General features: G+C 55.4%; 46 protein-coding genes and 4 pseudogenes (1 of these 50 running past the window's edge). 29 read left to right on the plus strand and 21 right to left on the minus strand.

Annotated elements, in window-relative coordinates; translation table 11 throughout:
* Positions 1–131: 131 nt before the first annotated feature.
* The 5 genes and pseudogenes from ACKLKD_RS03100 to ACKLKD_RS03120 form a co-directional block, all read left to right on the plus strand.
* Positions 132–362 (plus strand): annotated as a pseudogene (locus ACKLKD_RS03100) (KilA-N domain-containing protein); the annotation flags it as partial.
* A 930-nt stretch (positions 363–1,292) separates the two neighbouring features.
* Positions 1,293–1,985 (plus strand): hypothetical protein, encoded by a 693-nt coding sequence (locus ACKLKD_RS03105; protein ID WP_080896830.1) that lies wholly within the window; start codon positions 1,293–1,295, stop codon positions 1,983–1,985.
* 221 nt (positions 1,986–2,206) lie between these two features.
* On the plus strand, positions 2,207–2,686 hold the full coding sequence (locus ACKLKD_RS03110; RefSeq protein ID WP_020317242.1) for an Hcp family type VI secretion system effector: 480 nt from the start codon (positions 2,207–2,209) through the stop codon (positions 2,684–2,686).
* Positions 2,687–2,869: 183 nt separating this feature from the next.
* Complete coding sequence (locus tag ACKLKD_RS03115) at positions 2,870–3,949, plus strand: Gfo/Idh/MocA family oxidoreductase (protein WP_025711701.1); 1,080 nt, start codon at positions 2,870–2,872, stop codon at positions 3,947–3,949.
* Between the two features lie 49 nt (positions 3,950–3,998).
* Complete coding sequence (locus tag ACKLKD_RS03120; RefSeq protein ID WP_004144303.1) at positions 3,999–4,217, plus strand: zinc ribbon domain-containing protein; 219 nt, start codon at positions 3,999–4,001, stop codon at positions 4,215–4,217.
* Here ACKLKD_RS03120 and xseA read toward each other — a convergent pair.
* Complete coding sequence (gene xseA, locus ACKLKD_RS03125; protein WP_025711702.1) at positions 4,201–5,592, minus strand: exodeoxyribonuclease VII large subunit; 1,392 nt, start codon at positions 5,590–5,592, stop codon at positions 4,201–4,203. The two genes, ACKLKD_RS03120 and xseA, sit on opposite strands and share 17 nt — an antisense overlap.
* A gap of 158 nt (positions 5,593–5,750) precedes the next feature.
* Here xseA and guaB point away from each other — a divergent pair, with 158 nt between their 5' ends.
* The 3 genes and pseudogenes from guaB to ACKLKD_RS03140 form a co-directional block, all read left to right on the plus strand.
* Positions 5,751–7,217: an IMP dehydrogenase gene (gene guaB, locus ACKLKD_RS03130; RefSeq protein ID WP_004151980.1), complete on the plus strand. Its 1,467-nt coding sequence runs from the start codon at positions 5,751–5,753 to the stop codon at positions 7,215–7,217.
* Positions 7,218–7,284: 67 nt separating this feature from the next.
* The gene (gene guaA, locus ACKLKD_RS03135) at positions 7,285–8,862 is read left to right on the plus strand and encodes a glutamine-hydrolyzing GMP synthase (protein ID WP_087805109.1); all 1,578 of its coding nucleotides are present in this window, start codon (positions 7,285–7,287) and stop codon (positions 8,860–8,862) included.
* Positions 8,863–9,169: 307 nt separating this feature from the next.
* Positions 9,170–9,508 (plus strand): annotated as a pseudogene (locus ACKLKD_RS03140) (Arm DNA-binding domain-containing protein); the annotation flags it as partial.
* Positions 9,509–9,668: 160 nt separating this feature from the next.
* Here ACKLKD_RS03140 and ACKLKD_RS03145 read toward each other — a convergent pair.
* The 4 genes and pseudogenes from ACKLKD_RS03145 to ACKLKD_RS03160 form a co-directional block, all read right to left on the minus strand.
* Positions 9,669–11,198 (minus strand): P-loop ATPase, Sll1717 family, encoded by a 1,530-nt coding sequence (locus ACKLKD_RS03145; protein WP_025711506.1) that lies wholly within the window; start codon positions 11,196–11,198, stop codon positions 9,669–9,671.
* Between the two features lie 82 nt (positions 11,199–11,280).
* A pseudogene (locus tag ACKLKD_RS03150) lies at positions 11,281–12,389 on the minus strand (IS3 family transposase); the annotation flags it as partial.
* Between the two features lie 216 nt (positions 12,390–12,605).
* Positions 12,606–14,474 carry a sulfatase-like hydrolase/transferase gene (locus ACKLKD_RS03155; protein WP_025711504.1) on the minus strand — a complete coding sequence of 623 codons (1,869 nt, stop codon included), beginning with the start codon at positions 14,472–14,474 and terminating at the stop codon, positions 12,606–12,608.
* Entirely contained in the window at positions 14,458–15,636 is a 1,179-nt protein-coding gene (locus ACKLKD_RS03160; protein WP_025711503.1) for an anaerobic sulfatase maturase, read from the minus strand. Before ACKLKD_RS03160 ends, ACKLKD_RS03155 begins: the two co-directional genes overlap by 17 nt.
* 574 nt (positions 15,637–16,210) lie before the next feature.
* Between ACKLKD_RS03160 and ACKLKD_RS03165 the strand changes: the two are divergent.
* Positions 16,211–16,294: pseudogene (locus tag ACKLKD_RS03165) on the plus strand (LysR family transcriptional regulator); the annotation flags it as partial.
* An 89-nt stretch (positions 16,295–16,383) separates the two neighbouring features.
* On the opposite strand, the gene ACKLKD_RS03170 reads toward ACKLKD_RS03165, so the two are convergent.
* On the minus strand, positions 16,384–16,557 hold the full coding sequence (locus ACKLKD_RS03170; RefSeq protein WP_025711502.1) for a YfgG family protein: 174 nt from the start codon (positions 16,555–16,557) through the stop codon (positions 16,384–16,386).
* 370 nt (positions 16,558–16,927) lie between these two features.
* On the opposite strand from ACKLKD_RS03170, the gene ACKLKD_RS03175 reads away from it, so the two are divergent.
* Positions 16,928–19,156 (plus strand): EAL domain-containing protein, encoded by a 2,229-nt coding sequence (locus ACKLKD_RS03175; protein WP_025711501.1) that lies wholly within the window; start codon positions 16,928–16,930, stop codon positions 19,154–19,156.
* A gap of 54 nt (positions 19,157–19,210) precedes the next feature.
* On the opposite strand, the gene ppx is transcribed toward ACKLKD_RS03175, so the two are convergent.
* From ppx to purM, 4 genes are all read right to left on the minus strand, one after another.
* Entirely contained in the window at positions 19,211–20,743 is a 1,533-nt protein-coding gene (gene ppx, locus ACKLKD_RS03180) for an exopolyphosphatase (protein ID WP_025711500.1), read from the minus strand.
* 3 nt (positions 20,744–20,746) lie between these two features.
* Entirely contained in the window at positions 20,747–22,807 is a 2,061-nt protein-coding gene (gene ppk1, locus ACKLKD_RS03185) for a polyphosphate kinase 1 (RefSeq protein WP_002913838.1), read from the minus strand.
* Positions 22,808–22,988: 181 nt separating this feature from the next.
* Entirely contained in the window at positions 22,989–23,630 is a 642-nt protein-coding gene (gene purN / locus ACKLKD_RS03190; RefSeq protein ID WP_087805102.1) for a phosphoribosylglycinamide formyltransferase, read from the minus strand.
* Entirely contained in the window at positions 23,627–24,664 is a 1,038-nt protein-coding gene (purM, locus tag ACKLKD_RS03195; protein ID WP_025711497.1) for a phosphoribosylformylglycinamidine cyclo-ligase, read from the minus strand. The genes purN and purM overlap by 4 nt, the downstream gene beginning before the upstream one ends.
* Positions 24,665–24,927: 263 nt before the next feature.
* Here purM and bglK point away from each other — a divergent pair, with 263 nt between their 5' ends.
* The 5 genes from bglK (at position 24,928) to ACKLKD_RS03220 (ending at position 30,280) form a co-directional block, all read left to right on the plus strand.
* Positions 24,928–25,821 (plus strand): beta-glucoside kinase BglK, encoded by an 894-nt coding sequence (gene bglK / locus ACKLKD_RS03200; RefSeq protein ID WP_025711496.1) that lies wholly within the window; start codon positions 24,928–24,930, stop codon positions 25,819–25,821.
* A 9-nt stretch (positions 25,822–25,830) separates the two neighbouring features.
* Positions 25,831–27,264 carry a 6-phospho-beta-glucosidase gene (locus tag ACKLKD_RS03205; RefSeq protein WP_087805100.1) on the plus strand — a complete coding sequence of 478 codons (1,434 nt, stop codon included), beginning with the start codon at positions 25,831–25,833 and terminating at the stop codon, positions 27,262–27,264.
* 216 nt (positions 27,265–27,480) lie between these two features.
* On the plus strand, positions 27,481–28,107 hold the full coding sequence (gene upp, locus ACKLKD_RS03210) for a uracil phosphoribosyltransferase (RefSeq protein WP_025711494.1): 627 nt from the start codon (positions 27,481–27,483) through the stop codon (positions 28,105–28,107).
* 86 nt (positions 28,108–28,193) lie between these two features.
* Positions 28,194–29,480, plus strand: coding sequence for a uracil permease (uraA, locus tag ACKLKD_RS03215; RefSeq protein WP_080896860.1), 1,287 nt, complete (start codon positions 28,194–28,196; stop codon positions 29,478–29,480).
* A 98-nt stretch (positions 29,481–29,578) separates the two neighbouring features.
* A complete protein-coding gene (locus tag ACKLKD_RS03220; protein ID WP_020947395.1) occupies positions 29,579–30,280 on the plus strand; it encodes a DnaA inactivator Hda in 702 nt (233 codons plus the stop codon).
* On the opposite strand, the gene ACKLKD_RS03225 is transcribed toward ACKLKD_RS03220, so the two are convergent.
* The 3 genes from ACKLKD_RS03225 to bepA all read right to left on the minus strand — a co-directional run bounded on the left by ACKLKD_RS03225 (position 30,277) and on the right by bepA (position 33,148).
* A complete protein-coding gene (locus ACKLKD_RS03225; protein ID WP_087805098.1) occupies positions 30,277–31,188 on the minus strand; it encodes an Rpn family recombination-promoting nuclease/putative transposase in 912 nt (303 codons plus the stop codon). The two genes, ACKLKD_RS03220 and ACKLKD_RS03225, sit on opposite strands and share 4 nt — an antisense overlap.
* 127 nt (positions 31,189–31,315) lie before the next feature.
* Complete coding sequence (gene arsC / locus ACKLKD_RS03230) at positions 31,316–31,675, minus strand: arsenate reductase (glutaredoxin) (protein WP_087805096.1); 360 nt, start codon at positions 31,673–31,675, stop codon at positions 31,316–31,318.
* Between the two features lie 9 nt (positions 31,676–31,684).
* Positions 31,685–33,148, minus strand: a complete 1,464-nt coding sequence (gene bepA / locus ACKLKD_RS03235; RefSeq protein ID WP_025711490.1) for a beta-barrel assembly-enhancing protease — start codon at positions 33,146–33,148, stop codon at positions 31,685–31,687.
* Positions 33,149–33,199: 51 nt separating this feature from the next.
* On the opposite strand from bepA, the gene ACKLKD_RS03240 reads away from it, so the two are divergent.
* A complete protein-coding gene (locus ACKLKD_RS03240) occupies positions 33,200–33,316 on the plus strand; it encodes a hypothetical protein (RefSeq protein ID WP_042929118.1) in 117 nt (38 codons plus the stop codon).
* 54 nt (positions 33,317–33,370) lie between these two features.
* Complete coding sequence (locus ACKLKD_RS03245; protein ID WP_025711489.1) at positions 33,371–34,435, plus strand: AI-2E family transporter; 1,065 nt, start codon at positions 33,371–33,373, stop codon at positions 34,433–34,435.
* 61 nt (positions 34,436–34,496) lie between these two features.
* Here the strand turns inward: ACKLKD_RS03245 and bcp are convergent, their stop codons facing one another.
* Positions 34,497–34,967, minus strand: a complete 471-nt coding sequence (bcp, locus tag ACKLKD_RS03250; RefSeq protein WP_025711488.1) for a thioredoxin-dependent thiol peroxidase — start codon at positions 34,965–34,967, stop codon at positions 34,497–34,499.
* Between the two features lie 3 nt (positions 34,968–34,970).
* Positions 34,971–35,537, minus strand: coding sequence for a glycine cleavage system transcriptional repressor (locus tag ACKLKD_RS03255; RefSeq protein ID WP_002913804.1), 567 nt, complete (start codon positions 35,535–35,537; stop codon positions 34,971–34,973).
* Positions 35,538–35,690: 153 nt separating this feature from the next.
* Between ACKLKD_RS03255 and dapA the strand changes: the two genes are divergently transcribed.
* The 6 genes from dapA (at position 35,691) to ypfH (ending at position 42,343) form a co-directional block, all read left to right on the plus strand.
* Positions 35,691–36,569 (plus strand): 4-hydroxy-tetrahydrodipicolinate synthase, encoded by an 879-nt coding sequence (dapA, locus tag ACKLKD_RS03260; RefSeq protein ID WP_025711485.1) that lies wholly within the window; start codon positions 35,691–35,693, stop codon positions 36,567–36,569.
* A gap of 16 nt (positions 36,570–36,585) precedes the next feature.
* Entirely contained in the window at positions 36,586–37,620 is a 1,035-nt protein-coding gene (gene bamC / locus ACKLKD_RS03265) for an outer membrane protein assembly factor BamC (RefSeq protein ID WP_008803834.1), read from the plus strand.
* 229 nt (positions 37,621–37,849) lie between these two features.
* Positions 37,850–38,563 (plus strand): phosphoribosylaminoimidazolesuccinocarboxamide synthase, encoded by a 714-nt coding sequence (gene purC, locus ACKLKD_RS03270; protein WP_087805094.1) that lies wholly within the window; start codon positions 37,850–37,852, stop codon positions 38,561–38,563.
* 119 nt (positions 38,564–38,682) lie between these two features.
* Positions 38,683–39,558: a neutral zinc metallopeptidase gene (locus tag ACKLKD_RS03275; RefSeq protein WP_025711483.1), complete on the plus strand. Its 876-nt coding sequence runs from the start codon at positions 38,683–38,685 to the stop codon at positions 39,556–39,558.
* Between the two features lie 9 nt (positions 39,559–39,567).
* Positions 39,568–41,571: a tRNA(Met) cytidine acetyltransferase TmcA gene (locus ACKLKD_RS03280; protein ID WP_087805092.1), complete on the plus strand. Its 2,004-nt coding sequence runs from the start codon at positions 39,568–39,570 to the stop codon at positions 41,569–41,571.
* Positions 41,572–41,647: 76 nt separating this feature from the next.
* Positions 41,648–42,343, plus strand: coding sequence for an esterase (ypfH, locus tag ACKLKD_RS03285; protein WP_025711481.1), 696 nt, complete (start codon positions 41,648–41,650; stop codon positions 42,341–42,343).
* 48 nt (positions 42,344–42,391) lie between these two features.
* Here ypfH and ACKLKD_RS03290 read toward each other — a convergent pair whose 3' ends face one another.
* Genes ACKLKD_RS03290 through ACKLKD_RS03300 form a run of 3 tightly spaced genes read right to left on the minus strand, consistent with a single transcriptional unit; the run spans position 42,392 to position 44,106 of the window.
* The gene (locus tag ACKLKD_RS03290) at positions 42,392–42,595 is read right to left on the minus strand and encodes a YpfN family protein (RefSeq protein WP_025711480.1); all 204 of its coding nucleotides are present in this window, start codon (positions 42,593–42,595) and stop codon (positions 42,392–42,394) included.
* Positions 42,596–42,621: 26 nt separating this feature from the next.
* Entirely contained in the window at positions 42,622–43,749 is a 1,128-nt protein-coding gene (dapE, locus tag ACKLKD_RS03295) for a succinyl-diaminopimelate desuccinylase (protein ID WP_025711479.1), read from the minus strand.
* A gap of 3 nt (positions 43,750–43,752) precedes the next feature.
* Complete coding sequence (locus ACKLKD_RS03300) at positions 43,753–44,106, minus strand: ArsC family reductase (RefSeq protein WP_025711478.1); 354 nt, start codon at positions 44,104–44,106, stop codon at positions 43,753–43,755.
* A gap of 367 nt (positions 44,107–44,473) precedes the next feature.
* Here ACKLKD_RS03300 and ypfM point away from each other — a divergent pair, with 367 nt between their 5' ends.
* A complete protein-coding gene (gene ypfM / locus ACKLKD_RS03305; RefSeq protein ID WP_015572204.1) occupies positions 44,474–44,533 on the plus strand; it encodes a protein YpfM in 60 nt (19 codons plus the stop codon).
* A gap of 127 nt (positions 44,534–44,660) precedes the next feature.
* Here ypfM and acrD read toward each other — a convergent pair whose 3' ends face one another.
* Positions 44,661–47,774, minus strand: a complete 3,114-nt coding sequence (gene acrD, locus ACKLKD_RS03310) for a multidrug efflux RND transporter permease AcrD (RefSeq protein WP_025711477.1) — start codon at positions 47,772–47,774, stop codon at positions 44,661–44,663.
* Between the two features lie 371 nt (positions 47,775–48,145).
* Here acrD and aegA point away from each other — a divergent pair, with 371 nt between their 5' ends.
* The 3 genes from aegA to ACKLKD_RS03325 all read left to right on the plus strand — a co-directional run bounded on the left by aegA (position 48,146) and on the right by ACKLKD_RS03325 (position 51,893).
* Positions 48,146–50,128, plus strand: a complete 1,983-nt coding sequence (gene aegA, locus ACKLKD_RS03315) for a formate-dependent uric acid utilization protein AegA (protein ID WP_080924272.1) — start codon at positions 48,146–48,148, stop codon at positions 50,126–50,128.
* Between the two features lie 58 nt (positions 50,129–50,186).
* Complete coding sequence (nudK, locus tag ACKLKD_RS03320; protein ID WP_025711475.1) at positions 50,187–50,783, plus strand: GDP-mannose pyrophosphatase NudK; 597 nt, start codon at positions 50,187–50,189, stop codon at positions 50,781–50,783.
* A 63-nt stretch (positions 50,784–50,846) separates the two neighbouring features.
* Positions 50,847–51,893, plus strand: coding sequence for a DUF1176 domain-containing protein (locus tag ACKLKD_RS03325; RefSeq protein WP_025711474.1), 1,047 nt, complete (start codon positions 50,847–50,849; stop codon positions 51,891–51,893).
* Here ACKLKD_RS03325 and tkt read toward each other — a convergent pair.
* Positions 51,883–53,877, minus strand: coding sequence for a transketolase (gene tkt / locus ACKLKD_RS03330; RefSeq protein ID WP_080924270.1), 1,995 nt, complete (start codon positions 53,875–53,877; stop codon positions 51,883–51,885). The two genes, ACKLKD_RS03325 and tkt, sit on opposite strands and share 11 nt — an antisense overlap.
* Before the next feature lie 16 nt (positions 53,878–53,893).
* Positions 53,894–54,850, minus strand: a complete 957-nt coding sequence (gene tal, locus ACKLKD_RS03335) for a transaldolase (RefSeq protein ID WP_025711472.1) — start codon at positions 54,848–54,850, stop codon at positions 53,894–53,896.
* 294 nt (positions 54,851–55,144) lie between these two features.
* Between tal and maeB the strand changes: the two genes are divergently transcribed.
* Together maeB and eutS are read left to right on the plus strand one after the other, a co-directional pair.
* Positions 55,145–57,424 carry an NADP-dependent oxaloacetate-decarboxylating malate dehydrogenase gene (gene maeB / locus ACKLKD_RS03340; RefSeq protein WP_025711471.1) on the plus strand — a complete coding sequence of 760 codons (2,280 nt, stop codon included), beginning with the start codon at positions 55,145–55,147 and terminating at the stop codon, positions 57,422–57,424.
* 217 nt (positions 57,425–57,641) lie between these two features.
* Positions 57,642–57,671: the beginning of an ethanolamine utilization microcompartment protein EutS gene (eutS, locus tag ACKLKD_RS03345; protein ID WP_087805090.1), read on the plus strand. 306 nt of this gene lie beyond the right edge of the window; the window shows 30 of its 336 coding nt (coding positions 1–30); its start codon is at positions 57,642–57,644; its stop codon lies off the right edge, out of view.

Consider the following 57,671-nt stretch of genomic DNA (forward strand, 5'->3'; position numbering starts at 1 on the left):
GAGGATTACTCCTGGTTATGTGCCGATGTATATTCAATCGTCCAGATATTATCCATTTACTGTTCAACACTAACTCTTTGTCTCTTCTGTCATGTTTAACTGGGCTCGTAAGCAATGATGCTTTCCCCTCATTGGGGGAAAAGGCTACTGCCGGACGCTTCAACCTGAATGCGCTGCATAAGGCGAGTGGTCTTGGCACTAACAAAGCACCTGCCCAGTGGTTGCGTACTCAAACCGCAAAATCTTTGCTCGCCGAACTGGAAAAAGAAACTGTGCAGATTTGCATAGTTTCAGATGAAGGAAGAAACGGCGGCACGTTCGCCCATGAACTGCTGGCTATCGAATACGCCGGATGGATCTCATCGAGATTGAGCACAAGCATATCTATGCTAAAACGCCGTTGGTATTAGGTGAAATACACTCAGCGAAATTTTTCGCTCACTACTCAGATAGCACGGGGAGAAAGCTGCCTTGTTACTTCTATCCAGAACGCGAAACCTGCCTGTACGCAACGTCATTTTCGCGGCTGATGTTGGTTCACTCAGCTAAATGTTGGTTCAAAATCGGATGGTGTTGGTTCACTTTTTTGAAAAATAATCAAATAAAACAATGGCCTTTACGTTTTGAGGCAACTGAACCAACCGAACCAACACATTTTGCATGTATATAGAGAAATTTTCCGTGCGGAATTCTTTATGAGATTTTTGGCCGTACAGCAATCAGCGAGAGTGGTGGTCAGGTTTGAGCGGTGAGGGCATGCCCACGTTTTTAATTTCGGTTATGAAGGGTTTGAGAGAAAGAAGCGAGCACCTTCAGAAATGATGTACACATGGGTGTACACAAAATCGAAATAAAATTATATATATCTATATAAATCAATATGGTTATGTGGTTTATTTTCTTTCACATCAAGAAAAGCAAATAAGCTATCAGCAAGATTTACTCACCAACATGAATCCTTCAAAGCCCGCATCTGCCGGGCTTTTTTTATTAAGGGCGATCGTAACGACGCATCAACGCGCATGTTTGGCATGTATATCTGCACGTACCTATGAAATTTCTCATTTGTTAGCTTCGCTTGCTCAAGCAATTGTTTGAGTACGCTTTGATAATATATACGTAGAAAGTTATCGCAATGATAAGAGAGAAAACGCATCTGGATATGTTGGGGGAATTCCACGGTGCCGATTTCCTGTAATGCGGGAGAAACTGGAGAGTCTACTTTATGGCTGAGTATTATGGTAAGTTAGGTTTTTTCACAGGATGGTGAAATTAATCAGCAAGGAGTGATAATGTATTACAACAATGTCGTCATCAGCTATTTACAGGCCAATAAAATTCTCGCAATAAAACTTGAACGCGCTGTTTCAGGCATAGAACAACGGGTTTCCAGTCAGGTTAAAACAATAGGCGCTGGCGTAACTCGGGCCCTGTATTATACATCCTGTTTTACTGATGAGTATCAGGATGTATGTAAAAAGCAGAAGAATGAGGATGTTAGATTTGCTAAAGGTATCTACCATCTTTTACAGCGTAATGATATTGTATATGAAATGCTTCAAATATATTTTGAAGAAATATTTAGGCACAAAACAACAGAGCAGTTAGAGCATATTAAAAGAATTCTGATGGCTGTTAACATTCATATCGCTGCAGACTCTCTAACCAAATCTGGATTTGTTTTAGCTACGGCTACCTGTGTTTCGGTAGGCATGAAACTAAGCCTAGATATGGGAGCGCTTGCTGGGCGTTCTGCGGGGGTCGCCGTTACAGTGGCTGGCGTGTATGGTGTTGTGCAGAAGGCTGCAGATAGCGCTGAGCGTCTCCGAATCTGTTATCCTGCATTCTTTTCTATACTATACGAACAAGAACTTGAAATGATGTATTTTCTGGTGGCGCCGTTATTTGAACATGCCGACGCTTTTAAAGCTCAATGGGCCTCAGATGCAGAGATCGCTAATATCATCGAAAGAATGATTAGGTAGTGATGATGTCATTTATTAAAAGAGCGCTTTTGTGGTTGTTCCAGCAATTAATTTCGCTGTATGCCCCACCGCTTTGCATTGTCATATTTGCAGTGGTTTTTTTTCAAATTTTCCCTGAGGGGCCGGTTTGGCCTGTTGGTATATTCGCTGTACTTATGATTATTATCTTTGGGCGCTATGTGAAATGGTAATTCTAACGTTATTTATGATAAGGAAATTGTATGTCTACTCCCGCACATTTATGGCTTGAAGATGAAAACGGTTCTCCGATCATTGGAAGCTGCATGATGCCAACGCGTCTTGGATCTATTGAGTTAAAATCATTCTCTCATGGTATTACTATTCCAGTTGATCCAAGCTGGGGAAAACTGACAGGTACGCGTATACATCGTCCTGTGTCGATAGTGAAGGAATTCGATCAGACAACACCGCTTTTGTATCGTGCCGTGTGTGAGGGGCGCCCGATGAAGAAGGCGATTATAAAGATGTACCGCATTCTGGAGGCGGGCATTGAGGCTGAGTATTTCAACATCATCCTGGAGAACGTCAAAGTCACTACGGTTGCGCCGTATTTATCACCTACTGGTATGAGCAGTACCCACCTGGAAACGCTCGAGATGCGTTATGAGGCGATCACCTGGAAATACATGGACGGAAATATTTACTACCGCGACTCATGGAATGACCGTTGTTGTGCATGACTCCATTATTTTCACGCAAAAATGCCAGGTATCTCGTAGTAGGTACAATTTTATACATTATTTCAAAATTGAAATTCATATTGGCGGGTTTTTTGTGGCCGCCATGCCGGTAAATGTCAAAACCTTCAGCCATAATCCCGCGATACTTCGCCGGGAACAGAGCGGCTCAAAGGTGGACTTACTATGCAAATTGGTTTTATCGGCCTCGGCGCGGTGGTGGAAACCGCCTATTTACCGGCGCTGCGCCGCCTGGGATACGCCGTCGACAACTGCTGGGGTTATGACCTCGACAGCAGCAGAGCGCTGCCGGGGATCCAGCGCTGCAGTTCACTGTCAGCGCTGCTGGCCAAACCCCTGGAGACGCTTTTCATCACTACCTCATCACTCCAGCACCTGCCCGTGCTGGAAAGAGCATTAGCCAGCGGCATCTCCCGTATCGTGGTGGAAAAGCCGATCGTGGCCAACCTTGAGCAGGCCGCCCGACTGCGGGCGCTGCTGGCGTCGGCTGGGGAGGCCGACCGGGTGCTGGCCCTCGACCACTGGATGGCGCGTGGCTTAGCGCTGAACGCTCCTGGCCCGCGGTGGCGGGCGGAAGGGGAGGCCAGCCGTCTGCCACCGCCGAACCTCTCTGCGCAGGATATCGTCTGGCTCGAAGGTTATTTACAGGAGCCAAGCGGCTTTAACGCTGCCGGAGAACCGGTCGCGCTTAATTTTGCCACCGGGGAGCTGGATACCCGGCAGCTGCGTCACCCTGATGGGGTGATCCTCGATATCGGCACCCATGTCCTGGCGATGCTCCGCGAAACCCTGCATGCCAGCGGAGGCGATACGACGCTGAGCCTTTCCCTTCGGGTGGCGAAAGACCGCCTCGGCCATGACATTGCCCCTGGAGATACGGTCACCGCAGAGGGGCAGGCGCATCTGCAGGGAACCCTGGGCACTATCCCGCTCAATATCTGGCTCAACAAATACGCGGGCCCCGCGGGCGGGCAAAAGGGAATGCGGATAGGGCTGCGAGACGAGCGAATCCTCACTCTCGACCGCTCCCCTGAGGGCGAAGTGGTGACGCTTCACGACGGCGAGCGGATCCAGCGCTGGATACGGCCAGGGGCGATCTATGCACATTGTCTCGATGAGCAGATCCTCGGCGCGGAGAATCTGTTTATCCGGGCGGCGGACAGCGTGGCCGGGCTGACGCAGCGCAGGCTTGAGGAAGTGGAAATCCTGCTCCGGCTACAGCAGCAATTACGCGGCCCGCATTAAACCCGGAACATGATAAAATAGGTGCAGATAAACGTTGAAAGGAATGGTTATGGAACTTGATTGCCCTCTGTGCCACGCACCGTTAGATGTCAAAGGCAGCAGCGCGCATTGCGCCCAGTGCGAAAGGGTATTTACCCTTGAGGCCCGCTGCCCGGAATGCCACCAGCCGCTGGAGGTACTCAAGGCGTGCGGCGCGGTGGATTACTTTTGCCAGCACGGGCACGGCCTGATCTCGAAAAAACGGGTGGAATTTATTCCGCTGGTTTAGTGGATGAAGACTTTCTGGCCCGCGTTTTTTTCACCGGCGCGATCTGCTTCACTTCACTTTCGACCCAGCCGTCTTTCAGGCGGGTGGTGAGCAGATCGCCGGTTTTGACCTGTTTTGTCTGCTTCAGCACCGTACCGTCCCTCACTGAGGTGACGCTGTAGCCGCGCGCCAGGGTGGCTAAGGGACTCACTGCTTCCAGATGGGTCACCGCGTTGCCAAATCGTTCGCGCCGCTCGCTGAGGCGGCTACGCATATTTTCCGCCAGCCGGTATTCCAGCTGCTGGATCCGCGATTGCGCCCGATGGATCCGCGGCTGCGGGTTGTAGTGATTCAGACGCTGAACGGTGCGCTTTTGCTGCTGCTCGGCGCGCTTAAGCTGCGACTCCACGGCGATGCGCATCCGCTGACGCAGGCGTTCCAGGGCGGTCTGCTGGCGGGCTAACCGTAGCTGCGGGTGCTGCTGCTGCAGGCGATGGAACAGCTGGGTAAAGCGGCGCTGGCGACTGGCGAGAAAATAGTCCATCGCCATCTCCAGCCGCTGCTGCCCGGCCTGCAGCTGGCGCAGCAGCTCCTGCTGGTTGCGACTGACGATCTCCGCGGCGGCAGAGGGGGTCGGTGCCCGCAGATCGGCAACAAAATCAGCGATGGTGACGTCGGTTTCATGGCCGACGGCGCTGACGATGGGGATCTGGCTGGCGAAAATAGCCCGCGCCACCCGCTCATCGTTAAAACTCCACAGATCCTCCAGCGAGCCGCCGCCGCGCCCGACAATCAGCACGTCACATTCCTGGCGCGCGTTGGCCAGCGCGATGGCGCGCACAATCTGCCCGGGGGCGTCGTCACCCTGGACCGCGGTTGGGTAGATGATAACCGGCAGCCCGGGATCGCGGCGCCTGAGGACATGGAGAATATCATGCAGCGCGGCACCGGTTTTCGAGGTGATGACGCCGACGCAGTGGGCGGGGGAGGGGAGAGCCTGCTTATGTTTTTGCTCGAAAAGTCCTTCCGCCGTTAACTGTGCTTTCAGCTGCTCATACTTCTGCTGCAGCAACCCTTCGCCGGCGGGCTGCATGCTTTCGACGATAATCTGGTAGTCGCCGCGCGGCTCATACAGGGTGATGTTGGCGCGAACCAGCACCTGCTGCCCGTGCTGTGGGCGAAACGTCACCCGGCGGTTGCTGTTGCGGAACATCGCGCAGCGCACCTGGGCGTTATCGTCTTTTAAGGTGAAGTACCAGTGGCCGGAGGAGGGCTGGCTGAAGTTAGAGATCTCGCCGCTGATCCAAACCTGGCCCATTTCGCGCTCAAGCAGCAAACGCACCGTCTGATTGAGGCGGCTTACGGTAAAAATTGCGGGGGATTGAGAGGGTAACATGTGAGCAAGATCAAACTTTAAATCAGCAGGTTATTCAGTCGATAGTAACGCGCTCAGAGGGGATGGCAAGTATTATTTGCAAAAAAGGGTAGATGCAATCGGTTACGCTCTGTATAATGCCACGGCAATATTTATCCACCCTGGTCGAGATATTGCCCATGCTACGTATCGCTAAAGAAGCCCTGACGTTTGACGACGTCCTCCTCGTTCCCGCTCATTCTACCGTTCTGCCGAATACTGCCGATCTCAGCACTCAGCTGACGAAAACCATTCGTCTGAATATTCCTATGCTCTCTGCAGCCATGGATACCGTAACGGAAGCGCGTCTGGCTATTGCCCTGGCACAGGAAGGCGGCATCGGCTTTATTCACAAAAACATGTCCATCGAGCGCCAGGCGGAAGAAGTTCGTCGCGTGAAGAAACATGAGTCCGGCGTGGTCACCGACCCGCAGACCGTTCTGCCAACCACCACCCTGCGTGAAGTGAAAGAGCTGACCGAGCGTAACGGCTTCGCCGGCTACCCGGTGGTTACCGAAGAGAACGAGCTGGTCGGTATCATCACTGGCCGCGACGTGCGTTTCGTCACCGATTTGAACCAGCCGGTCAGCGTCTATATGACCCCGAAAGAGCGCCTGGTTACCGTACGTGAAGGCGAAAGCCGCGAAGTGGTCTTCGCTAAGATGCATGAAAAACGCGTTGAGAAGGCGCTGGTCGTGGATGAGAGCTTCCACCTGCGCGGCATGATCACCGTTAAAGATTTCCAGAAAGCAGAACGTAAACCGAATGCCTGTAAAGATGAGCAGGGCCGTCTGCGCGTAGGCGCGGCGGTCGGCGCCGGTGCCGGCAACGAAGAGCGCGTAGACGCGCTGGTGGCCGCGGGCGTTGACGTTCTGCTGATCGACTCCTCGCACGGTCATTCTGAAGGCGTCCTGCAGCGCATTCGTGAAACCCGCGCGAAATACCCGGACCTGCAAATCATCGGCGGCAACGTGGCCACCGGTGCAGGCGCGCGCGCGCTGGCGGAAGCCGGTTGCAGCGCGGTGAAAGTGGGTATCGGCCCGGGCTCCATCTGTACGACCCGTATCGTCACCGGTGTGGGCGTGCCGCAGATCACCGCTGTTTCCGACGCGGTGGAAGCACTGGAAGGGACCGGTATTCCGGTTATCGCTGACGGCGGTATCCGTTTCTCCGGCGATATCGCCAAAGCCATCGCTGCCGGCGCGGCCGCGGTGATGGTCGGCTCTATGCTGGCAGGTACCGAAGAATCCCCGGGTGAAATCGAACTCTACCAGGGCCGTTCTTACAAATCCTACCGCGGAATGGGCTCCCTTGGCGCCATGTCCAAAGGCTCCTCTGACCGCTACTTCCAGAGCGATAACGCTGCTGACAAACTGGTGCCGGAAGGTATCGAAGGCCGCGTGGCCTATAAAGGCCGCCTGAAAGAGATCATTCACCAGCAGATGGGCGGCCTGCGCTCCTGTATGGGCCTGACCGGCTGTGGTACCATTGACCTGCTGCGTACCAAAGCTGAATTCGTACGCATCAGCGGTGCGGGCATTCAGGAAAGCCACGTTCACGACGTGACCATCACCAAAGAGTCCCCGAACTACCGTCTGGGCTCCTGATTTCTTCGCCCGACCTCGCGTCGGGCGATTTATTTACTCTGTTTCACTTGCCTCGGAATTAGCGTCAATGACGGAAAACATTCATAAACATCGCATCCTCATCCTCGACTTCGGGTCTCAGTATACTCAGCTGGTGGCGCGTCGCGTGCGTGAGCTGGGCGTCTACTGTGAGCTGTGGGCATGGGATGTCACGGAAGCACAGATCCGCGAATTTAATCCAAGCGGCATCATTCTTTCCGGCGGCCCGGAAAGCACCACCGAAGAGAACAGCCCGCGCGCGCCGCAGTATGTGTTCGAAGCCGGTGTGCCGGTATTTGGCGTCTGCTACGGTATGCAGACCATGGCGATGCAGCTGGGCGGCCATGTAGAAGGCTCAAACGAGCGTGAGTTTGGCTACGCGCAGGTTGAAGTGGTTAACGACAGCGCGCTGGTGCGCGGTATCGAAGACTCCCTGACCGCAGACGGCAAACCGCTGCTGGACGTATGGATGAGCCACGGCGACAAAGTCACCGCCATCCCGTCTGACTTCGTCACCGTCGCCAGCACCGACAACTGCCCGTTCGCCATTATGGCCAACGAAGAAAAACGTTTCTACGGCGTGCAGTTCCACCCGGAAGTGACCCATACCCGTCAGGGGATGCGCATGCTGGAGCGCTTCGTGCGCGACATCTGCCAGTGTGAGGCCCTGTGGACCCCGGCTAAAATCATCGACGACGCCGTTGAGCGTATCCGCCAGCAGGTTGGCGACGACAAAGTGATCCTCGGCCTCTCCGGCGGTGTGGACTCCTCCGTTACCGCGATGCTGCTGCACCGCGCTATCGGCAAAAACCTGACCTGCGTGTTCGTGGACAACGGTCTGCTGCGCCTGAACGAAGCGCAGCAGGTGATGGAGATGTTCGGCGACCACTTTGGCCTGAACATTGTTCACGTTGAAGGCGAGCAGCGCTTCCTCGATGCGCTGGCGGGTGAAAGCGATCCGGAAGCGAAGCGTAAAATTATCGGTCGCGTTTTCGTGGAAGTGTTCGACGAAGAAGCGCTGAAGCTGGACGACGTCAAATGGCTGGCGCAGGGTACCATCTACCCTGACGTTATCGAATCTGCTGCTTCCGCCACCGGTAAAGCGCACGTCATCAAATCTCACCACAACGTGGGCGGCCTGCCGAAAGAGATGAAGATGGGCCTGGTTGAGCCGCTGCGTGAGCTGTTCAAAGACGAAGTGCGCAAGATCGGCCTGGAGCTGGGCCTGCCGTACGACATGCTCTACCGTCACCCGTTCCCGGGCCCGGGCCTTGGCGTGCGTGTGCTGGGCGAAGTGAAGAAAGAGTACTGCGACCTGCTGTGTCGTGCGGACGCTATTTTCATCGAAGAGCTGCACAAAGCTGACCTGTACAACAAAGTTAGCCAGGCGTTTACCGTGTTCCTGCCGGTTCGTTCCGTCGGCGTGATGGGTGATGGCCGTAAATACGACTGGGTGGTTTCCCTGCGTGCGGTGGAAACCATCGACTTTATGACCGCGCACTGGGCGCACCTGCCGTATGATTTCCTCGGCCGCGTCTCTAACCGCATCATCAATGAAGTGAACGGTATCTCCCGCGTGGTGTATGACATCAGCGGCAAGCCGCCAGCAACCATTGAGTGGGAATGATTTTGCGTCTGGCAACAGCCTGCACGTAAAAGCAGTAAAGTACCTCTAAGCCCGCGTAACTGCGGGTTTTTTTGTTTTTATGTCTGGCACTTTCTGGCAGCTGTAAGCAATGGGAAGCACGGTTTTTTCAATGGAATTTTTGATGGTACTCTCTGGTTTTGAATTCAGGTTTGAAAAAGTACTATGTGATAAATTTCGGTTGAGTTATGGTATTTGTTTTTTATAAATCATTTAAAAACAGATAGTTAAATAACTTTTCTGAATTTTTTACAACATGGTATTTTTTGATAAAGGAAAACAATAAACCATGTTGACTGACACCAGGCTGCGTTACCTTAAGCCGAAGGAGAAACTCTATAAAGTTAATGACCGTGATGGTCTGTATGTTGCGGTCACTCCGGCTGGAACGATCTCATTTCGTTATAACTATTCAATAAACGGAAGACAGGAGACCGTTACTTTTGGCCGCTATGGTGTGGGAGGGATCACGCTTGCAGAAGCGCGTGAACGGCTCAATGAAGCTAAAAAAATGGTTGCCGGTGGAAGATCGCCAGCGAGGGAAAAAGCCAGAGATAAAGCGCGTATCAAAGATGCGGAGACTTTTGGTGCATGGGCTGAGAAATGGTTATGCGGTTATCAAATGGCTAGAATTTGGACATTATCGCAGTTAGCCATTTATTTTTAAGGGCGGCTGAATAATGTGATGACGCTATAGTAATGTTAACGTGACACAGAATTCTGAACGCCCTCGAAAATGCCAAGCGTTGGGAATCGCAATCGCTCTTAAATTCTTTGGTATACAAAAATCATCGGTTCTGTAAGTAAACTTTCAAACCGCTATGAACAATTATATAAGCATTTTTATCAATACTATATTCAACAACCTCTTTCTTGGAAATTTTATGTTTAAATTTCACAAAGTTATTACCCCGATCGATTGTCCCAATTAAGGATCTATTAAACAAGTCTTCTAAAAGAAGCTCAGAATCAATCTCATTGCAGTTGTCTTCTATGATTTCTTTAGCTTGCTCGTACTGGCAGTTATACTTCTTGTCTATTAATTTTAATGAGTCAAAAATATTTTGTATTTGTATTGTGCTATAAAATGAAGATAGTTCATTATTTAATTCTTTAACTAACTCCGAAGCATATTGACCCAACAAACCATTTACACTATATTTATTTAATGGTATCTCATATCTTCCGGTTTCTAGCGGTTTAAAAAATAATATTAAGTCTCTAGGACGGAAATATGTATGATCACAAATGTACTTAAAACTAGACTTTGGTGCGAATTCTTCACTTACTAAACTTTCCCATGCTGATGATTTACTCATAGGAATACATGATTTTACAAATGCATTCTTTGCACGTTTCTCTATTAGTTTTTTTAAACCCAATTCATTCTCTTTGTCTTTATTTAGGAATTCTTCTTGATACCAATCTAGACTAGTTGCATAGCTAGAGAACAATTTTGCAATATCTGCCCCCAAGGGGGATAGCATTCTTTCGACATCATCACGAATCAAAATAATTGCCTTGGCTGGAATGTTATTTTTGGAGAAAATATTATTATTGACATATTTGGATATTCTAAGTAGATTTATAATTGTATCTACAGAGTCTTTATTTTCTGCATTAAACCCAATATCTAAGTCATCAAAGAATACGACATAAGAATTTTCATTCTCCACATTCAAAGGTGATTGTAAAACGGAAACTATAACTCTTTCTAAATGAGGCAGTAATTTATAATATGCAGCTCTGGATTCCTTTATTTCTACATCCTGACCATATTTCCCTTTAAAAAATCTCTTAAATTGCTCAATGCTGACTTCAAATTTATGTTTTTTGACAAGCTCTAATATTTCGCCTTTATCAATATCAATATATCCAGAGTTTTTCTTCAAAAATTCTTTTAATAATCCAAATTGTTTTGCATCCTGGGATGCTTCATTTTCAAAGAATAATTTCAATATATGTGTATAGATTAACCATTTGAACAAATATTCTTTGCTATGTGACTCATTACCTTCGACAGCACCTATTTGAACAAGAGTTTCCATATTGACAACATCTTGTCGAATAAAAGAGCAGAACAGATTTGCATCTCCTTTTGATAGGGTGTATGCATACTCAGCAAATGCACTTTTCCCACACCCTTTTCGACCGACAACGATAAATTTTTCGTTCGACAGTTCACCGAACAAATCGTGATGATCTTCATAAACATCAAATAATGATACTTTAGAAGTCGGCAGCGATTCTGCTTCTGCTTCTGGAGCACCTAGAAAAAGTGCCGCATTTTGCTTTTTTGCAAATTTACTGAATACCACTGGTACTCCTTAATATTTTTGTATAACGCATTACTAATGGACTGCTGTCGCGAATTGCTTAAGCGTATTCCAAACCTATTCTCTATTCAATAAGATTTATATACCCAATAAGCCTCAATGTAAATAGACTCGTTTTAGTCCCGTGCATTTTTTGAGTTTCAGCCAAATTATAGTGCTGTCGGTATTCCTCCAGTGTCATACTGTTCAGCGATTCATGCGGACGCTCACAGTTGTATTCTGATAACCATTTTCCCGTCATTTCACGTACTTCATTCAGCGTTCTGAACAGATAAAAATCGAGTATTTCTTTACGATATGACCTGTTAAAACGCTCAATGAAAGAGTTTTGTTTCGGCTTACCCGGCTGGATAAGCTCTAGTTTACTGTATGCTTCTCTGTCCATTCAGCCAGCGCCAGAGAGATAAATTCCGGACCATTTTCCATGCGCAGCATGACCGGATAACCGCGGTTTTCCGCGATCATGTCGAGCACACAGACTACTCGCGGAGATGGCAGATTCAGATCTATTTCAATCGACAACGCCTCACGGTTAAAGTCATCAACGACATTGAACGTGCGAAAACGACGGCCACAGGTCAGCACATCATGCATAAAATCGGCAGACCAGCTCTGGTTCAGCGTTTTCGGCGTAGCCAGTGGTGAGGGATTGCGTACCTGCAGCTGTTGTTTGCCCTTACGTCAAAAATCAGCTTCAGCAGACAGTAAATACAGTAAAGCCTTTTGTGATTCCGCGGGTATCCCTGCCGTAGCAGAACCTGGTAAAGCTTCGGAAAACTGTATCGTGGGTATTGCTCAGCCGCTGCCTGCAGGGCGGCAATAATGGGTTCATCACGCGTGGTATCCGGGTGGTAATGGTAAGCCGTTCTGCTTAGATTGAGACTCCGGCAGGCCTGACGAATATTGAGTCCGAACGTCGTTACGAGATGAGTGAACAGCTCACGCTTAAAGGCTGGTTTTAAAGCTTTTTTCGATAACGTCTTTCAGTGCCCGGTTCTCCAGGCTTAGGTCGGCAAATATCTGTTTGAGATGACGATTCTCGTCCTCAAGATCCTTGATTTTTTTAATTTCAGAAGCTTCCATGCCACCGTATCTGGACTTCCAGTTGTACAAGGTGGCTTCAGATATACCGGCCTCTTGGCAGACATGTTTAACGATTCTTCCGACTTCAACCGCTTATCAGGCATTGACGATAGCGATCTCCTTCGTTGGCAGATTGATTATGCCGGATGATCTCTAAATATGAATGGCACGATTATGCGGGATACTTACAAGTTAGTAATAGAATGTGAATAATTCCCGGCGTTAGCTGAATGAAACGAAACCCTCTGTCTCTACAGAGGGTTTTTTTATCGACTACATCACCTGATTTCTGCTGAGCGGCGTGCGCTAATCGCGCATATATTGATGCATCTGGGCCGCCGTCAGATCCCACTGGCCGCCTTCAAAGGGGGGCATATAGCTGCCATCATCTTCGCCAATCTCTGCGGCAATGAGTTGATTGAGTTTATCGTTCATTCTCATTAACAGATCCCGGTACTTCTCTGGCTCTCTGGCGAGGTTATGATTTTCTTCGGGGTCGTTAACCAGATCGAAAAGTTCAACATCATTATTCTCCAGCAGCTCAGCCAGGGTAGCAGGAATATGATGCTGCTTTAGCGAAAAGTAGCGGGCAAATTTATAGTGTCCATCGTTGATCATCCTGATCCCTGAGCGATGGGAAAAATCAGGATGGAGTGACGCGATCGCTTTTTTAAATTGATCGTGCGGCAGCTTTTCTCCAGCCAGCTTTCTGAATTTTGCCGTGTATTGTGCATCCATATACAGGATCATGCCGTAACAATAAAGCGAACCCGGACGCAGCGCATTTAAGCCCGCTTGCTCAGGATGCGCCAGTAAGGGGCTCATATCCCGGCCTTTTCTGCCCTCCAGCACTTTCTCTCGCAGCGAGCGATCGCGTCCAGTCAGGCCAATCAGTGTCGGTACTAAATCCAGATGATTAGTTAAACTATTGCAGCGGATATTTCCCGGATACGCCGGATGGCGGATGATCATTGGCACATGGATCTGCTCTTTATACACCGAGGAACCTTTACCATGCATCTGATGAGAGCCTCCGAGTTCCCCATGGTCGGCGGTAAAGACGATGATGGTATTTTGCGTCAGTTGAAGATTATCAAGTTCATTGAGGATCGCCTCAAGATGCTGGTCGTTATCGCGAATACAGTTGAAATAATAATCCAGTAATTTGCGCCAGCGCCGGTCTTCATCCGGGAACTGTCCCTCCATCACCGCCCTGGCATTCTGGTACTCTTTATGGGCGGCAGGTCTGCCTGGCTCGTCCAGGGGTTGATGGCGATTCGCAGGCAGCGGATAGTCTGGCCAGCTTTGCTGATAGATTTGGTTGTGTGGGGGTTGGGTTGGCAGCAGGGTGTGGTTTTCTTTATCCATTGGGCCTTTCCACTGCACCTGCTCGCCATGCTCATCGGTGTCGATAAACATCACATCGTGGGGGTTAACCAGGTTTACTGCCGCGAACCAGGGCTTATTTTCATCATTCAGCGGGCGGCCAGTGTTACGTAGCCAACTAATGGTCTGCCCCGTGGTGACTGAGTCAAAGAAATAGCCGCCCTTACTTTTACCAATCACATCGCCAATGCCGTGATAATCAGAGAAACCATACTTTTCCATAATTTGATGCAGTCGCGGCGTCGGGATATCGCCCAGGTCCATTTCTTCTACCGATTGACCGGCGACTGGCTGATCGATCTCCCGGGTAAGATGCCATTTCCCTTTATACGCGGTGTAATAACCCAGCTCACGCATCATGTGGCCCACCGTGCGTAATTCAGGATCCAGATCGTAATTCATCCACGGGAAGCCAAGATTATCGAACATCCTGGTGTGCGGCATATGCAGGCCGGTGTACATGACAGAGCGCGATGGTGTACAAACGTTAGCGGTATTCTGATGGTGGGTAAAGGTTATGCCGGTTTTCATCAAGCGCTCCCGGCCTGGCACCGGAAAGGGATACCGATCGAAATAACGTTCCTGATCGCAGGTTATCAATAAAATATTGTAGCCTTCGGGCATTGTGTCTGGGATCTCGCCGGTGAAAGGAATATCCCATTCCGCTTTCGGGGCGGTATTATTTTGCCTGGCGCTTCCCGTTTCTGGTAACAGGCTAACGACAGCAGCAATCCCCAAACCTTTGAGGAGATCGCGGCGATTTCCATCTATTTTATTTGGTTCTTTCATCTTCAGACTCCGTTAATTTTAATATATTTTGCCGAATCTCCGGGATAAGACTCATAATGAGGTTGGGCGGTTGGCAATTTAATAAAAGCCTTCTCATGACATTCATATAGGGCGTGATATGGCGGAAAAAAGTTAAATAACCGTGACACAGAAAGTTCTGCGCCTCGTCGTCATGCGTCAAAATACGGTGTTTAGGGCATCCCCCGTGACAGGCAAAGCGCCAGTGACAGCCCTGACAGCGGGCAGAGAGTTGGGCTTTTCGCTTCCCGAACTGTTGCTGAAATGGCGAGTTCGCCATCGCCGCCATCGCATCCTGCTTCAGATTACCCAGCTTATATTCCGCAGAAACAAAGTGATCGCAGCTGTACACATCGCCGTTTTGCTCCACCAGTAAACTCTGCCCGCATACAGGTTGCATCGTACAGAGCGTGGCGGGCTGGCCGGCCCACACGCCGAGCAGATTATCGAAATACTGGATAAATACCTTGCCGACATCATTTTCCAGCCAGTCGTCGAAAACACTGCTCAGAAATTTGCCCCAACCCGCAGGGGTAACTGACCAGGGAGCAGAGGGGGCTACGAGAGGAATAAACTGTAGATGATGGAGATGTAGTTCACGACTCAGGCAGCGATAGAGGCTTTTTCCCTGGCTTTCCGACGAACGACTGACCACTACCATGGCATTAATCGGGACGTTATGCCGCTGCAGGCAATCTATGGCCTGCACGACTCTTGTCCAGGAGGGTTTTCCGCAGCGTGTCGTACGCCAGGTGTCGTGGAGAGACGCAGGGCCGTCAATGGATAATCCGACCAGAAATCCGTGGCGGCGCAAAAAGCGAGCCCATTTATCGTTCAGCAAGATGCCGTTTGTTTGCAGGCTATTAGCGATAGTTTTGTTACCGCGATAACGCTGCTGGAGGTTAACCACTTTTTCAAAAAAATCCAGACCGCATAGAGTGGGTTCGCCGCCCTGCCAGCAGAACTCCACGTTTTCTGCTGGGGTTGATAAAATGGTGTTGTGAATGTACGCCTCCAGCGTGCGGTCGTCCATGGCGGTATCCCCGGGACGGGGGACCTCGTTTTCCAGATAGAAACAATACCGACAGGCCAGATTACATCTGTTGCCACCGGGTTTTGCTACGGTATTAAAATTAGCGCCCATTCTTTGCTATGCTCGTACGTTTTCGACGAAGAAAGAGTAAAGCTAATAGTGTTTCCGGAGGTGTGGTTATTGTTACCGATGGCAACTGGCTTTATTTTTGGGTTCATTATGCAAGCGAAAAATACAGTAGGTATCGTTATTTTTCGCGATGCGAGGGTAAATGCTTATATTTCAGCGAATCGATCGCCGTTATTAATGATTATTATGAATATTATCATGGTGAGTAATTTGCATGGTGAATGAATTTATGCCATATCGCTAAACGCGCAGGCGGAGATATCACGGTGCACTGTGAATGTGTCATTTCTTGTTCTGGCAACCCGTTTTTTATTATCGATTGGTCAGTGGCCGTTGTTGACTATTTTTCAACACGTTCGGCCTGCACGTTACTCGCTCCATGCACCCGTGCCAGTCACCGGCAGCCTGCAGGTGCTTCAGCTGGAGCCGTTTTTACAGACCGGCGGTGAACGTGAGGGGGACGACCGGCAATATGCTGGATAGCATCCGGGCGGTGGAGGTGAACCAGCTCTGGCTCGGGTTGGTTACCCTGCCTGTGCCGCGGCGGTTTCGATAGCTGGCGATCGTCATGCGTCAGGACAAAATCGTGACAAAAGGTATCGTGGCATTACTACGCCTGCTGCAGGCCGTTCGCGTATGAATCGCGGGTGGCAAAACAGACCTCAACAGAGATGTTGCATTGAAAATGGGCTCAGTCTGCGGAGGACGCTTTCCGTCTCAGATGAAGGGCTACTCGCGGGCAGTGGGCTCGACGGTAAGCGTTGACTCCTGCGAGGCTTTTTTATCCTGATGATGGTACCAGGCGCCGATGGAGGAGTAGACAAAACGTCCAAAGAAGAAGAGAAAGCTGATAAGCAGTACGATACGGGTCATGCGACGGTTAAATCGATGTCGTTTGCGCATACTGGGTGCCTGACTCACAAAAGGTTCCTTGAAGTATACCCGAAGATGGGCGATGGGGGTATTAAGGCACAGGAACGAGGTGGGGTCAATTGATGCAGATGTAAAAGTGCCGCAGTGAAAACATTAATTAATGTTATATAAGATAATCATCGTATTTACATGCTCACTTTATTAGCCGTGAAACGAGGTAAAAATAAGTTTTATTAATGTTGGTGTCGATATTTGTTGATTTATATCAACTGACTCATTCTCTTGACCACTAAAATCAGCGGACATTACCGTATCGTTATTACTTTTACGGTCAGCATGGGGTGGTTGGATGCCTGCCTGAATATGCCTCGCGGGAGCAGAGGCTCTCTGTAGAGCACCTATGAATTTATTAAAATACTATCAACAATATCGTGACAAATGGTGGGCCTTGCCGCTTATCCTGCCAACGCTGTTATTACCTCTTGCCAGATGGGCGAATACATTTACCATGCTGAATGGTCATATGGTATTCCTGTATTATCTTCCCCTGGCGCTGGTTCTCAGCCTGATGATGTTTTTTGGCTGGGCGGCAATTCCGGGCATTATTATCGGCCTGTTGTTAACTCTGGCCAACGGCATGGCGCCCGAGCAGGCGATAGGCATGTTATTCCATTTTCTCATTCCCTGCGTGCTCTGCTGGGGCGGATACCGTATTTTTGTACCGCGACGCCAGCAGGTTTCGCATGGTAACGTCAAACTGATGCCGCATCGTCTGTTCTGGCAAATGCTACTCCCCTCGGTCATTTTTCTGATTCTGTCCCAGATCGCCGAATATCTGGGCCTTCATCCGCGCACGACGGAGATGACCGGCATTACGCCGTTTAGTTTACGGTCGTTAATTACCTTTCAGGCGCTGATGGTGGGATGTCTGACGGGGGTACCGTTGTGTTATTTGCTGCTGCGGATCATTCGTAATCCTTTTCATGTTCGCGGCTTTATTTCGCAAATTCGGTTACAAATTGATCCAAAAATAAAAAAGCTGGAAATCTTTTGCTGGGTGGCAATATTAATTTTGTTGCTCGGGTTATTATTGATGCCATTAAATAATACCAGCACAATATTTAGCACGAATTATACATTGTCATTGCTTATGCCTGTGATGCTCTGGGGGGCGATGCGTTTTGGCTATCGCTTTATCTCGCTGATCTGGACGCCAGTGCTGATCACCGTAATTCATTTTCATTACCGCTATTTACCGGTGTATCCGAGCTATAACACACAGCTGGCAATCACCTCCTCAAGCTATCTGGTATTTTCGTTTATTGTTGCCTATACGGCGATGCTGGCGACACAGCAGCGGTTGATCTACGCTCGCGTCCGGCAGATGGCATTCCTTGACCCGGTCGTACACATGCCTAATCTGCGGGCGTTGAGCCGGGCGCTCAACAGTACGAGCTGGTCGACGTTGTGTTTTCTACGTATTCCTGAACTGGAGCTGCTGGGGCGCCATTACGGCGTATTGTTACGCATTCAGTATAAGCAAATGCTGGCGAACCACCTGAGCGCGCTGCTGCAGCCTAATGAGGCGGTTTATCACCTTGCCGGCCATGATTTAGTTTTTCGCCTCAACAGTGAGGGGCACCAGGCACGCATTCACTTAATTGACCGTTCCCTGCGGCAGTTTCGTTTTCACTGGGATGGGGTTCCCCTGCAGCCGCGGATTGGCATGAGCTACTGCAACGTTCGTTCGCCGGTCAAGCATCTGTATCTGCTGCTTGGTGAGCTGAACACCATTGCCGACATGTCGCTGGCCAGCGGTCATCCGGAAAATATGCAGCGCCGTGGCGCCGGTCATGTTCAGCAGGATCTGAAAGATAAAGTCGTGATGATGAACCGCATCCTCAAGGCGCTGGAACAAGACCATTTTGTCCTGATGGCGCAGCCTATTCAGGGCATTCGTGGCGATCGCTACCACGAAGTTTTGCTGCGAATGCAAGGAGAGTCGGGTGAACTGATCGGGCCAAACGCGTTCCTGCCGGTGGCGCACGAATTTGGCCTTTCCTCACGAGTGGATCAGTGGGTCATCAAGCACACGCTGGACTTTATGGATACCAACCGGCAGGCGCTGCCTGGCCTGCGGCTTGCGGTCAATCTCTCTCCTGTTTCTCTGAGCCGCAGCCAGTTTCCCCGGGAGGTGGAAGATCTGCTGCAGACTTACAACATAGAGCCCTGGCAGATTATTTTCGAGCTAACCGAGAACTATGCGCTCAGTAACCCGGAACTGGTCTGTCAGACATTAGAGCATCTGCGGGCGTTGGGCTGCCGGGTGGCGATTGATGATTTCGGTACTGGCTACGCCAGCTATGCTCGCCTGAAAACCATGAACGTCGACATCCTGAAGATTGACGGCAGCTTTATTCGCAATCTGCTTGCCAGCAGTCTCGATTACCAGGTGGTGGACTCTATTTGTCGTCTGGCGCGCATGAAGAACATGCAGGTGGTGGCCGAATATGTGGAGTCGCCGGAGATACGCCAGGCGGTAATCGAGTTGGGGATCGATTATATGCAGGGTTATGATATCGGCGTACCGGTTCCCCTGGCGCAACTGGCGGAGGGGATGACCGCCTGAAGTAATAAAAAGCCGGGCGCGATGGCCCGGCTCTGATGATATCCACCGATTTGGTCAGGCGTCTGGCTCTTCTTCAGCGATCTTCAGCAGCCACTCAGGCACGCCTTCCCAGTACTGCTGCTCTTTTTCCAGATCCAGCAGCACCAGCGCGTTCTGGCTAAACCAGTCGTGCGGAAACGTCAGCGTCCAGTGGTGAGCTTCCGTTTGCAGCCGCAGGGTTGGCGGTGTCGTGGTGGCCTGACGCTGGTTATTCAGCAGCACGCCCAGGCGCAGCAGCTGGATCAGCGGCAGAAACTGCTTTTTCCTGAACAACGTAAAGCGCGGCAGGTCGTCGAGTTTTATCGCTTTGCGATGATAGCGCACCAGGGTGGCCATCAGCATCTGCTGCTCCTGGTTGAAACCCGGCAGGTCGCTGTTCTGCAAAATATAGGCCGAGTGGCGATGCATGCCGCTGTGGTTGATATTCAGTCCCACCTCATGGAGCATCACCGCCCACTTCAGCAGCGCCGCGAGGTGCGGATTGGCCAGCTTGGGATTCTGCTCCTGCCACTGCTCGAGCATATGGGTGGTGGTTTCCAGCACCCGGCGCGCCTGTTCGCGATCGATATTGTACTGATTCGCCAGGCTCTGTGCTGTACGGCTGCGAATATCCTGATGGCGGAAGCGGCCTTCCATTTCGTACAGCACGCCTTCGCGCAGCGCCCCATCGGACAGACGAAGCTCTTTAATGGCCAGCGCGTCAAACACGCCGCACAGAATCGCCAGCCCGGGGGCAAAGACCGCTTTGCGATCTTCAGAGAGACCGGGCAGACTGAGCGCGTCGAAGTTTTTATGCTTTAACAGCTCACTGACCAGCATTTCGAGGCGCTCTGGCGTTATAAATCCGTCCTTCTCACCCATGGCCACCAGTACTTCCTGCGCGGCTTTGATGGTGCCGGAGGCGCCCAGCGCCACGGTCCAGCCCTGAATACGGAACTGCCAGGCCAGCGTCTCCAGCTTCTGGACCGCCGCCAGGCGAGCACGCTGGAAATTCTCTTTGTTGATGGTTCCGCCGGGGAAGTAGGCCTGCGAGAAGCTCACGCAGCCCATGCGGCGGCTTTCTACCAGCCGGGGCTCGAAATCTTCACCGATAACCAGCTCGGTTGAACCACCGCCGATGTCAATCACCAGTTTGCGTCCGCGTTCCGGCTGCGTATGCTCAACGCCCATAAAAATCAGGCGCGCTTCTTCATTACCGGAGATGATCTCGATCGGGTAGGGGATCACTTTTTCAGCGCGTTTAAGAAACTCTGCCGCGTTGGTCGCCTGACGCAGCGTATGCGTTCCGACGATGCAAACGCTGGAGGGGGAGAACCCCTGCAGACGTTCGGCAAACAGCGACAGGCAGTTCAGCCCGCGGGTCATGGCTTCTTCGCTCAACACCGAGTTTTCATCGAGGCCATCGGCCAGATGTACGCGTTGTTTCAGGCGTCCAATGATCTGCATGGCGCCATCGACGACACGGGCGATCACCATATGAAAACTGTTCGAACCAAGGTCGACCGCAGCGAATTCCTGCGGCCGAGGGGTTTTTTCGTTTAGTGGCATAGGTTAGTCGGGTTGTTCGAGTGATTTGAGATAATCGTAAATCGCCATTTGTGCGCGTACTTTACGGCGATTGCCGCGCGGCACATAGCGATTACTCAGTTCTTTATCAAGATAGCGCGCTTTTACCGTATCGTTGAACAAGATATCAAAAATATCCAGTACCCGCTGCTTCAGACGTGGATCAAGCAGGGGAGCGGCAACTTCAATACGATAATCAATATTACGCGTCATCCAGTCGGCAGAGGAGAGCCAGACCTGTTTATCGCCACCATTTTCAAAACAGTAGACCCGGTCGTGCTCCAGGAAACGGTCGACAATGCTGATGACGCGAATATTTTCACTGATACCTTCCAGTCCAGGGATCAGCGAGCACATGCCGCGGATCAACAGATTGACCGGCACGCCGGAGCTGGAGGCGGCGTACAGTCTGTCCACCAGCCCTTTATCCACCAGGTTGTTCAGCTTCAGCGTAATCCCGGACGGTTGCCCGTTCTGCGCATTGGCGATCTCGCGGTCGATCATCTCATACAGCAGACGGCGCGAGTTCTGCGGCGACACCAGCAGGTAATCGAAGCTTACCGGGCGGTAGGGGTTTTCGATAAAGTTAAACACGCGGCGGACTTCATTGGTAATGCGCGCATCGGCGGTTAACAGTGAATAGTCGGTGTAGATCCGCGCGGTCTTTTCGTTGAAGTTTCCGGTGCCGATGTGGGCGTAGCGCACCACTTCATCGCCTTCCTTACGTGAGATAAGGAACAGCTTGGCGTGGATCTTCAGCCCCGGCGCGGAGAAGATCACGTGGACCCCCGCTTCCGTCAGGCGTTTCGCCCAGTGAATGTTGGCTTCTTCATCGAAGCGCGCCTGCAGCTCCACCACCACGGTCACTTTTTTACCGTTGTGGGCGGCGTGGATCATCGCGTCGATGATGCGCGAATCCTTGGCCACCCGGTAGATGTTGATTTTGATCGCCAGTACGCTGGGGTCGAACGAGGCCTGGCGCAGCAGCTCCAGCACGTGCTCAAAAGTGTGATAGGGGTAGTAGAGCAGCACATCGCGTTCGCGAATGGCGTCGAAGCCGTTGCGGAATTTATCAAACCACAGATGACGCAAACGCGGCATGGGTTTATTCACCAGATTGGCCTTACCGACATTCGGGAAACCGATAAAGTCTTTAAAGTTGTGGTAGCGACCACCCGGCAGCATTGAGTCATAGTTGGAAATGGAGAGCTTATCACGCAGCATTTCGACCATCGCGTCCGGCATATCGCGCTGGTAGACGAAGCGAACCGGCTCGGCGGTCAGGCGCTGCTTGAGGCTGGAAGACATCAGCTCCATCAGGCTCGACTCCATTTCATGCACCAGATCGTACTCGGCGTCACGGGTCATCTTCATCGAGTAGGCGTTCAGCGCATCGTAATCGAAGAAGCCTTTAAAAATATCATCCAGGCAATAGCGCAGGATGTTATCCAGTAAAATCATCGGTTTGCGACGGCGCGGCGCTTCCGGCGGCAGATTCACGAAGCGCGGCACTTTATCTGACGGGATTTCCAGCAGGGCATAGTTGATGTTTTCCCCGCGGATAATCTCCACCGCCAGATAGGTGTAATCATCTTTCAGAAACTGCACGAGGTCGGTTTCACGGTTAATCAGGATCGGCGAGATGTGCTGGCGTAAATACTGCTTGAAGTAGTTGCGCAGCCAGGCCTGCTGATTGACGGACAGCTGACGTTCGTTGATGAGGAAAATCTGGTTACGCGCCATCTCCAGCAGCAGTTCGTTGTACAGACTATCAAATTCCTGGTCGGCCTTCAGAACCCGGGCCTGAATTTTGCCTAACAGGTGGCGAGAATGGGCGGTACTGCCTTGTTCTTCACTGATAATAATCCGCCGCTTAAGCTCGGCGAAGCGTACTTTGTAAAATTCATCAAGGTTGTTGGAGTAGATCCCTAAGAAGCGCATGCGCTCAATCAGCGGGTTACTCTTGTCCGCCGCTTCCTGCAGCACGCGCTCGTTAAAAGACAACCAGCTGAGTTCTTTTTCGATGTATAGCTTTTCCTGGCCCATTACCGCTCACACTCCGTTTTACTCACAGGACGTAGACTATTATGACGAATTTTTCTGCATAGCGATTTACTGTGTCACAACAATATGACAGTAAGAAGAAATATTTCTGTGAGATGATTGATTAATAAACAATTTTAATGAAAAAAAAAAGCCCCGCGGTGTGGAAACGCAGGGCTGGGGTTTATTCTTCGGCGGCATAACCCTGGGGGGGAAGCTGTCGCTCATCCAGCCAGGCGTGGTTGCCTTCCATACGCAGACGCCCATCGACGAACCAGCTAATGACCAGCGGATAAATGGCATGTTCCTGGGTCTGAACCCGCGCCGTGACCTCATCTTCGCTATCGCCGGCGAAGACCGGCACTTTGGCCTGCAGGATAACTGGCCCACCGTCGAGCTCATCGGTGACGAAATGCACCGAGGTGCCGTGCTCCTCGTCACCGTTCTCCAGCACCTGGCGATGGGTGTGCAGGCCAGGGTACTTCGGCAGTAACGAAGGATGAATATTGAGCAGGCGTCCCTGATAGTGGCTGACGAATGCCGGGCTGAGGATACGCATATAGCCCGCCAGTACCACCAGATCCGGGGCGTAGGCGTCGATTTCATGCATCAGCTGACGATCGAACGCTTCCCGGTCGGCAAACTGACTTTGCGCCAGTGCATGGGCTGGAATGCCGGCCGCGCGCGCGCGCTCAAGGCCGAACGCATCGGCCTTGTTACTGAATACCGCACGCAGGGTGCCGTTTATCTGTTTCCGGCCGCAGGCGTCGATGATCGCCTGCAAATTGCTGCCGCTACCGGAAATCAGCACCACGATGTTTTTCATGCAATGACCACACGCTGTTCGGAATCGGAGGCTTTGATATACCCGATTTTCCACGCGCTTTCACCTTTCTCGTTCAGCAGAGCAATCGCTTTGTCCGCTTCCGCTGCCGGCAGGGCAATAACCATCCCCACGCCGCAGTTAAAGGTGCGGTACATCTCATGCTGGCTGACGTTACCCGCGGTTTGCAGCCAGTTGAAGACGGATGGCCACTGCCAGGAGGACTCATCAATCACCGCCTGGGTGTTGTCCGGCAGCACACGCGGGATGTTTTCCCAGAAGCCGCCGCCGGTCAGGTGGGCGATAGCGTGGACGTCGACGCTGGCGATCAGATCGAGCACCGATTTCACATAGATGCGGGTCGGCGCCAGCAGATGGTCGGCCAGCGGTTTGCCGTCAAGGTCGGTGGTCTGCGGGTCGACGCCGCTGACTTCGATAATTTTACGTACCAGCGAGTAGCCGTTGGAATGCGGGCCGCTGGAGGCCAGCGCCACCAGCACGTCGCCGTCGGCCACTTTGCTGCCGTCGATGATTTCTGATTTTTCCACCACCCCGACGCAGAAACCCGCTACGTCGTAATCGTCACCGTGATACATCCCTGGCATCTCAGCGGTTTCACCCCCTACCAGCGCGCAACCGGACTGCAGGCAGCCTTCGGCGATGCCGTTAATGACGCTGGCCGCGGTATCGACGTCCAGTTTACCGGTCGCGTAATAATCCAGGAAAAACAGCGGCTCAGCACCCTGAACCACCAGGTCGTTCACACACATAGCGACCAGATCGATGCCGATAGTGTCGTGACGCTTCAGATCCATTGCCAGACGCAGCTTGGTACCGACGCCGTCGGTGCCGGAGACCAGTACCGGCTCGCGGTATTTCTGCGGCAGTGCGCACAGCGCGCCGAATCCGCCCAGTCCCCCCATCACTTCCGGGCGACGGGTTTTCTTCACCACGCCCTTAATACGGTCGACGAGAGCGTTGCCTGCATCAATATCCACGCCGGCATCTTTATAGCTGAGAGAGGTTTTATCGGTCACTGCGAAGTCTCCACGCGTTTGCGGTAAGCAAGAAAAATCGGCGCAATTCTAACAGGGAAAGCAAACGTTTGCGAGCCTGCTTTACAGTTGGCGTAAAACCGCTGATGAATGGTTAAATTTGATACTGCTCACGAAAATGAAACCGGGTACAGTCTTGTGCTTGCCTCAGCGTAAAGGAATCCTCATCATACGACTGAAACCGGTTTCTGTGGTGATTCGCCGCGCGTTAGATCGGTTATTTATGCACGCCAGGGGAGGGATGAATGGAGATTGCGGCATTTGATATTGGTGGCACCGCGTTAAAGATGGGCGTGATGGCTCAGGACGGCAGGCTGCTGGAAACCGCGAAGCAGTCAATCAATGACAGCGATGGTGAGCACATCTTACAGACGATGCTGTCGTGGCTGGCGGCTCATCCCTCTTGCGGCGGTATCGCCGTTAGCGCGCCAGGCTATGTCGACCCGCATAGCGGCTTTATCACCATGGGCGGCGCTATTCGTCGATTTGATAACTTCGCCATGAAAGCGTGGCTCGAGGCCCGAACAGGGCTGCCGGTCGCGGTGGAAAATGACGCTAACTGTGTGCTGCTGGCCGAGCGCTGGCAGGGCAAAGCGGCAGAGATGGCCAATTTTCTGGTACTCACCATTGGCACCGGCATTGGTGGGGCGATTTATTGCCAACACCAGCTGATCCACGGGGCGCGTTTTCGTGCCGGCGAATTCGGCTATATGCTCACCGACCGTCCCGGCGGACGCGATCCTCGTCGCTATTCGATGAATGAGAACTGCACCCTGCGGGTGCTGCGCCATCGCTATGCGGAACATATTGGCGCGCCGCTGGACAGTGTGACTGGCGAAATGATTTTCGACCGTTATGACGCCGGCGACCCGGCCTGCCAGCGACTGGTCGCCGAGTTCTTCAATGGCCTCGGTCAGGGCCTCTATAACCTCGTCAATATCTTCGATCCGCAGACCATATTTATCGGCGGCGGCATTGTGGAACGTCCAGGGTTTCTGGCGCTGCTAAAGGAGCATCTGGCCTGGTTCGGCATTGCCGACTATCTCGATACCGTCAGTCACGGCAACGATGCCGGCCTGATTGGCGCGGTTTACCATTTCAATCAGCACTATCGTTCGCCTGGCGACGATCGACATTAGGGAGAGACTATGTCCGGATTTAAAGAAGGTTTTCTGTGGGGCGGCGCGGTTGCGGCGCATCAGTTAGAGGGCGGCTGGCAGGAAGGTGGCAAGGGGATCAGCGTCGCGGACGTGATGACCGCTGGCGCTCACGGCGTGCCGCGGGAAATCACTGACGGGGTGGTGGCGGGGAAAAACTACCCGAACCATGAGGCGATCGATTTTTATCATCGTTACCCGGAGGACCTGGCGCTGTTTGCCGAGATGGGCTTCAAATGTTTCCGCACCTCGATTGCCTGGACGCGTATTTTCCCGCAGGGCGATGAGCTGGAGCCGAACGAGGCTGGCCTGCAGTTTTACGATGATCTGTTCGATGAGTGTCTGAAACACGGTATTGAGCCAGTCATTACGTTGTCGCATTTTGAAATGCCTTATCACCTGGTCACCGAGTACGGCGGCTGGCGCAACCGCAAGCTGATCGACTTTTTCGTGCGTTTCGCCAGGGTCGTCTTCACCCGCTATCAGCATAAAGTGAAGTACTGGATGACCTTTAACGAGATCAACAACCAGGCCAACTTCCATGAGGACTTTGCCCCCTTCACCAACTCCGGCCTGAAGTATTTACCGGGTGAAGACCGGGAGCCGGTGATGTACCAGGCTGCCCATTATGAGCTGGTAGCCAGCGCCCTGGCGGTAAAAGCGGCGCGTGAGATCAATCCGGCGCTGCAGATTGGCTGCATGATCGCTATGTGTCCGATCTACCCGCTGACCTGCGCGCCGGACGATATGATGATGGCGATGAACGCCATGCACCGTCGTTACTGGTTCACCGACGTCCACGTGCGTGGCCGCTACCCGCAGCATCTGCTCAACTATTTTGCCCGCCGCGGCTTTACCCTCGATATCACCGAGGCCGATCGCCAGGCGCTAACCGAGGGCTGTGTCGACTACATTGGTTTTAGCTACTATATGTCGTTCGCCACCAAAGCCACCGAAGATAACCCCTTGCTCGACTATGATGAAACCACCAGCCTGGTCTCCAACCCGTATGTGAAAAAGTCGGACTGGGGATGGCAGATTGATCCGGTTGGCCTGCGCTATTCGCTGAACTGGTTCTGGGATCACTACCAGTTGCCGCTGTTTATTGTCGAAAATGGTTTTGGCGCGATCGATGTCCGTGAAGCGGACGGCAGCGTCAATGACCAGTATCGTATCGATTATCTCTCCGCCCATATCGCGGAGATGAAAAAGGCGGTGGTCGAGGATGGTGTCGACCTGATGGGTTACACTCCGTGGGGCTGCATCGATCTGGTTTCCGCCGGGACGGGGGAAATGAAAAAACGCTACGGCTTCATTTATGTCGATAAAGATAATGAAGGGAACGGCACGCTGGCCCGTAGCCGGAAAAAGTCGTTTGCCTGGTATCAGCAGGTGATTGCCAGCAACGGGGAGAACCTGTCGTAGTCGGGTGGCGCTAACGCTTAACCGACCTACAATACACGTAGGCCCGCGTAAGCGTATGGACTGCACCCGCAGCTAAGCCGGAGCCTCGCCTCCGGTTTTTTTGTCTCTAAATCACTTTGCTTGATATACGTCAAGCAAGATGGGTATGGCCTAATCCGAAAAAAGCGGTATAATCCCGCGATTTTTTTTGTGGCTGCCCCTCAGAGGAGAAAGAGAATGAAGATTGTGGAAGTCAAACACCCACTCGTCAAACACAAGCTGGGCCTGATGCGCGAGCACGACATCAGCACCAAACGCTTCCGTGAACTCGCCTCAGAAGTGGGCAGCTTACTGACTTATGAAGCCACCGCCGATCTGGAGACTGAGAAAGTCACTATTGAAGGCTGGAACGGTCCGGTGGAAGTCGAGCAGATCAAGGGCAAGAAAATTACCGTTGTGCCTATCCTGCGCGCCGGCCTCGGCATGATGGAAGGGGTGCTGGAGCACGTGCCGAGCGCGCGTATTAGCGTGGTCGGTATCTATCGCAACGAAGAAACCCTCGAGCCGGTGCCTTACTTCCAGAAGCTGGTGTCCAACATTGATGAGCGTATGGCGCTGGTGGTTGACCCGATGCTGGCCACCGGTGGGTCGATGATCGCCACAATCGATCTGCTGAAAAACGCCGGCTGCTCCAGCATCAAGGTGCTGGTACTGGTGGCGGCACCGGAAGGGATTGCCGCGCTGGAGAAAGCGCACCCGGACGTTGAACTGTACACCGCCTCTGTCGATAAGGGGCTGAATGAACATGGATACATCATTCCCGGCCTCGGCGATGCCGGCGACAAGATTTTTGGAACGAAATAATCGAATAACGATAAATAAGCCGACTTTGAGAGTCGGCTTTTTTTTGAATAAAACACACATAACTAACCATCTCAGAGGAAAACATTATGACGCGCCGTGCTATCGGGGTTAGTGAAAGACCGCCGCTTTTACAGACTATCCCGCTTAGTTTGCAGCACCTGTTCGCCATGTTTGGCGCAACGGTGCTGGTGCCAATCCTGTTCCACATTAACCCGGCCACCGTCCTGCTGTTCAACGGCATCGGTACGCTGTTGTACCTCTTTATCTGTAAAGGAAAAATTCCCGCCTATCTCGGATCGAGTTTCGCCTTTATCTCCCCGGTGCTGCTGCTGTTGCCGCTGGGCTACGAAGTGGCGCTGGGCGGCTTTATTATGTGCGGCGTCCTGTTCTGCATCGTCTCCTTTATTGTCAAAAAAGCGGGTACCGGCTGGCTGGATGTGATGTTCCCGCCGGCGGCGATGGGCGCCATCGTGGCGGTTATCGGCCTCGAACTGGCGGGCGTGGCGGCTAATATGGCTGGGCTGCTGCCAGCCGACGGCCAGTCACCGGACAGTAAAACCATTATTATCTCGATGGTGACGCTGGCGGTGACGGTGTTCGGCTCCGTGCTGTTCCGCGGCTTCCTGGCAATTATCCCGATCCTGATCGGCGTGCTGGTGGGCTATGCGCTGTCGTTTGTGATGGGCGTGGTCGATACCACCCCGATCGCCGAGGCGCACTGGTTCGCGCTGCCGACTTTCTACACCCCGCGCTTTGAGTGGTTTGCTATCTTCACCATTCTGCCTGCCGCGCTGGTGGTGATTGCCGAGCACGTGGGGCATCTGGTGGTGACCGCCAATATCGTTAAGCGCGATCTGATCCGCGACCCGGGCCTGCATCGTTCGATGTTTGCCAACGGCCTGTCGACGATCGTTTCCGGCTTCTTCGGTTCGACGCCCAACACCACCTACGGGGAAAATATCGGTGTGATGGCGATTACCCGGGTCTACAGCACCTGGGTAATCGGCGGCGCGGCGATCATTGCGATTCTGCTCTCCTGCGTCGGCAAACTGGCGGCGGCTATCCAGATCATCCCGGTGCCGGTGATGGGCGGCGTGTCCCTGCTGCTGTACGGGGTGATTGGCGCCTCGGGGATCCGCGTACTGATTGAATCGAAGGTGGATTACAGTAAAGCGCAGAATCTGATCCTCACCTCCGTGATCCTGATCATCGGCGTTAGCGGCGCTAAAGTGCACATTGGCGCCGCCGAGCTGAAAGGGATGGCGCTGGCGACCATCGTGGGCATCGCACTCAGCCTGATTTTCAAGCTTATCAGTGTCCTGCGTCCGGAAGAGGTGGTCCTCGACGCGGCGGATAGCGAAGAGGTTAAATAACGATCTCCTGACCGGGCGGCGATCCCGCCCGGTTCTCTCCGGACCTAAATCTGTGGTAAACTCTTCGCGTTTTTCTGTAAGCCTATGTTGAGGTCCATCTGAACGCACCGGCACAGCTCTCTTTGCCACTGTATCTTCCTGACGACGAAACCTTCGCGAGTTTCTGGCCGGGTGATAATCCTTCCCTACTTGCTGCCCTCCAGAACGTACTACGCCAGGAACACAGCGGGTACATTTATATCTGGTCACGTGAAGGGGCAGGTCGCAGCCACCTGTTACACGCCGCCTGCGCGGAGCTTTCCCAGCGCGGGGATGCGGTGGGCTATGTGCCGCTGGATAAACGGACGTGGTTTGTGCCGGAGGTGCTGGAGGGGATGGAACAGCTGGCGCTGGTCTGCATCGATAACATCGAGTGCGTCGCCGGCGATGAGCCCTGGGAGATGGCTATCTTTAATCTCTACAACCGGATCCTGGAATCAGGCAAAACCCGGCTGCTGATCACCGGCGATCGGCCGCCGCGGCAACTGAATCTTGGTCTGCCGGATCTCGCCTCACGGCTGGACTGGGGGCAAATCTACAAGCTGCAGCCGCTGTCCGATGAAGACAAACTGCAGGCGCTGCAGCTGCGCGCCAGACTTCGCGGCTTCGAAATGCCGGAAGACGTGTGCCGCTTCTTGCTAAAGCGACTGGATCGCGAGATGCGCTCGCTGTTTATGACCCTCGACCAGCTGGATCATGCGTCAATTACCGCTCAGCGTAAGCTGACCATCCCCTTCGTGAAAGAGATCCTTAAGCTTTAGTCCGTCAGCGGGGGCAGCTCCAGCTCCGTCAGCCCGGTTAACCGGGCGACCAGGTCGCGCGGAAGGCCGCTGTGTAGCATGGCGGCGGCGATACGTTGCGCCTCTTCTTTTCGGCCTTCCTGACGGCCTTGCGCCAGCCCCCGCTCCAGCCCTTGTTGTTCCAGATATTCCGCAATCGTCATCAACGTCTCCTTGTGCTGCGGCGTACGTAACGCCAGTTCGCGAATGAACTTGATTGGCTCGCGCGTATTGCCTGCCTGTACCAGATAGTGCATCAGGGCTTGTACCTGCGATTGCGTCGCCAGTCCAGTCAATAATAATTCGCTGAGCTTGTCGAGGAGCTGCGCCAGATCGCGTTGTCGAATATGTTTTTGCAGTAACTCCAGCGTCGCCATGCGCTGGTGGGTGGCAATATCGTCATCCGGAATAACGGTAATGTCCGCCAGCGGAAACGCTTCGTGATAAAGGCGGCTGGCCAGTTCCGGGGCGGCGAATTCATCGAGCCAGCGAAGAGAGAATGGATAAGGGCTTACCAGGCCATGGTAGAAGAGGACAGGGATCACCAGCGGCAGGCGATCGTGGCCGGCATCGAGATGGCGCTGCATGGCGGCAATGGCGTAGCGCATTAGACGAAAGGCCATATGCCGGTCGGGCGTGCTCTGGTGTTCGATCAGCGCATAAATATAGCCATCTCCCGCCGTGGTTTTCAGGGAATACAAAATGTCGGCATAAAAAGGACGCAGATCGTCTTCGACAAAATGTCCTGACTCGAGATGCAGCGTACGCAGATCGCACACCTCAAGCAGCGTCTTGGGCAGATACAGTTGCAGGAAATCACGGGCGGTTTCGGGATGGGAGAGGTAGGTCTTAAATACGGCGTCATGGGGCGTGGGGGTCGGTTTTTTCATGTTCATCCGTCCAGTGGATTGCGTGATGGATGAACACTAACACCGCCCGGCGGGCGCGCGGGATTGGCGTGGAAGATCTGGAATCAGCCACGTAAAAAAAGCGCCGCGAAAGTGCGGCGCGGGTGGGTTAGCTCACGATCTCGAGGACCTGCTCCGGCGGCCGGCCAATACGCGCCTGGCCGCGGCTGACGACGATCGGGCGTTCGATGAGCTTCGGATTATCGACCATGGCCTGAATCAGCGCTGCGTCGCTAAGCGCCTGGTCGGCAAGATTGAGCGATTTGTACAGATCCTCCTTCTGACGCATGAGCTCGCGAGGGCTCTCCATACCCAGCAGCTGCAGCAGCTGACGTAGCGTATCGGCATTCGGCGGGGTGTCAAGATAGAGCACCACCTCGGGATCGATGCCGTGACTCTGCAGCAGGCTTAGCGTTTCGCGGCTCTTGGAGCAGCGTGGGTTATGGTAAATTTTTACCACGTCGGTCATGGGGTCTCCTTACATTTTTTGATAGGGACGGAAGCGAGCCTGCAGATCGCGTAGCTGATCGATACGGGCATCGTAACGCGCCTGCTGCAGGCTACCGAGTTTCACCTGCGAGCTGGCGCTGCTGAGCAGGGAAATCGCCTGCTCCAGCTGGCCGACCAGCGCCATGCTTTCTGCCCGCGCCGCCAGCTCCTGGTCACGATTGCCCAGCGCGCCTTCCGCCTGGGCAAGCAGATCCCAGCCGTTGCCATCCTCTTTATAGGTAAAGGTATACCGATTCAGGATGGTCGCCGCTTCCCCGGGCTGTCCGCCCTGCAGTAAGGCGTTGGCCAGGTTCAGCTGCAGCACCGGATTCGTGCGTAGCTCGCGAGCATTTTTAAGGCGATTGATGGCGTCGCTGGTTTTCTTCTGCCCGAGGTCGATATCGGTGGCCAGGTCGAGATACCAGGCGTTTTGCGGGTCGGCGCTGAGCAGCGGCTGCAGCGCTTTGCGTGCCTGGTCAAAGTTATTGCTTTCCATCGCCAGCAGGGCGCGGCCATACTGCGCAGCATGCTGCTGACGGATATTGCCTTTATCCCAGGCGCTCAGCAGATCGGTGCCCAGTTTATTGTCACCGTTGGTGTACATCCCGAGGGTGCGCGCTTTCGCCAGATAGAAGTCTGCGGAGGATTGCACTACCACCGGGCGCATCTGGTTGGCGCGGTTACGGGCATCGGCAAGCCGGCTTTCCGGCAGGGGGTGAGTGAGCAGCATTTCCGGCGGCCGCGTCGAATAGCGCGACTCATCAAGCAGTTTGCCCATAAACATCGGCATGGCCTGCGGGTCAAATCCGGAACGCTGCAGAACCTGAATACCAATCCGGTCGGCTTCTTCTTCATTTTGTCGGGTGAAGCTGATCATGCCCTGCTGAGTACCGGCCAGCGTGCCGGTCAGCGCCGCCATCCCGGCCTGCGGGCTGGCCATCGCCAGCAGAATTGAACCCAGCGCGCCGACCCAGGTCAGCGGCGCATTGCGTTTCTGATCTTCCATTGCGCGGGCGAGATGCCGCTGGGTCACGTGGGAGATTTCGTGCGCCATGACAGAGGCCAGTTCGCTCTCATTATCAGAGTAGCGGAACAGGGCAGAGTGGAGGACCACGTTGCCGCCGAAGAAGGCGAAGGCGTTGATCTGGTCGTTATTAATCAAATAGAAATGGAACGGGGTGCGTACCGAGTTGGCGTGTGCCACCAGACGCATACCCAGTCCGTTGATATATTGCACCAACAGAGGGTCGTTGATCAGCGGCGCGCTGCCGCGCAGCTGGCGGACGTAGTAGTCTCCCATCTGCATTTCCTGACCAATTGACAACGTGCTTCCTGCGGAGGTCCCCATGTCCGGCAGGGTATCTGCGGAGTCAGCAAAAGCAGGGCCTATCGAACCCAGCGTCAGCGACGCGATCACGGTCGCCACCAGCGTTTTCTTCAACTGCCTGAACATAACCTCTGTCCTGTAATGTGGGTGTGCCAGTTTGACCGATTGTGCGGCGTAATGTTCCCTGGCCGCATCCCAGCGAGTTTAGCTGGCGTTGGGCGCATTGAAAATATGTTCTTAATGGCGGAGAAAGGTTTGTCTGCGGCGCATCAAAAAGCGAAGTCTTTTTTGTGACATTTCGATACAATTCCCCGGATTGTCGCCGCGTTGCCCTTCAGGGAAGGTTTTATGCTTGAGATGTTAATGCAGTGGTACCGCCGTCGCTTCAGCGACCCTGAGGCGATAGCGCTGCTGGTTATTCTGCTTGCCGGTTTCGGCATCATGTTCTTTTTTAGCGGCCTGCTGGCTCCGTTACTGGTCTCTATCGTGCTGGCCTATCTGCTGGAGTGGCCGACCGTACGTCTGGAGCGCATCGGCCTGTCGCGCACCTGGGCGACTTCGCTGGTGCTCATCCTTTTTGTCGGCATTTTGCTGCTGCTGGCCTTTGTGGTGCTGCCGGTGGCCTGGCAGCAGGGGATCTATCTCATCCGCGATATGCCGGGCATGCTCAACAAGCTCTCTGACTTCGCCGCCACGCTGCCGCGGCGCTATCCGGCGTTAATGGATGCCGGCATTATCGATGCGATGGCGGAAAATATGCGCACCCGGATGCTGACGGTGGGCGACTCGGTAGTGAAGTACTCTCTGGCCTCGCTGGTGGGGCTGCTCACCCTGGCGGTCTATCTGGTGCTGGTGCCGCTGATGGTCTTTTTCCTGCTGAAGGATAAAGAGCAGATGCTCAACGCGGTGCGTCGCGTGCTGCCGCGTAATCGCGGGCTCGCCGGGCAGGTGTGGAAGGAGATGAATCAGCAGATCACCAACTACATTCGCGGCAAGGTGCTGGAGATGATTGTCGTCAGCGTCGCCACCTGGATAGGCTTTATCCTCTTTGGCCTCAACTACTCGCTGCTGCTGGCGGTGCTGGTGGGCTTCTCGGTTTTGATCCCCTATATCGGCGCGTTTGTGGTGACCATTCCGGTGGTGGGGGTGGCGCTGTTCCAGTTTGGCGCTGGCACCGAGTTCTGGAGTCTGTTCGCGGTCTATCTGATTATCCAGGGGCTGGATGGTAACCTGCTGGTCCCGGTACTGTTCTCGGAAGCGGTCAATTTACACCCGCTGGTGATTATCCTGTCAGTGGTGATCTTTGGCGGGCTGTGGGGATTCTGGGGCGTCTTCTTTGCTATTCCGCTGGCCACGCTGATTAAAGCGGTGGTGCATGCCTGGCCGGACGGTCTGGTGGTCGACGACGACTGAGGTATTCAGGAACAAAAAAGACGCCGGGCGAGGACTTCCTCTCCCGGCGTTTTGCTTTGCATCAGGCGTTTTCTTTCAGCCAGTTCAGCACTACGTCGTGGTGATTGCTGGTTTTGAAGTCATCAAAAACGTGTTCGATTTTGCCATCGGCATCAACAAGGAAACTAATCCGGTGAATACCGTCGTAGGTTTTCCCCATAAAAGTTTTTTCGCCCCAGACGCCAAACTGCTCGCAAACCTGATGATCTTCATCAGACAGCAGCGTGAAGTTCAGCAGTTCTTTTTCGGCAAATCGGGAGAGCTTTTCCGGTTTATCGGTGCTGATGCCCAACACTTCGACTCCGGCTTTTTTCAACTCGTCCATATTATCGCGCAAGCCGCACGCCTGGACGGTGCAGCCCGGGGTCATGGCTTTTGGGTAAAAATAAACCAGGACACGCTGTCCCTGGAAGTCGGTTAAATTTACTTCCTCGCCGTCCTGGTCCGGTAAGCTAAATTTCGGTGCGATATCACCGGCTTTCAGTGGGGTCATGGGTTAAACTCCATCCTGTTCATCATGCTGTGAATAATTAACGATGTTAATACTGCCTTGTGCATTCAGTTCTGTACATAGGGCTTTGAACGCTTGTTCGATATTTGCGGCATTTTGCGTCGCAGGACTGTGGGCAGTTATCTGGATAAAAAGCTGCGCGGAATCACCATCTCCCGGCTGCGTGCGGGACACCAGTTCCGCGATATTCATATTCCATGTATCGCACAGGGCAGTAAAACGCTCGATGATATGCGGTGAGTCCGGCACCTCAACCTGGACCCAGACGGTGTTTGGCATGGCCTGCGGCGGGCGGGCGGTGGTGCGCTTCATCACGATCAACAACTCCAGTTCCGCGCCTTTCAGCGGCAGGGTTGATTCGATCAGGTTAATTGCATTCCACGACCCGGAAAGCAGCATGATAAACGTAAACTCATCACCGAGCATGGCCAGCCGGCTGTCTTCGATATTACAACCGCAGCTGCTGACGTGGCGAGTGATCGTATTCACGATGCCGGGACGGTCAGCCCCCAGGGCGGTAATAACCAGATAGTGTTGTAATGAGGCTGTCAAACCTGTTCTTCCTTTAAAAAGGTGAGGTAACATTAGGAAAGCATAAAAAAAACCGCCATACAACATCCCTGATGGCGTCGGGTCTCTTGCTTTTATTACAGCTCCAAACGTAACATTGAGAATCTTGTCGCACTTCTGCTCTGAGGATGGCCCATGTTCACGGGAAGTATTGTAGCGCTTGTCACGCCGATGGATGAAAACGGTAATGTCTGCCGGACAAGCCTGAAAAAACTGATTGATTACCATGTCGCCAACGGAACCTCGGCGATCGTTTCGGTAGGGACTACCGGTGAATCCGCAACGCTGAGCCATGAAGAGCATGGCGACGTGGTGATGATGACGCTGGAACTGGCTGACGGACGTATCCCGGTGATTGCCGGAACGGGAGCCAATGCAACCGCAGAGGCGATTAGCCTGACCAGGCGTTTTAATGACAGTGGGGTTGTCGGCTGCCTGACGGTCACTCCTTATTATAACCGCCCGACCCAGGAAGGCCTGTTCCAGCACTTTAAAGCTATCTCCGAACATACTGACCTGCCGCAAATTCTGTATAATGTGCCGTCCCGTACCGGGTGCGATATGCTGCCGGAAACCGTTGGTCGTCTGGCGCAAATTAAAAATATTGTTGGTATTAAGGAAGCAACAGGGAACTTAAGTCGCGTTCACCAGATCAAAGAGCTGGTTTCAGACGACTTTATTCTGCTGAGCGGTGACGATGCGACCGGTATGGACTTCATGCAGCTCGGCGGCGTGGGCGTGATTTCCGTCACCGCCAACGTGGCGGCGCGCGAAATGGCCGACATGTGCCGTCTGGCGCTGGCGGGTCAATTTGCCGAAGCGCGTGCGATTAACCAGCGTCTGATGCCACTGCATACAAAATTATTTGTCGAACCCAATCCTATCCCGGTGAAATGGGGATGTAAGGCGTTGGGTCTTGTGGCGACCGATACGCTGCGCTTGCCGATGACGCCTATCACCGACCATGGTCGTGAAGCCGTCACCGCCGCGCTGAAGCATGCCGGTTTGCTGTAAAGTTTAGGGAGATTTGATGGCTTACTCAGTACAGAAGTCGCGCCTGGCGAAGGTTGCGGGTGTTTCGCTGGTTCTACTCCTCGCGGCCTGTAGTTCCGACTCGCGCTATAAGCGTCAGGTGAGCGGTGATGAGGCCTATTTACAGGCGTCACCGTTGAGCGAACTTCACGCGCCGGCGGGGATGATCCTGCCGATTCAGGTGGGCGATTACAACATTCCGGTGGCCAACAGCACCGGCGCGGTGGGCAAGGCGCTGGACATTCGTCCGCCGGCACAGCCGCTGGCGTTGGTTAGCGGTGCCCGAACCCAGTTTAATGGCGATACCGCGACGCTGATGGTTGAGAACGGTCGTAGCGGTTCGCTGTGGGCGCAGGTCACCAGTATCCTTCAGTCGAAGAACTACGTTATCGCGAAACGCGATGATGCGAGCCAGACGCTGAACACCGACTGGGTTGAGTGGAACCGCCTTGATGAAGATCAGCAGTATCGCGGTCGTTATCAAATCTCCGTCAAACCGCAAGGGTATCAGCAAGCGGTGGTGGTTAAGCTGGTGAATCTGGAGCAGGCGGGTAAACCGGTTGCCGATCCGGCGTCACTGCAGCGTTATAGCACCGCCATGCTGAACGTCATTTCGGAAGGCCTTGATGCGAGCGCCACCAGCGCTCAGAACGCGGCTCAGCGCAGCGCGGGTGCTACCTTTGACGTGCAGAGCGCTGCCGATGATACCGGTCTGCCGATGCTCGTCGTTCGCGCGCCGTTTAACATGGTGTGGCAACGTCTGCCGGGCGCCCTCGAGAAAGTGGGGATGAAAGTGACCGACAGCACGCGCTCGCAGGGCAGCATGGCGCTGACCTATAAGCCGCTGTCTGATAGCAGCTGGCAGGAGCTGGGCGCTCGCGACCCGCAGCTGGCCTCCGGTGACTATAAGCTTCAGGTCGGCGACCTCGATAACCGCAGTAGCCTGCAGTTCATCGACCCGAAAGGACACACGCTGACGCAGTCGCAAAATGACGCCCTGGTAGCCGTATTCCAGGCCGCATTTAATAAGTAATCGAAAGGGCTGGAGCAATCCGGCCCTTTTTAATGTATAGTGACGCAAACGTGTGCGTATACAGATTATCCTTCAAATCGCCTCTTTGTTGGCTGCTTTCGTTCCCCCAGTCCCTTACTTTTGTAAGCTCCCGGGGATTCGCTTAGTTGCCGCCTCGATGCACTTTGAATGCTTTTGTGTATAGGCCGCGACGTATTTTTTTGGCTTAATATCACTGGAGTGGTGAAAGATGAAGAAGCTAGCTGAGTTGTATCGTGGTAAAGCGAAGACCGTTTACAGCACCGAGAACCCGGACCTGCTGGTACTGGAATTCCGTAACGATACGTCAGCAGGTGATGGCGCGCGCATCGAGCAGTTTGATCGTAAAGGTATGGTGAATAACAAGTTCAACCACTTCATTATGAGCAAACTGGCAGAAGCGGGCATCCCTACCCAGATGGAAGCGCTGCTCTCCGATACCGAATGTCTGGTGAAAAAACTGGATATGGTGCCGGTAGAGTGCGTGGTGCGTAACCGTGCGGCAGGCTCGCTGGTAAAACGTTTAGGTATTGAAGAAGGGATCGAGCTGAATCCGCCGCTGTTCGACCTGTTCCTGAAAAACGATGCCATGCACGATCCGATGGTCAACGACTCCTACTGCGAAACCTTCGGCTGGGTCAGCAAAGACAATCTGGCGCGGATGCGCGAGCTGACCTACAAAGCGAACGACGTGCTGAAAAAACTGTTCGATGACGCCGGTCTCATCCTGGTGGACTTTAAGCTGGAGTTTGGTCTGTTCAAAGGCGAAGTGGTGCTGGGCGACGAGTTTTCGCCGGATGGCAGCCGCCTGTGGGACAAAAACACCCTCGATAAAATGGACAAAGACCGCTTCCGCCAGAGCCTTGGCGGCCTGATCGAAGCCTACGAAGAAGTGGCTCACCGCCTGGGCGTTAAGCTCGACTAACCCGCCCGCCGCCAGAAGATGGCCTCATCTTCTGGCGTCTCTTGCTGTTTACTGTGGTAATCCTGCGCTGAACCGCCTACGATCTCTGCTATTGATACATAACAGGGAATGAGGTGCTTATGCGCTGGCAAGGGCGTCGCGAAAGCGACAATGTTGAAGATCGACGTGGTCAATCAGGCTCTCCGTTTGGCGGCGGCGGGGGCGGTGGCTTCCGTCTGCCGAGCGGGAAGGGCGGTATTGTACTGCTGATTATTGTGCTGGTGGCGGGCTACTACGGCGTGGATTTGACCGGCATGCTGACCGGGGAGCCGATGCCGCAGCAGCAGACCTCCACCCAGCGCTCCATCAGTCCGAAAGACGATGAAGCGGCGAAGTTTACTTCCGTCATTCTGGCTACCACCGAAGATACCTGGGGACCGATCTTTGAAAAGATGGGCCGCCAGTACCCCCAGCCGAAGCTGGTGCTCTACCGCGGCGCGACCCGTACCGGCTGCGGCACCGGCCAGTCGGTGATGGGGCCGTTCTACTGTCCTGCCGACAGCACGGTCTATATCGACCTGTCCTTCTACGATGAGATGAAAAATAAACTGGGCGCCGGTGGCGACTTTGCCCAGGGGTACGTTATTGCCCATGAGGTGGGCCATCACGTGCAAAAATTGCTGGGCATTGAGCCGAAAGTTCGCCAGCAACAGCAGCATGCCACTCAGGCCGAAGCCAACCGTCTGTCGGTTAAGATGGAGCTGCAGGCAGACTGCTTCGCCGGCGTCTGGGGTCATAATATGCAGCAGCAGGATATTCTGGAAACCGGCGATTTACAGGAGGCGCTGAACGCCGCCGAAGCCATCGGTGACGACCGTCTGCAGCAGCAGAGCCAGGGACGGGTGGTGCCGGACAGCTTTACCCACGGCACCTCGAAACAACGTTATACCTGGTTCAAACGCGGTTTCGATAGCGGCGACCCGGCGCAGTGCAATACCTTCGGCAGCGCGCTGTAATCGCCGCTCATGATGGACGCGCTGCTTAACCTCTCCGCGCAGATGGCGCGGGAGGGGATCCGTCGCCTGCTGGTGCTTAGCGGCGATGAAGACTGGACGCTGCAGCAGGCGCAGGCGCTGCGGGAGCGGCTCGGCGGCGATGGCCTGTGGGTAGGTCCCGACCCGGTTTCAGCGCCCTGCGTGGCGCCTGGCGCCCTGAAGACGCTGCTGGGGCGGGAAGTGATGCACGCCTTTTTCGATGCCCGGCGCGGGTTTGATGTGGCCGCCCTGGCGGCCCTGAGCGGTACGCTGCGGGCGGGAAGCTGGCTGGTGCTGCTGACCCCGTCCTTCGCCAGCTGGCCGACCCGCACCGATGAGGACTCCCTGCGCTGGAGCGATACTCCCGAGCCTGTCGCCACCCCCCATTTTGTGCACCGCTGTTGCCGCCAGTTTATCGCCGATCAGGAGGTGCTGCTCTGGCAGCAGTCGGAGCGGCCGCGCTTCCCGCTGGCCGCCACACGCCCTGACTGGCATCCCGCCGATGGCCACCCACAGGCAGAACAGGCGGCGATCCTTGAACAACTGGTACGCCTGCCGCCCGGTATTGCGGCGGTGACGGCAGAGCGTGGCCGAGGAAAATCCGCCCTCGCAGGTATGCTGCTGCGCCAGCTTGAGGGCGAGGCCATCGTCACCGCCCCAACGCGTAGCGCCGTCGAGGTGCTGGCGAGCTTTGCCGGCGAGGCGTTACGCTTTATGGCGCCCGATGCGCTGTTGTCGTCGAAAGAAAAGGCGGCATGGTTGATTGTTGATGAGGCCGCGGCGATCCCGGCTCCGCTTCTCCGGCAGCTGGTAAGCCGTTTCCCGCGCACGTTGCTCACCACCACCGTGCAAGGTTATGAGGGGACAGGGCGCGGATTCCTGCTGAAATTTTGCGCCAGCTTGCCCCATCTGCAAATGTTCAGCCTGCGCGCGCCGATCCGCTGGGCCACGGGTTGCCCGCTGGAGTCGGCCATCAGTCAGCTGCTGATCTTCAGCGATGAAGCATTTCGCGACGCGCCGACAGGGGCGGTGATGCTGGAGGCGGTCAATCAGTCCTGCTGGCAAACGCAGCCGGCGCTGCCGGAAGCAATGTACCAACTATTGTCCGGAGCGCATTACCGCACGTCGCCTCTCGACCTGCGGCGTATGATGGATGCCCCGGGCCAGGTATTCCGCTGCGCTCGCGCTGGCGATGTGGTGGTGGGGGCGCTGTGGCTGGTGGCAGAAGGCGGGCTGTCGCCCGAACTCAGCCAGGCGGTGTGGGCAGGATTTCGCCGACCGCGCGGTAACCTGGTTGCTCAGTCGCTGGCGGCGCATGGCGGCAGTCCGCTGGCGGCGACGCTGCGCGGGCTGCGGATCAGTCGGATCGCCGTCCATCCCGCCCGTCAGCGCGAAGGCCTGGGACAGAAGATGATCGCCAGTATCGCCGCCGATGCCGCAGGCTATGACTATCTGTCCGTCAGCTTCGGTTACACCGCCGAGCTGTGGCGCTTCTGGCAACGCTGCGGGTTTATCCTCGTGCGGCTGGGTACCCATCGCGAGGCCAGCAGCGGGTGCTACACCGCGATGGCCCTCTTTCCGTTGACAGCGGCAGGGCGCCGGCTGGCGCAGCAGGAGGCGCAGCGGCTGCTGCGCGATGAATACTGGTTACGCCAGTGGCGGGAGGGATCTGCGCCGCTGTCCGCCGCCGCAGACGCTATGCTTAGTGATGAGGACTGGCTGGAAGCGGCGAGCTTTGCCTTCGCCCAGCGCCCGCTGGCCGCGGCGCTGGGGTGTCTCAACCGCCTACTGATGCAGGTCGATATGCCTTTGCCGGCCCTGCGGGGACGACTGCAGGGGGAAGAGGAGGCCGTGCTCTGCGCCACTCTGCGGCTGACAGGGCGTAAAGCTCTGCTGGCGAGATGGCGCCAGGAGGCCGCTGACGCTATGCATTTTCTTGATGCCGCGCGCGCAGAGACGCTGCGTCAGCAGGTGAAGCACCTGCAATTTTTTTAACTAACTCATTCAGTTAAATGGCATGGTCATATCTGGCGAGCGGCGTAAACTGCCCGCATTCACTAAGGAGACAGCCATGAAACACGATCATTTTATTGTTCAAAGCCCTGCGACGCCTGCGCAACAGCTGTTGCTGCTGTTTCATGGTGTGGGGGATAACCCGGTCTCTATGGGGCAAATCGGCAGCTGGTTCGCGCCGCAGTTTCCCGAAGCGCTGATCGTCAGTATCGGCGGGGTGGAACCTTGTGGCCCCAACGGTCGTCAGTGGTTTTCGGTGCAGGGGGTGACGGAAGAGAATCGTCAGCAGCGCATCGATGCCATTATGCCGACGTTCATTGAAATTGTGCGCTACTGGCAGGAGAAAAGCGGCGTCAGCCCGCTGGCCACCGCGCTGATCGGTTTCTCTCAGGGGGCGATTATGTCGCTGGAGAGTATCAAAGCGGCGCCGGATCTGGCTTCACGAGTGATCGCCTTCAATGGCCGCTATGCGACGCTGCCGGTGACGGCAACGACGGCCACTACCATTCACCTGATCCACGGGGGTGAAGATCGGGTTATCGATCTGGCGTGGGCGGTGTCGGCCCAGGAGGCGCTGCAGCAGGCTGGCGGTGATGTGACGCTGGATATTGTCGACGATCTGGGGCATGCCATTGACGATCGCAGCATGCAGTTCGCGATCGAACGGCTGCGCTATACCGTGCCGAAGCACTATTTTGATGAGGCGCTGAGCGGCAGTACGCCAAAAGGGGATGATATCATCGAAATGCTGTAACCCCGACGAGCGGGGTTACAGGCGGTCTGCACTGCGTTACGGGCGGATTTACGGTTTCTTCGACTGGTCGTGCTTCGGCCAGTCGTCGTCATCGTCCCATTTATCGTTAAAATCACGGTGTGGTGGCAGATCGGGTTTGTCATTGAGGAATTTTTTGTGGTCAACGCGGTTCAGATCTTTGATCACGTTGATTATGACCCCCACCAAAAAAACCAGCACCAGAATCCACCAGTGTTTAATAAGCCATTCCATGCGCGCTTCCTCTTTACGTCAATTCGTCAGGCGACCAGCTGTTCCATGACGCGTTGATACATCCGCGCCAGCAGCTGCAGGTCGGCGGCGTTCACACATTCATTAATTTTGTGAATCGTTGCGTTCACGGGACCCAGCTCAACCACTTGCGCCCCCATGCGCGCGATAAACCGTCCGTCTGAGGTGCCGCCGTTGGTCAACAGCTGCGGTTTGATCTCATTATAGTGCTCAATCGCATTGACGACCGCATCCACCAGTTTGCCGCGCCCGGTGAGGAACGGCTGGCCGGAGAGCCACCACTCCACGCTGTAACGCAGCTGGTATTTTTCCAGCAGGGCGACCACCCGGGCTTTGATCATCTCGTCCGTCAGTTCCGTACTGAAGCGGAAGTTGAACTGAACGAACATATCGCCAGGGATCACGTTGTTGCTGCCGGTGCCGGACTGCACGTTGGCAATCTGCATGCTGGTCGGCGGGAAAAATTCATTGCCTTTATCCCATTCGATATTCACCAGCTCCGCCAGCATCGGCGCCGCGCGGTGGACGGGGTTATCGGCAAGGTGCGGATAGGCGACATGGCCCTGCACGCCGTGAATCGTCAGATTGCAGGTCAGGGAGCCGCGGCGGCCGTTTTTGACTACATCGCCAACCACTTCGGTACTGGAGGGCTCGCCGACCAGGCAGTAGTCCAGGCGCTCATTGCGCGCCATCAGTGTCTCCACCACTTTGACGGTACCGTTTTTCGCGCTGGCCTCTTCATCAGAGGTGATCAAAAACGCCAGTCGGCCCCGATGGTTCGGGTACTGCGCGACAAAACGCTCTGCGGCAACCACCATCGCCGCCAGCGAGCCTTTCATATCCGCTGCGCCACGGCCAAACAGCATGCCGTCGCGGATGGTCGGTTCGAAGGGCGGATTGATCCAGCGGTCGGCGTCGCCTGCCGGAACCACGTCGGTGTGGCCGGCGAAGGCCAGCGTCTCACCGTGGCCGCGCCAGGCCCAGAAATTCTGTGTATCGCCGAAATCCATCGGTTCAACGGTAAAGCCGATCGCACGCAGGCGTTCAATCATTAACGCCTGACATCCCGCATCATCGGGGCTAAGGGAAGGGCGGCGAATAAGCTGCTGAGCCAGCTCAATGACCGGGCAAGACATAGACTATACCTCGTTAAACTGCTGATAACTTGCTTCACTAAAACCCAGCAGCATAGGACGACCGGGCGCACAGAGCAATGGGCGTTTGATAATAGCCGGCATTTCCAGCATCAGTGCGGCGGCGGCATCGGCATTATCGATACTGTTGCGCAGCGACTCATCCAGCTTGCGCCAGGTGGTGCCGCGGGTATTCAGCAGCGCCTGCCAGCCAAGCTCAGCAATAAAGGTATCCAGTTGCGCGCGGTCGAGGCCATCAGCGCGGTAGTCATGAAAGCGATACGCAATCTGATGTGCTTCCAGCCAGCGGCGGGCTTTTTTAATGGTATCGCAGTTTTTAATTCCATACATGGTAAGCATCGATAAACCTTTTACATTCAATTAAGCGGCTAACTCAGATATTTCCGAATATATAAGTCTTACTGAAATAATACGTGATTCAGATGAATAAATATAACTTTTTACCTGACGACCCTTTTTCAGGAAAAGGCGTGGTTAAATTTTGCGCAGATTCGGGTGTGATGTGAGGCTATTAACACTAGCGTAAAAATGTTTCTGGATGTTGCTCTGAGTCACATTATGTTTACATACGAAGCGGCATAGTAGCAGCAAGCAGAGGTTTTATCTCTGTCAGGAGTCCACAAGGCAATCAGAGCAATAGGGGAGCACAACTTCCCACCGGCAATGAAGTTATATAGAATCGACCATAATAATAAGAGAGGCTATTATGATTGAACGTGAACTGGGGAACTGGAAAGATTTTATTGAAGGCATGCTTCGTAAATAAATTTCCGCAATGTGAGCAGGGGAATAACGCGACGTAAATAAGCGCGTCATGGTTCTGAACACATAAAGAAGGCGACCTTAATGGTCGCCTTTTCTGTTATTACGGCGCAATGCCGAGGCCCGACGGTTTATTGCGGACGCTCCTTCAGCGGAAAGCGGCGGCGCACCAGCACAAAGAACAGCGGCACGAAAAAGATCGCCAGCACGGTGGCGGAGATCATCCCGCCCATCACCCCGGTGCCGACCGCATGCTGGCTGCCGGAACCGGCCCCGGTGCTGGTCGCCATCGGCAGCACGCCGAAGATAAACGCCAGTGAGGTCATCAGGATAGGGCGGAGACGCTGTCGGCAGGCCGACAGCGTGGCGCTGAGCAGATCCTGGCCTTTCTCGTTGAGCTCGTTAGCGAATTCAACGATCAGAATGGCGTTTTTCGCCGACAGGCCGATCACCGTTAACAGACCTACCTGGAAGTAGACATCATTCTCCAGGCCGCGCATCCAGGTGGCCAGCAGGGCACCGATGACCCCGAGCGGAACTACCAGCATCACCGAGAACGGCACCGACCAGCTCTCGTACAGCGCCGCCAGGCACAGGAACACCACCAGCAGAGAAATCGCGTACAGCGCTGGCGCCTGCGCGCCGGAGAGGCGTTCCTGGTAGGACATGGCGGTCCATTCAAGGCCGAAACCGGTGGGCAACTGGGCGGCCAGCTTCTCCATCATGTCCATCGCGGTGCCGGTACTGATGCCCGGCGCCGCCTCACCGACGATCTCCACCGCCGAGTAGCCATTGTAGCGCTCCAGACGCGGGGAGCCGGTCTCCCAGCGCGAAGTGGCGAAGGCCGAGAATGGCACCATCGTGCCGCTGCTGTTGCGGACGTACCAGAGATTAATATCGTCAGGCAGCATCCGATATTTCGCCGCTGCCTGGACGTAGACTTTCTTCACCCGGCCGCGATCCATAAAGTCGTTGACGTAGCTCGACCCCCACGCGGTTTGCAGCGTATCGTTGATGTCGTCAATGGAGACGCCCAGCGCCTGCGCTTTACGCTGATCGATATCGACCTGCAGCTGCGGACTGTCGTCGAGCCCGTTGTGACGAACGCGCGTCAACAGCGGGTTTTTGCCGGCCAGCTCAAGCAGCGTATCGCGTGCCGCCATCAGCGCATCATGCCCCTTCCCGGCGTGATCTTCGAGCTCCATATCGAAGCCTGCCGAACTGCCGAGGCCGCTGATTGCCGGCGGGCTGCTGGCGATGACCCGCGCTTCGTTAATCTGATTAAACGCTTTGGTGGCGCGCTCAATAATGGCGAAGGAGGAGCCAGTTTTCGGGTCTCGCTGGTCCCAGTCTTTCAGGCGCACAAACATACGGGCCACGTTTTGTCCGTTGCCGCCGGGGCCGGAGCCAACGGTGGCGAACACTGACTCGACGTTCTGCTTCTCGTTATTGAGGAAGTAATCTTCCGCTTTCTGTACCACTTTCAGCGTCTGTTGCTGAGTGGCGCCGCTCGGCAGCTGTACCGAGGTGGTGAACATTCCCCGATCTTCCAGCGGCAGAAACGAGGTCGGCAGATGCAGGAACAGGAACACCATCCCGCCGAGCAGCACGACGTAGATCAGCATCCAGCGCAGCGAGCGGTGAAGGATTTTACCGACGAAGGTTTCATAGCGGCTGGCGCTGCGGTTAAAGGTACGGTTGAACCAGCCGAAGAAACCTTTTCTTTCATGGGATTCCCCCGGCTTAACCGGCTTGAGCAGTGTCGCGCAGAGGGCCGGAGTGAGGATCATGGCCACCAGCACCGAGAGGACCATCGCCGCGACGATTGTGATGGAGAACTGGCGATAGATAGCCCCGGTGGTACCGCCGAAGAAGGCCATCGGCACAAACACCGCCGACAGCACCATGGCGATCCCCACCAGGGCGCCCTGAATTTGCCCCATCGATTTGCGGGTCGCCTCGCGCGGCGACAGTCCTTCCTCGCTCATGATGCGCTCGACGTTCTCCACCACCACGATGGCGTCATCCACCAGCAAGCCGATAGCCAGCACCATCGCGAACATCGTCAGGGTATTGATGCTGTAGCCGCAGGCATATAGCACCGCGAAGGTGCCCATCAGCACCACCGGCACGGCGATGGTCGGGATCAGGGTGGCGCGGAAGTTCTGCAGGAACAGATACATCACGAGGAACACCAGCAGGATCGCCTCCAGCAGGGTTTTCACCACGTCAGTGATGGAGGCCTTCACGAAGGAGGTCGTCTCGTAGGCGACTTTATATTCCAGACCGTGGGGGAAAAACTGCGACAGCTCATTGAGGCGATTGATCACACGTTCCGCCGTGGCCATTTCATTGGCGCCGGACGCGAGTTTGATCCCGAGCCCGGAGGCCGCCTGACGGTTATAGCGGCTAAGATAGTCGTACTTTTCGGCCCCCATTTCGACGGTGGCGACATCGCCCAGCGTGACCTCTGAACCATCCTGATTGACGCGCAGGGTGATATTGCGGAACTGATCCGGGGTTTGCAGCAGAGATTGCGAGTTGATGGTGGCGTTCAGCGCCTGCTTATCGACCGAAGGCGTCCCGCCAAGCTGGCCGACGGCAATCTGGGCGTTCTGTGAACTGATGGCGTCGGTAACATCTTTGGTGGTCAGCTGGTAGCTGTTGAGCTTTGCCGGGTCGAGCCAGATACGCATTGAATATTGCGAGCCGTAGGCGTCGATATCCCCCACGCCGTTGACGCGGCTGAGTGGGTCCTGGATGTTACTGGCAACGTAGTCGGCGATATCTTGTTTATCCATGCTGCCGTCGGTGGAGACGAAGGCGAGGGTCAGGATATTGGTATCGCCGGTCTTACGTACCGTCACCCCCTGGTTTTGTACCGCCTGCGGCAGTTTACGCATCGCCGACTGCAGCTGGTTCTGAACCTGCTGTACGGCTTCGTCCGGGTCGGTACCGGCGGTAAAGCTGAGGGTGATTGTCGCCTGGCCGGTGGCGCTGCTCTGGGATGACATATACATCAGGTTGTCGAGGCCGGTCATATTTTGCTCAACAACCTGGGTGACGGTATTTTCCAGGGTTTGCGCGGAGGCGCCCGGATAGTTGGCGGTGATCCGCACATTCGGCGGCGCCAGGTCGGGATACTGTTCAACCGGAAGCGACAAAATGGCAAGGGTGCCCGTCAGGCATAACAGGATTGCCAGCACCCACGCGAAAATGGGGCGATCGATAAAGAAATTCGCCATCAGAATTAAGACCTCATATGCACATTTTTTTGTTATTGCACAGCCTGTGCCACTGTAGCGCCAGCGCCGCCGGCAATCGTGGAGAAATTAAGGAGATAGTGTAATTTATCATGTTGCTTTTGCCGTATCGTAAAGAAACACCGAACTTTCCTGCCTACAGGCGCCATTCTGCTGCGCCAGCGCGTCCGGAGGCCTTATCCCTCGCCGGTATGAAACCTCATTTCAGTTAAGTCAAAAAAATTGATCCAAAACGGATTCTCTCCAGAAAAACGTTATCCTGGGCAATTGAACATTGTTCCGGCCGCCGCTTGTCGGGTAATAAGTAGGCATGCGCATTAAGGGGTTATTCACCAATAAGACAAAAGGAAGCCATGAACCACTTTATTCTAAGCGATAGCCGAAAATGTATCGGCTGCCAGGCCTGCGAAGTGGCCTGCGTAATGGCGCATAACGAGGAGCAACACGTGCTGACCCCGCAGCGCTTTTTGCCTCGTATCACCGTCATCAAAGCGGAGGGCCAGCGTAACGCTATCACCTGTCGCCACTGTGAAGACGCCCCCTGCGTCCGCAGTTGTCCCAACGACGCCATTGCCCAGTCCGGCGACAGCGTCCAGGTGTGCCAGGAAAAATGCATTGGCTGCAAATCCTGCATGGTGGCCTGTCCGTTCGGCGTGATGCAGGTGGTGGTGACGCCGCAGGCTGCGGGCCAGGTAAAGGCCAGCGCACAGAAATGCGATTTATGCCAGGATCGCGAAGCGGGGCCAGCCTGTGTGGAAAACTGCCCCGCACAGGCGTTGACCCTTGCCGACGATGAGACCTTGACCGGGCTGGCGAAGCAGCGGCGTCTGCGCTCGGCGTGTCAGGAAGTCCAGCCCTGGCAGCGTAATCCGTCGCCATGTGGCTCCCCGGTTGCGGGCGAGAAGGTCCGGCAAATGGCGGCAACCCCGCCGCGCGGGGAGCCGGACAAGCTGGCGGCGGAGGTGCGTAAGAGTCATTTTGAGGAGATCTATCTGCCGTTTAGCCCGTCGCAAGCCCAGCAGCAGGCGACCCGCTGCCTCACGTGTGGGGAGCACAGTATTTGCGAATGGACCTGCCCGCTGCATAACCATATTCCGCAGTGGATCGAGCTGGTGAAGGCAGGGGATATTGCCGCCGCGGTCGCTCTGTCTCATCAAACCAACTGCCTGCCGGAGATCACCGGCCGCGTCTGCCCCCAGGACCGCCTGTGTGAGGGCGCCTGCACCCTGCGCGATGAGAGCGGGGCCGTCACCATCGGCAACATTGAGCGCTATATTTCCGACCAGGCGCTGGGCAGCGGCTGGCGCCCGGACCTCTCGCAGGTGAAGAAGAGCGGTAAGCGGGTGGCGATTATCGGCGCCGGACCCGCCGGGCTGGCCTGCGCCGATGTGCTGGTGCGCCACGGCGTCCAGCCGGTAGTCTTTGACCGTCATCCGGAGATCGGCGGTCTGCTGACGTTCGGCATTCCGGCCTTCAAGCTGGATAAGTCTCTGCTGGCCCGGCGGCGGGCGATTTTCAGCGAAATGGGTATCCACTTCGAGCTCAATTGCGAGGTGGGGAAAGATATCCCCATGGCGACGCTGCTGGCCGATTATGACGCGGTGTTTGTCGGCGCCGGAACCTATCGCTCGATGAAGGCGGGGCTGCCGAATGAAGAGGCCCCCGGCGTCTACGATGCGCTGCCGTTCCTCATTGCCAACACCAAACAGGTGATGGGGCTGGCGGCATCGGCGCAGGAGCCTTATATCAACACCGCCGGGCTGAACGTTGTTGTGCTGGGCGGCGGCGATACGGCGATGGACTGCGTGCGCACCGCGCTGCGCCACGGTGCCCGCCAGGTGACCTGTGCCTATCGGCGGGATGAAGCCAACATGCCGGGCTCGAAGAAAGAGGTTAAAAACGCCCGTGAAGAGGGGGCGGTTTTTGAGTTTAACGTCCAGCCTGTGACCCTGGAGCTGGATGAGACTGGCCGGGTGAACGGGGTGCGTTTTCTGCGCACCGAACTGGGCGCCCCGGATGCCGGGGGAAGACGTCGTCCGACGCCGATCCCCGGCAGTGAGTTTGTCATGCCGGCGGATGCGGTGATCATGGCCTTTGGTTTCCATCCGCACCAGATGCCCTGGCTGGAGGCGGCGGGTGTGGCGCTGGACAGCCAGGGACGCATCAGGGCCGGAGTGGAGAGCCGTTACCGTTACCAGACCAACCAGGAGAAAATCTTTGCCGGCGGCGATGCCGTGCGTGGCGCCGATCTGGTGGTGACGGCGATGGCGGAAGGCCGCCACGCGGCGCAGGGGATCCTTGACTATCTGGCGGTGAAAACGACGCCGCTTCACTGACGACAAACCCGGCCCCGCAGCGTAGTATGTGGACGTCCTTTTACGCTGTGGGGTCGGTATGTCACTCAATATTCACGTCATTAAAGATAAAATCCTCTCTGAGAACTGGTTCGTGTTACGCAACATGACCTATGAGCTGACGCGCGCGGATGGCAGCGTTGTGCGCCATAAGCGCGAGGTCTACGATCGCGGCAACGGCGCCACCGTGCTGCTGTACAACCGCCGTAAGCAGACGGTGGTGCTGGTGCGCCAGTTCCGGGTCGCTACCTGGGTCAATGGTAATCATGACGGCATGCTGATTGAAACCTGCGCCGGGCTGCTGGACAACGACGAGCCAGAGGCCTGCATTCGTAAAGAGGCGGTGGAAGAGACCGGTTATGAAGTGGGCGAGGTGAAGAAGCTGTTTGAGCTGTTTATGTCGCCAGGGGGCGTCACCGAAGTGGTGCACTTCTTTATCGCTGAGTACAGCGACGCGCATCGAACCACCAGTGGCGGCGGGGTGGATGACGAAGCCATTGAGGTGCTGGAGCTGCCCTTTAGCCAGGCGCTGCAGATGGTGGCCAACGGCGAGATCCGTGACGGTAAGGCAGTCATTCTGCTGCAGTATCTGCAAACCTCCGGCCTGATGTCCGGGAACTCTGATAAATCCGATTGAGTAAGCGGCTGCCGTTGTCCAGGATAGGCGCCGTGGTGGGGTTTATCTGGGGTCGGGCGGTTCATGCTTTTTCGCGTCATCTTTTTTCTCTTTCTGGCGGTGCTGCCTTGCTCGCAGGCATGGTCGGCACCGACGCAGCAGCGCTTCAACGACTGGCAGGTCACCTGTAACAATCAAAATTTCTGCGTCACCCGCAACGTGGGGCTGCATTATGGGCTGGTAATGACCCTCAGTCGCAGCGCCGGGGCGGTCACTGACGCCAGCCTGCGTATCGAGCTGGGCGGCACCGGCAATCCGGTGGCGACGCTCGCGCCGATAGCGCCGCGCCTGTTATTAGATGGCAAGCCGTTGTCCCTGACCGACAAGCACTGGCACATTGAAGATAAACTCCTCAAAACCGGCGACAGCGTGACCATAGACGCGTTTCTCCAGCAGGTTCAGGAAGGAAAAGCGCTCACGCTGGCCAGCGGCCTGCAGAACGTCTCCCTGCAGGGGCTGAAAGCGGCCCTGTTTTTTATCGACGATCGGCAAAAGCGGGTAGGCAGCGAAACGGCCTGGGTCGGCAAAGGGGAAGAGCCGCCGCTCAGCGTACCGCCGGCCCCTGCGTTGCGCGCAGTGGCGAGCGCGGAAACGGCGCAGTCGCCGCTGGGGCGTGAAGAGCTCAACGATCTGATGGACTACGGCAATGAGCGGATGACCAACAGCAACTGCTCCCTCGATCCCTTCCGTCGCGAAATTCGCGTCACTGCGCTGACGGATGACAAAGTGCTGCTAATGACCAGCTGTGAATCCGGAGCGTACAACACCGTCTGGCTGGCCTGGCTGGTCTCCCGACAGCGGCCGTATGTCGCCCGTCAGGTGCGGCTAACGCTGCCGTTTCAGCCGCCGGGCGAGGCGCCGCGGGAGATTGATCTGATCAACGCCAGCTATGATGACCGCCGCCATGAGCTGGTGACCCTGGACAAAGGTCGCGGGGCGGGCGATTGCGGGATCCAGACCCGCTGGCGTTTTGACGGCCAGCGGTTCAGCCTCTCCCGCTACGCGCAGCAACCGACGTGCGATAACTGGCAGGGGCCAGACGCCTGGCCCACGCTGTGGATCACCCGTTAAGCACCTGTTCGGCGGTGGCGACGATATGGTCGACCGTAAAGCCGAAGAACGGGAACAGCTGCTCCGCCGGGGCGGATTCGCCATAGCCGGTCATACCGACGATCTTGCCTTTTAAGCCGACATACTTATACCAGTAGTCCGCTATCCCGGCTTCGACCGCTACCCGCGCGCTGACGTCCGACGGCAGCACCGACTCGCGCCAGGCGTCGTCCTGGGCGTCAAACACATCGGTGGAGGGGAGCGAGACCACCCGCACATTCACCCCTTTGGCCAACAGTTTTTCCGCAGCCAGGACGGTGATCTCCACTTCCGAGCCGGTGGCGATGAGGATCAGATCGGGTTTGCCGCCGGCATCCTTCAGCACGTAGCCTCCCCGGGCGATATCCTGCACCTGTTCCGGGGTGCGTGGCATCTGCGCCAGGTTTTGTCGCGACAGGATCAGCGCCGTCGGCCCGGTCTGGCGCGCAATGGCCGCCTGCCAGGCCACGGCGGTCTCCACCTGGTCGCAAGGGCGCCAGGTGCTGAAGTTGGGCGTCAGACGCAGACTGGCCAGCTGTTCCACCGCCTGGTGGGTCGGGCCATCTTCCCCGAGCCCGATCGAGTCATGGGTATAGACCATGATCTGCCGGGCCTTCATCAGGGCCGCCATGCGCGCAGCGTTGCGGGCGTATTCCACAAACATCAGGAAGGTCGAGGTATAAGGAATGAAGCCCCCGTGCAGGGCGATGCCGTTGGCCACCGCGGTCATGCCAAATTCGCGCACGCCGTAGTGGATATAGTTACCCGCAGGATCTTCTTTAATCGATGTCGAGCCTGACCAGATGGTCAGGTTACTCGGCGCAAGGTCCGCTGAACCGCCCAGCAGTTCCGGGAGGTGTGGGCCGTAAGCGTTCAAGGCGTTTTGCGAGGCCTTGCGGCTGGCGATTTTCGCCGGCTCGGCCTGCAGTTTCGCCACGTAGTCGCGGGCGATTGCGGCAAAGTCTTCCGGCAGGGCGCCATCCATACGTCGCGTCAGCTCAGCGGCCAGCTCCGGGAACTGCTGCTGGTAGGCGGCGAATTTCTCATTCCAGGCATGCTCGGCTTTTTCCCCGCGCGGTCGCGCATCCCATCCCTGGTAGATCTCTTTCGGGATCTCAAAGGGGGGATATTTCCAGCCCAGCTGCTGGCGGGCCAGGGCCACCTCTTTTTCACCCAGCGCCGCGCCGTGAGACTCCTCCGACCCCGCTTTGTTGGGCGAACCGAAGCCGATGATGGTCCGGCAGATAATCAGCGACGGCTTATCTTTCACTGCCTGCGCTTCCGTTATCGCCTGTTTGATCGCCTGCGGATCGTGGCCGTCGATATCGCCTATGACGTGCCAGTGGTAGGCGCGGAAACGTTCCGCCGTATCATCGGAAAACCAGCCTTCGGTTTTGCCGTCGATGGAGATGCCGTTGTGATCGTAAAAACCGATCAGCTTACCCAACCCGAGCGTGCCGGCCAGGGAACAGGCCTCGTGGGAGATCCCCTCCATCAGGCAGCCATCGCCCATGAAAACCCAGGTGTGATGGTCGATGATCTCATGCCCGGGGCGGTTAAACTGTGCCGCCAGGGTGCGTTCGGCGATGGCCATCCCGACGGCGTTCGCCAGCCCCTGGCCCAGCGGGCCGGTGGTGGTCTCCACCCCGGGGGTATAACCATGCTCCGGGTGGCCCGGCGTTTTAGAGTGCAGCTGGCGGAACTGCTTGAGTTCTGACAGCGGCAGATCGTAGCCGGTCAGATGCAGCAGACTGTAGAGCAGCATCGACGCGTGGCCGTTGGACAAGATAAAGCGGTCGCGGTCCACCCAGCCGGGGTTCTGCGGATTGTGCTTGAGAAAATCGTTCCACAGCACTTCGGCAATGTCTGCCATCCCCATTGGCGCACCGGGGTGGCCGGAATTGGCTTTCTGCACGGCGTCCATACTCAGGGCGCGGATGGCGTTGGCAAGCTCTCTTCGGGACATAGTTTTCTCCGTGAGACTAAAGTGACAGTTTGGCGGCAAGCAGATCTTCCAGTTTGCGCTGATCGACGGCGAACAGGCGGATCCCCTCCGCCAGCTTTTCGACCGCCATCGGGTCCTGATTATGTTCCCAGCGGAACTCTGCTTCGCTGAGCGGCACCGGACGCGGCAGGATCTGGCTGGCTGGGATCAGTTTGCGCACTACCGGGGCGTCGCTGGCCTGCAGCTCTTTTAATAAGGACGGGGCGATGGTCAGCCGGTCGCAGCCGACCAGCGCCAGGATCTGTTCGGTGCGGCGGAAGCTGGCGCCCATCACGATGGTGTTGTATTTATGCTGCTTGAAATAGTCATAGATATTGCGTACGGATTTGACCCCTGGATCTTCATCCACCACGTAAGGCTCCAGCGGTTTGCGCGCCTGATACCAGTCATAAATACGCCCGACGAACGGGGAGATCAGATAGACGCCGGCCTCGGCACAGGCCCGGGCCTGAGCGAAGGAAAACAGCAGCGTCAGGTTACAGTGGATCCCCTCTTTCTCCAGTGCCTCCGCGGCGCGGATCCCCTCCCAGGTGGAGGCCAGTTTGATCAGGATCCGCGACTTATCAATGCCCATCTCCTGATACAGCGCCACCAGGTGGCGAGCCTTCTCGATACTTTTCTCCCGATTGAAGGAGAGGCGGGCGTCAACCTCGGTGGAGACACGACCAGGAATACTTTTGAGGATCTCGGCACCAAAATTGACAGCCAGCTTGTCGCAGGCGTGAGCCACCAGCGCTTCGCGTCCGCCACCCTGCTTTTTGGCCCAGGCGATGGCGTCGTCGATGAGCCCGCTATAGGCGTCCAGCCCGGCGGCCTTCAGCAGCAGCGAGGGATTGGTGGTGGCATCTTCCGGCTGATAGTGGCGAATGGATTCGATATCGCCGCTGTCGGCGACCACGGTGGTGAATTGCTTAATGCTGTCTAGCTGAGTCATGGATAAGTCCTCCTGGAACAAGGTGTTACATGAGTGCTTGCCGGTATACGGTATAAACATTGATGAGGTACATAACCAAAAAGCATAGCAGACAGGGCTATTATTGGCGGCGAATCCAGGTAACATAACCGCTATAAATTGATAACAACTAAATCATAACGATGACCAGAGTTTGGCGGTGTTCAAAGTTTATCGCCCCGCCAGGAGGGATACTGTCTGCCACTGAAAGGTGAACGACAGGATGGTCATTACGCTTTTTCCCTACGAACGATACGTGAAAGAAAGGAATAGAAAATGGATGAGCAGTTAAAACAGAGTGCCCTCGACTTCCACGAATTTCCGGTGCCCGGAAAAATCCAGGTCTCGCCGACCAAACCTCTCGCCACCCAGCGCGATCTGGCGCTGGCCTACTCGCCGGGCGTCGCGGCCCCCTGTCTGGAAATCGAAAAAGATCCGCTGGCGGCCTACAAATATACCGCCCGCGGCAACCTGGTGGCGGTGGTCTCCAACGGCACCGCGGTGCTGGGGCTGGGGAATATCGGCGCGCTGGCCGGCAAGCCGGTGATGGAGGGCAAAGGCGTCCTGTTTAAGAAATTCGCCGGTATCGATGTGTTTGATATTGAAGTCGATGAGCTGGACCCGGACAAATTTATTAACGTCGTCGCCGCCCTCGAGCCGACCTTCGGCGGTATCAACCTGGAAGATATTAAAGCGCCGGAGTGTTTCTACATCGAACAGCAGCTGCGCGAGCGCATGAATATTCCGGTATTCCACGACGACCAGCACGGTACGGCGATTATCAGCACCGCGGCGATCCTCAACGGTCTGCGCGTCGTCGAGAAGAATCTCTCCGACGTGCGGATGGTGGTTTCCGGCGCGGGGGCGGCGGCGATCGCCTGCATGAACCTGCTGGTGGCGCTGGGGATGCAAAAGCACAACATCGTGGTCTGCGATTCGAAAGGCGTTATCTATAAAGACCGTGAGCCGAACATGGCGGAAACCAAAGCCGCCTACGCGGTGGAAGACGACGGCAAACGCACCCTGGATGACGTGATCGACGGCGCCGACATTTTCCTCGGCTGCTCTGGCCCGAAAGTGCTGACCCCGGAGATGGTGAAGAAGATGGCGCGCGCGCCGCTGATCCTTGCCCTGGCCAACCCGGAGCCGGAAATTCTGCCGCCGCTGGCGAAGCAGGTCCGCGATGACGCCATCATCTGTACCGGCCGCTCCGACTACCCTAACCAGGTCAACAACGTGCTCTGCTTCCCGTTCATCTTCCGCGGCGCGCTGGACGTCGGCGCGACGGCGATTAACGAAGAGATGAAGCTGGCGGCGGTGCATGCGATTGCCGAGCTGGCCCATGCCGAGCAGAGCGAAGTGGTGGCTTCCGCCTATGGCGATCAGGATCTCAGCTTTGGTCCGGAGTACATCATTCCGAAACCGTTCGACCCGCGGCTGATCGTCAAGATCGCCCCGGCGGTGGCGAAGGCGGCGATGGACTCCGGCGTGGCGACGCGCCCGATCGCCGATTTTGACGCCTATATCGAGAAGCTGAGCGAGTTCGTCTATAAAACCAACCTGTTTATGAAACCTATCTTCTCCCAGGCGCGTAAAGAGCCGAAGCGCGTAGTGCTGGCGGAAGGGGAAGAGACCCGGGTGCTACATGCCACCCAGGAGCTGGTATCGCTGGGACTGGCCAAACCGATTCTGGTGGGGCGCCCGAGCGTGATCGAAATGCGTATCCAGAAGCTGGGCCTGCAGATCAAGGCCGGCGTTGACTTTGAGATCGTCAATAATGAATCCGACCCGCGGTTTAAAGAGTACTGGAGCGAGTACTACCAGCTGATGAAGCGCCGCGGCATTACCCAGGAGCAGGCGCAGCGGGCGGTGATTAGCAACACCACGGTGATTGGGGCCATCATGGTTCATCGCGGTGAAGCGGATGCGATGATCTGCGGGACTATTGGCGAGTACCATGACCACTACCGCGTGGTGCAGCCGCTGTTTGGCTATCGCGACGGCGTCAGCACCGCCGGGGCGATGAATGCGCTGTTGCTGCCGAGCGGCAACACCTTTATCGCCGACACCTATGTCAATCACGATCCCTCACCGGAAGAGCTGGCGGAGATCACCCTGATGGCGGCGGAAAGCGTGCGTCGCTTTGGTATCGAACCGCGGGTGGCATTGCTGTCGCACTCCAACTTCGGTTCTGCCGACTGCCCGTCAGCCAGCAAAATGCGCAAAACCCTTGAGCTGGTGAAGGCGAGCGCCCCGGAGCTGATGATCGATGGCGAAATGCATGGCGACGCCGCGCTGGTGGAAAGCATCCGCAACGATCGCATGCCGGACAGCCCGCTGAAGGGGTCAGCCAATATTCTGGTGATGCCGAATATGGAAGCCGCCAGGATCAGCTATAACCTGCTGCGCGTCTCCAGTTCAGAAGGGGTCACCGTTGGGCCGGTGCTGATGGGGGTAGCGAAGCCGGTGCATATCCTGACGCCGATCGCCTCTGTGCGCCGGATCGTGAATATGGTGGCGTTAGCGGTTGTCGAAGCACAAACCGAACCGCTGTAATCTCCTTTTTTCCCGTTAACGCGCGGAGAGTTTTCCGCGCACAATATCAGGCAGGCCGGCAGGTAAAAACGCTGAGCCTGCCTTTTTAATTCACCCGCCCTGTTATTTTCTCTCCTTAGTGATCCACTTCACCTTTTAAACCCACTTGCCGAAATTTGTTATTTGCCACGCTGAAATACCTTCACCATAAGGACAGATTTCAGGGGGGCAATTAGCCATGGATAAAGAACGCATTATTCAGGAATTC

The organism is Klebsiella sp. 10982, assembly GCF_048589245.1.
In the GTDB taxonomy this organism is placed as follows: Bacteria; Pseudomonadota; Gammaproteobacteria; order Enterobacterales; family Enterobacteriaceae; genus Klebsiella; species Klebsiella quasivariicola.

Coding starts and splice junctions, on each gene's coding strand:
- ACKLKD_RS03105 (WP_080896830.1), top strand. CDS start 1,293: ATGTATTACAACAATGTCGTCATCAGCTATTTACAGGCCAATAAAATT.
- ACKLKD_RS03110 (WP_020317242.1), top strand. CDS start 2,207: ATGTCTACTCCCGCACATTTATGGCTTGAAGATGAAAACGGTTCTCCG.
- ACKLKD_RS03115 (WP_025711701.1), top strand. CDS start 2,870: ATGCAAATTGGTTTTATCGGCCTCGGCGCGGTGGTGGAAACCGCCTAT.
- ACKLKD_RS03120 (WP_004144303.1), top strand. CDS start 3,999: ATGGAACTTGATTGCCCTCTGTGCCACGCACCGTTAGATGTCAAAGGC.
- xseA (WP_025711702.1), bottom strand. CDS start 5,592: ATGTTACCCTCTCAATCCCCCGCAATTTTTACCGTAAGCCGCCTCAAT.
- guaB (WP_004151980.1), top strand. CDS start 5,751: ATGCTACGTATCGCTAAAGAAGCCCTGACGTTTGACGACGTCCTCCTC.
- guaA (WP_087805109.1), top strand. CDS start 7,285: ATGACGGAAAACATTCATAAACATCGCATCCTCATCCTCGACTTCGGG.
- ACKLKD_RS03155 (WP_025711504.1), bottom strand. CDS start 14,474: ATGAAAGAACCAAATAAAATAGATGGAAATCGCCGCGATCTCCTCAAA.
- ACKLKD_RS03160 (WP_025711503.1), bottom strand. CDS start 15,636: ATGGGCGCTAATTTTAATACCGTAGCAAAACCCGGTGGCAACAGATGT.
- ACKLKD_RS03170 (WP_025711502.1), bottom strand. CDS start 16,557: ATGCGCAAACGACATCGATTTAACCGTCGCATGACCCGTATCGTACTG.
- ACKLKD_RS03175 (WP_025711501.1), top strand. CDS start 16,928: ATGAATTTATTAAAATACTATCAACAATATCGTGACAAATGGTGGGCC.
- ppx (WP_025711500.1), bottom strand. CDS start 20,743: ATGCCACTAAACGAAAAAACCCCTCGGCCGCAGGAATTCGCTGCGGTC.
- ppk1 (WP_002913838.1), bottom strand. CDS start 22,807: ATGGGCCAGGAAAAGCTATACATCGAAAAAGAACTCAGCTGGTTGTCT.
- purN (WP_087805102.1), bottom strand. CDS start 23,630: ATGAAAAACATCGTGGTGCTGATTTCCGGTAGCGGCAGCAATTTGCAG.
- bglK (WP_025711496.1), top strand. CDS start 24,928: ATGGAGATTGCGGCATTTGATATTGGTGGCACCGCGTTAAAGATGGGC.
- ACKLKD_RS03205 (WP_087805100.1), top strand. CDS start 25,831: ATGTCCGGATTTAAAGAAGGTTTTCTGTGGGGCGGCGCGGTTGCGGCG.
- upp (WP_025711494.1), top strand. CDS start 27,481: ATGAAGATTGTGGAAGTCAAACACCCACTCGTCAAACACAAGCTGGGC.
- uraA (WP_080896860.1), top strand. CDS start 28,194: ATGACGCGCCGTGCTATCGGGGTTAGTGAAAGACCGCCGCTTTTACAG.
- ACKLKD_RS03225 (WP_087805098.1), bottom strand. CDS start 31,188: ATGAAAAAACCGACCCCCACGCCCCATGACGCCGTATTTAAGACCTAC.
- arsC (WP_087805096.1), bottom strand. CDS start 31,675: ATGACCGACGTGGTAAAAATTTACCATAACCCACGCTGCTCCAAGAGC.
- bepA (WP_025711490.1), bottom strand. CDS start 33,148: ATGTTCAGGCAGTTGAAGAAAACGCTGGTGGCGACCGTGATCGCGTCG.
- ACKLKD_RS03240 (WP_042929118.1), top strand. CDS start 33,200: ATGTTCCCTGGCCGCATCCCAGCGAGTTTAGCTGGCGTTGGGCGCATT.
- ACKLKD_RS03245 (WP_025711489.1), top strand. CDS start 33,371: ATGCTTGAGATGTTAATGCAGTGGTACCGCCGTCGCTTCAGCGACCCT.
- bcp (WP_025711488.1), bottom strand. CDS start 34,967: ATGACCCCACTGAAAGCCGGTGATATCGCACCGAAATTTAGCTTACCG.
- dapA (WP_025711485.1), top strand. CDS start 35,691: ATGTTCACGGGAAGTATTGTAGCGCTTGTCACGCCGATGGATGAAAAC.
- bamC (WP_008803834.1), top strand. CDS start 36,586: ATGGCTTACTCAGTACAGAAGTCGCGCCTGGCGAAGGTTGCGGGTGTT.
- purC (WP_087805094.1), top strand. CDS start 37,850: ATGAAGAAGCTAGCTGAGTTGTATCGTGGTAAAGCGAAGACCGTTTAC.
- ACKLKD_RS03275 (WP_025711483.1), top strand. CDS start 38,683: ATGCGCTGGCAAGGGCGTCGCGAAAGCGACAATGTTGAAGATCGACGT.
- ACKLKD_RS03280 (WP_087805092.1), top strand. CDS start 39,568: ATGATGGACGCGCTGCTTAACCTCTCCGCGCAGATGGCGCGGGAGGGG.
- ypfH (WP_025711481.1), top strand. CDS start 41,648: ATGAAACACGATCATTTTATTGTTCAAAGCCCTGCGACGCCTGCGCAA.
- ACKLKD_RS03290 (WP_025711480.1), bottom strand. CDS start 42,595: ATGGAATGGCTTATTAAACACTGGTGGATTCTGGTGCTGGTTTTTTTG.
- dapE (WP_025711479.1), bottom strand. CDS start 43,749: ATGTCTTGCCCGGTCATTGAGCTGGCTCAGCAGCTTATTCGCCGCCCT.
- ACKLKD_RS03300 (WP_025711478.1), bottom strand. CDS start 44,106: ATGCTTACCATGTATGGAATTAAAAACTGCGATACCATTAAAAAAGCC.
- acrD (WP_025711477.1), bottom strand. CDS start 47,774: ATGGCGAATTTCTTTATCGATCGCCCCATTTTCGCGTGGGTGCTGGCA.
- aegA (WP_080924272.1), top strand. CDS start 48,146: ATGAACCACTTTATTCTAAGCGATAGCCGAAAATGTATCGGCTGCCAG.
- nudK (WP_025711475.1), top strand. CDS start 50,187: ATGTCACTCAATATTCACGTCATTAAAGATAAAATCCTCTCTGAGAAC.
- ACKLKD_RS03325 (WP_025711474.1), top strand. CDS start 50,847: ATGCTTTTTCGCGTCATCTTTTTTCTCTTTCTGGCGGTGCTGCCTTGC.
- tkt (WP_080924270.1), bottom strand. CDS start 53,877: ATGTCCCGAAGAGAGCTTGCCAACGCCATCCGCGCCCTGAGTATGGAC.
- tal (WP_025711472.1), bottom strand. CDS start 54,850: ATGACTCAGCTAGACAGCATTAAGCAATTCACCACCGTGGTCGCCGAC.
- maeB (WP_025711471.1), top strand. CDS start 55,145: ATGGATGAGCAGTTAAAACAGAGTGCCCTCGACTTCCACGAATTTCCG.